Annotated in this window: 51 protein-coding genes and 1 riboswitch; of the genes, 27 read left to right on the forward strand and 24 right to left on the reverse strand. The window is 67.8% G+C overall.

The features are described 5' to 3' along the window. From FJX73_10355 to FJX73_10370, 4 genes are all read right to left on the reverse strand, one after another. Window positions 1–780: capsule assembly Wzi family protein (locus FJX73_10355; GenBank protein ID MBM3471172.1), on the reverse strand; the 780-nt coding region annotated here is incomplete at its 3' end. Beyond that, window positions 777–1739, reverse strand: a complete 963-nt coding sequence (locus FJX73_10360; GenBank protein MBM3471173.1) for a hypothetical protein — start codon at window positions 1737–1739, stop codon at window positions 777–779. The genes FJX73_10360 and FJX73_10355, both read right to left, overlap by 4 nt. Window positions 1740–1888: 149 nt before the next feature. Then, window positions 1889–2473 (reverse strand): hypothetical protein, encoded by a 585-nt coding sequence (locus tag FJX73_10365; protein ID MBM3471174.1) that lies wholly within the window; start codon window positions 2471–2473, stop codon window positions 1889–1891. A 180-nt stretch (window positions 2474–2653) separates the two neighbouring features. Further along, complete coding sequence (locus tag FJX73_10370) at window positions 2654–3151, reverse strand: nucleotidyltransferase domain-containing protein (protein ID MBM3471175.1); 498 nt, start codon at window positions 3149–3151, stop codon at window positions 2654–2656. A 328-nt stretch (window positions 3152–3479) separates the two neighbouring features. Here FJX73_10370 and FJX73_10375 point away from each other — a divergent pair, with 328 nt between their 5' ends. Then, a complete protein-coding gene (locus FJX73_10375; GenBank protein MBM3471176.1) occupies window positions 3480–3800 on the forward strand; it encodes a type II toxin-antitoxin system VapC family toxin in 321 nt (106 codons plus the stop codon). Window positions 3801–3841: 41 nt separating this feature from the next. Here FJX73_10375 and mazG read toward each other — a convergent pair whose 3' ends face one another. The 8 genes from mazG to FJX73_10415 form a co-directional block, all read right to left on the reverse strand. After that, complete coding sequence (gene mazG / locus FJX73_10380; protein MBM3471177.1) at window positions 3842–4549, reverse strand: nucleoside triphosphate pyrophosphohydrolase; 708 nt, start codon at window positions 4547–4549, stop codon at window positions 3842–3844. Between the two features lie 9 nt (window positions 4550–4558). Beyond that, window positions 4559–5170 carry a DUF86 domain-containing protein gene (locus FJX73_10385; protein ID MBM3471178.1) on the reverse strand — a complete coding sequence of 204 codons (612 nt, stop codon included), beginning with the start codon at window positions 5168–5170 and terminating at the stop codon, window positions 4559–4561. Next, the gene (locus FJX73_10390; protein ID MBM3471179.1) at window positions 4977–5360 is read right to left on the reverse strand and encodes a nucleotidyltransferase domain-containing protein; all 384 of its coding nucleotides are present in this window, start codon (window positions 5358–5360) and stop codon (window positions 4977–4979) included. Before FJX73_10390 ends, FJX73_10385 begins: the two co-directional genes overlap by 194 nt. Before the next feature lie 18 nt (window positions 5361–5378). Continuing rightward, complete coding sequence (locus FJX73_10395; protein MBM3471180.1) at window positions 5379–6359, reverse strand: hypothetical protein; 981 nt, start codon at window positions 6357–6359, stop codon at window positions 5379–5381. Next, window positions 6356–9676: a transcription-repair coupling factor gene (gene mfd / locus FJX73_10400; GenBank protein MBM3471181.1), complete on the reverse strand. Its 3321-nt coding sequence runs from the start codon at window positions 9674–9676 to the stop codon at window positions 6356–6358. The genes FJX73_10395 and mfd overlap by 4 nt, the downstream gene beginning before the upstream one ends. A gap of 65 nt (window positions 9677–9741) precedes the next feature. After that, window positions 9742–11001 (reverse strand): aspartate kinase, encoded by a 1260-nt coding sequence (locus FJX73_10405; protein MBM3471182.1) that lies wholly within the window; start codon window positions 10999–11001, stop codon window positions 9742–9744. A gap of 957 nt (window positions 11002–11958) precedes the next feature. Next, on the reverse strand, window positions 11959–12687 hold the full coding sequence (gene nadE, locus FJX73_10410) for an NAD(+) synthase (protein MBM3471183.1): 729 nt from the start codon (window positions 12685–12687) through the stop codon (window positions 11959–11961). Beyond that, on the reverse strand, window positions 12688–13083 hold the full coding sequence (locus FJX73_10415; GenBank protein MBM3471184.1) for a hypothetical protein: 396 nt from the start codon (window positions 13081–13083) through the stop codon (window positions 12688–12690). Between the two features lie 97 nt (window positions 13084–13180). Next, a riboswitch (cyclic di-GMP riboswitch) is annotated at window positions 13181–13258 on the forward strand. A gap of 318 nt (window positions 13259–13576) precedes the next feature. On the opposite strand from FJX73_10415, the gene FJX73_10420 reads away from it, so the two are divergent. Genes FJX73_10420 through FJX73_10435 form a run of 4 tightly spaced genes read left to right on the forward strand, consistent with a single transcriptional unit; the run spans window position 13577 to window position 16584 of the window. Then, window positions 13577–13960, forward strand: a complete 384-nt coding sequence (locus FJX73_10420) for a transcriptional repressor (GenBank protein MBM3471185.1) — start codon at window positions 13577–13579, stop codon at window positions 13958–13960. 24 nt (window positions 13961–13984) lie between these two features. Further along, window positions 13985–14950 carry an ABC transporter substrate-binding protein gene (locus FJX73_10425; GenBank protein MBM3471186.1) on the forward strand — a complete coding sequence of 322 codons (966 nt, stop codon included), beginning with the start codon at window positions 13985–13987 and terminating at the stop codon, window positions 14948–14950. A gap of 35 nt (window positions 14951–14985) precedes the next feature. Next, entirely contained in the window at window positions 14986–15747 is a 762-nt protein-coding gene (locus tag FJX73_10430) for a metal ABC transporter ATP-binding protein (GenBank protein ID MBM3471187.1), read from the forward strand. A 36-nt stretch (window positions 15748–15783) separates the two neighbouring features. Then, window positions 15784–16584 (forward strand): metal ABC transporter permease, encoded by an 801-nt coding sequence (locus FJX73_10435; protein MBM3471188.1) that lies wholly within the window; start codon window positions 15784–15786, stop codon window positions 16582–16584. Here the strand turns inward: FJX73_10435 and FJX73_10440 are convergent. Continuing rightward, the gene (locus FJX73_10440; GenBank protein MBM3471189.1) at window positions 16567–17307 is read right to left on the reverse strand and encodes a DUF192 domain-containing protein; all 741 of its coding nucleotides are present in this window, start codon (window positions 17305–17307) and stop codon (window positions 16567–16569) included. The genes FJX73_10435 and FJX73_10440 overlap by 18 nt on opposite strands. Here FJX73_10440 and FJX73_10445 point away from each other — a divergent pair. The 6 genes from FJX73_10445 to holB are packed head-to-tail and all read left to right on the forward strand — an operon-like array spanning window position 17191 to window position 23422. After that, window positions 17191–18510 carry an NAD(P)/FAD-dependent oxidoreductase gene (locus FJX73_10445; GenBank protein MBM3471190.1) on the forward strand — a complete coding sequence of 440 codons (1320 nt, stop codon included), beginning with the start codon at window positions 17191–17193 and terminating at the stop codon, window positions 18508–18510. The genes FJX73_10440 and FJX73_10445 overlap by 117 nt on opposite strands. 6 nt (window positions 18511–18516) lie before the next feature. Further along, window positions 18517–19764 carry a DNA helicase UvrD gene (locus tag FJX73_10450; GenBank protein ID MBM3471191.1) on the forward strand — a complete coding sequence of 416 codons (1248 nt, stop codon included), beginning with the start codon at window positions 18517–18519 and terminating at the stop codon, window positions 19762–19764. Window positions 19765–19811: 47 nt separating this feature from the next. After that, the gene (locus FJX73_10455; GenBank protein ID MBM3471192.1) at window positions 19812–21335 is read left to right on the forward strand and encodes an AAA family ATPase; all 1524 of its coding nucleotides are present in this window, start codon (window positions 19812–19814) and stop codon (window positions 21333–21335) included. 11 nt (window positions 21336–21346) lie between these two features. Beyond that, entirely contained in the window at window positions 21347–22030 is a 684-nt protein-coding gene (locus FJX73_10460; protein MBM3471193.1) for a dTMP kinase, read from the forward strand. After that, on the forward strand, window positions 22027–22356 hold the full coding sequence (locus FJX73_10465; protein MBM3471194.1) for a hypothetical protein: 330 nt from the start codon (window positions 22027–22029) through the stop codon (window positions 22354–22356). The genes FJX73_10460 and FJX73_10465 overlap by 4 nt, the downstream gene beginning before the upstream one ends. 16 nt (window positions 22357–22372) lie before the next feature. Beyond that, the gene (gene holB, locus FJX73_10470; GenBank protein MBM3471195.1) at window positions 22373–23422 is read left to right on the forward strand and encodes a DNA polymerase III subunit delta'; all 1050 of its coding nucleotides are present in this window, start codon (window positions 22373–22375) and stop codon (window positions 23420–23422) included. On the opposite strand, the gene FJX73_10475 is transcribed toward holB, so the two are convergent. Beyond that, window positions 23419–24621, reverse strand: a complete 1203-nt coding sequence (locus FJX73_10475) for a class I SAM-dependent rRNA methyltransferase (protein ID MBM3471196.1) — start codon at window positions 24619–24621, stop codon at window positions 23419–23421. The two genes, holB and FJX73_10475, sit on opposite strands and share 4 nt — an antisense overlap. A 107-nt stretch (window positions 24622–24728) precedes the next feature. On the opposite strand from FJX73_10475, the gene FJX73_10480 reads away from it, so the two are divergent. The 8 genes from FJX73_10480 to FJX73_10515 are packed head-to-tail and all read left to right on the forward strand — an operon-like array spanning window position 24729 to window position 32997. Further along, window positions 24729–25541 carry an IclR family transcriptional regulator gene (locus FJX73_10480; GenBank protein ID MBM3471197.1) on the forward strand — a complete coding sequence of 271 codons (813 nt, stop codon included), beginning with the start codon at window positions 24729–24731 and terminating at the stop codon, window positions 25539–25541. A 55-nt stretch (window positions 25542–25596) separates the two neighbouring features. Further along, entirely contained in the window at window positions 25597–27210 is a 1614-nt protein-coding gene (locus FJX73_10485; GenBank protein ID MBM3471198.1) for an ABC transporter substrate-binding protein, read from the forward strand. A gap of 47 nt (window positions 27211–27257) precedes the next feature. Continuing rightward, the gene (locus FJX73_10490; protein MBM3471199.1) at window positions 27258–28268 is read left to right on the forward strand and encodes an ABC transporter permease; all 1011 of its coding nucleotides are present in this window, start codon (window positions 27258–27260) and stop codon (window positions 28266–28268) included. Continuing rightward, window positions 28265–29140, forward strand: a complete 876-nt coding sequence (locus FJX73_10495) for an ABC transporter permease (protein ID MBM3471200.1) — start codon at window positions 28265–28267, stop codon at window positions 29138–29140. Before FJX73_10490 ends, FJX73_10495 begins: the two co-directional genes overlap by 4 nt. Window positions 29141–29142: 2 nt before the next feature. Further along, on the forward strand, window positions 29143–30141 hold the full coding sequence (locus FJX73_10500; GenBank protein ID MBM3471201.1) for an ABC transporter ATP-binding protein: 999 nt from the start codon (window positions 29143–29145) through the stop codon (window positions 30139–30141). Beyond that, entirely contained in the window at window positions 30141–31187 is a 1047-nt protein-coding gene (locus tag FJX73_10505) for an ATP-binding cassette domain-containing protein (protein ID MBM3471202.1), read from the forward strand. The genes FJX73_10500 and FJX73_10505 overlap by 1 nt, the downstream gene beginning before the upstream one ends. 42 nt (window positions 31188–31229) lie before the next feature. Then, window positions 31230–32294: a hypothetical protein gene (locus tag FJX73_10510; GenBank protein MBM3471203.1), complete on the forward strand. Its 1065-nt coding sequence runs from the start codon at window positions 31230–31232 to the stop codon at window positions 32292–32294. A gap of 4 nt (window positions 32295–32298) precedes the next feature. Continuing rightward, window positions 32299–32997, forward strand: coding sequence for a hypothetical protein (locus FJX73_10515; GenBank protein MBM3471204.1), 699 nt, complete (start codon window positions 32299–32301; stop codon window positions 32995–32997). On the opposite strand, the gene FJX73_10520 is transcribed toward FJX73_10515, so the two are convergent. From FJX73_10520 to FJX73_10555, 8 genes are all read right to left on the reverse strand, one after another. Continuing rightward, window positions 32990–33841 carry an ABC transporter permease gene (locus FJX73_10520; GenBank protein ID MBM3471205.1) on the reverse strand — a complete coding sequence of 284 codons (852 nt, stop codon included), beginning with the start codon at window positions 33839–33841 and terminating at the stop codon, window positions 32990–32992. The two genes, FJX73_10515 and FJX73_10520, sit on opposite strands and share 8 nt — an antisense overlap. Further along, window positions 33838–34758 (reverse strand): ABC transporter permease, encoded by a 921-nt coding sequence (locus FJX73_10525; protein MBM3471206.1) that lies wholly within the window; start codon window positions 34756–34758, stop codon window positions 33838–33840. The genes FJX73_10520 and FJX73_10525 overlap by 4 nt, the downstream gene beginning before the upstream one ends. A 47-nt stretch (window positions 34759–34805) precedes the next feature. After that, the gene (locus FJX73_10530) at window positions 34806–36392 is read right to left on the reverse strand and encodes an ABC transporter substrate-binding protein (GenBank protein ID MBM3471207.1); all 1587 of its coding nucleotides are present in this window, start codon (window positions 36390–36392) and stop codon (window positions 34806–34808) included. A 40-nt stretch (window positions 36393–36432) separates the two neighbouring features. Next, window positions 36433–36852: a universal stress protein gene (locus FJX73_10535; protein MBM3471208.1), complete on the reverse strand. Its 420-nt coding sequence runs from the start codon at window positions 36850–36852 to the stop codon at window positions 36433–36435. A gap of 11 nt (window positions 36853–36863) precedes the next feature. Next, window positions 36864–37106, reverse strand: a complete 243-nt coding sequence (locus FJX73_10540) for a hypothetical protein (protein ID MBM3471209.1) — start codon at window positions 37104–37106, stop codon at window positions 36864–36866. Further along, window positions 37103–37936, reverse strand: coding sequence for an alpha/beta fold hydrolase (locus tag FJX73_10545; protein ID MBM3471210.1), 834 nt, complete (start codon window positions 37934–37936; stop codon window positions 37103–37105). Before FJX73_10545 ends, FJX73_10540 begins: the two co-directional genes overlap by 4 nt. Next, the gene (locus FJX73_10550; protein MBM3471211.1) at window positions 37909–38778 is read right to left on the reverse strand and encodes a deoxyribonuclease IV; all 870 of its coding nucleotides are present in this window, start codon (window positions 38776–38778) and stop codon (window positions 37909–37911) included. The genes FJX73_10545 and FJX73_10550 overlap by 28 nt, the downstream gene beginning before the upstream one ends. 64 nt (window positions 38779–38842) lie before the next feature. Then, a complete protein-coding gene (locus tag FJX73_10555) occupies window positions 38843–40642 on the reverse strand; it encodes an SLC13 family permease (protein MBM3471212.1) in 1800 nt (599 codons plus the stop codon). Window positions 40643–40890: 248 nt separating this feature from the next. Here FJX73_10555 and FJX73_10560 point away from each other — a divergent pair, with 248 nt between their 5' ends. From FJX73_10560 to FJX73_10575, 4 genes are read left to right on the forward strand one after another with little or no spacing between them, the layout of a single operon-like run. Then, entirely contained in the window at window positions 40891–41160 is a 270-nt protein-coding gene (locus FJX73_10560) for a type II toxin-antitoxin system HicB family antitoxin (GenBank protein MBM3471213.1), read from the forward strand. A gap of 3 nt (window positions 41161–41163) precedes the next feature. After that, window positions 41164–41412: a type II toxin-antitoxin system HicA family toxin gene (locus FJX73_10565; protein MBM3471214.1), complete on the forward strand. Its 249-nt coding sequence runs from the start codon at window positions 41164–41166 to the stop codon at window positions 41410–41412. A 25-nt stretch (window positions 41413–41437) separates the two neighbouring features. Next, window positions 41438–42355, forward strand: coding sequence for a DMT family transporter (locus FJX73_10570; protein ID MBM3471215.1), 918 nt, complete (start codon window positions 41438–41440; stop codon window positions 42353–42355). Continuing rightward, window positions 42352–43527, forward strand: coding sequence for an aminotransferase class I/II-fold pyridoxal phosphate-dependent enzyme (locus tag FJX73_10575; GenBank protein ID MBM3471216.1), 1176 nt, complete (start codon window positions 42352–42354; stop codon window positions 43525–43527). Before FJX73_10570 ends, FJX73_10575 begins: the two co-directional genes overlap by 4 nt. A gap of 18 nt (window positions 43528–43545) precedes the next feature. Here FJX73_10575 and FJX73_10580 read toward each other — a convergent pair whose 3' ends face one another. Together FJX73_10580 and ade are read right to left on the reverse strand one after the other, a co-directional pair. Continuing rightward, on the reverse strand, window positions 43546–44322 hold the full coding sequence (locus FJX73_10580; GenBank protein MBM3471217.1) for an HAD family hydrolase: 777 nt from the start codon (window positions 44320–44322) through the stop codon (window positions 43546–43548). Between the two features lie 27 nt (window positions 44323–44349). After that, on the reverse strand, window positions 44350–46071 hold the full coding sequence (gene ade, locus FJX73_10585; GenBank protein ID MBM3471218.1) for an adenine deaminase: 1722 nt from the start codon (window positions 46069–46071) through the stop codon (window positions 44350–44352). Window positions 46072–46212: 141 nt separating this feature from the next. Here ade and FJX73_10590 point away from each other — a divergent pair, with 141 nt between their 5' ends. The 4 genes from FJX73_10590 to FJX73_10605 all read left to right on the forward strand — a co-directional run. Next, window positions 46213–47121 (forward strand): xanthine dehydrogenase family protein subunit M, encoded by a 909-nt coding sequence (locus FJX73_10590; protein ID MBM3471219.1) that lies wholly within the window; start codon window positions 46213–46215, stop codon window positions 47119–47121. Continuing rightward, window positions 47115–47588, forward strand: coding sequence for a (2Fe-2S)-binding protein (locus FJX73_10595; protein MBM3471220.1), 474 nt, complete (start codon window positions 47115–47117; stop codon window positions 47586–47588). Before FJX73_10590 ends, FJX73_10595 begins: the two co-directional genes overlap by 7 nt. After that, window positions 47585–48979, forward strand: coding sequence for an 8-oxoguanine deaminase (locus tag FJX73_10600; GenBank protein ID MBM3471221.1), 1395 nt, complete (start codon window positions 47585–47587; stop codon window positions 48977–48979). Before FJX73_10595 ends, FJX73_10600 begins: the two co-directional genes overlap by 4 nt. After that, on the forward strand, window positions 48976–49727 hold a 752-nt coding region (locus tag FJX73_10605; protein MBM3471222.1), incomplete at its 3' end, for a xanthine dehydrogenase subunit D. The genes FJX73_10600 and FJX73_10605, both read left to right, overlap by 4 nt.

The following is a 49727-nucleotide window of genomic DNA, read 5'->3' on the forward strand; positions in this document are numbered from 1 at the left end:
AGAGGCGACGATCTTCGTGTATCTTAGCCTGTCCCATGTTATCGAGGCGCGGACGAAGTCGAGCGGGCCGGTGTTGTCTGAGAGCAGGAAGGCGCCACGCCAGCCCGGGCCCCACCATAGATAGTCCCTGCCGGCCTGGCCTAGAAGCCCCATCGACTCGGCGCTGAGATATGCGCGGCGCACACCGGCGGTGGGGTCGTCGCCCCATGTCAGGCCCTTGAGGATGTCGGCGCCGGCGGCAAGAGTGGGGCCGAAGCCGAGGGTGCCCTGCACCTGCAGGCGAAGGCTGCTCCCCTCGGCGCGCTCCATCCAGTGGGGCTCGCCCGACTCGATCCGGGCGACCGTGGCGCGGGCCAGGCGCACACCCCAACCGGTGAGCGCCTTCGCGGAGGGCGCCATTGGGGGATCGGTGATCCGGTAGCCGAGCAGCGCGAGCTCGTCGGCGAACTCGAGCACCAGTGCTTCGAGATCTTCCAGCACAAAGCGGGGGCGGGATGTTCTGGGCGCTGCCGCGCCCCGCTCCATGGCAAGGCGCTCCAGGCCCCAGGCCACCATCTTGGCCAGCTCCATTCGGGTCTGGGGGCGGGTTGAGGCCGCCCACAGCGGCGCCACGCCCCAGGAGGCCAGGCGGTAGAGGGTCTGGTAGGTCCAGTGCTGCGCGGGAACGATCTCCAGGGGGTGCGAGGCGGCCGGGTGTACCGGGAGCAGCGCTCCTAGGAGCGCTGCTGACATGCCGGCCGCGAGCACCGCGCGCCGCCGGTTGCGCGGCGCGACCATCACCGCAAGAGCGTCCGCAGATCGGCTAGGCCCCCAAGGATCGCGACTATGTTCTCGAAGGCCAGCGGGTTGTCGGGTACGTAGATCACATCGCCCCGCCGCAACGGCACGTCACGCGCCGCGTCGCCTTCGCGCAGGATCTTGTGCAGGTCCAGCGGGATCAGGCGCAGGGGCGGGCCCGCCTGCCTGGCCACGGTCACCGTGGCCAGCGGCAGCGGCTCACCGGCGGCCTCGCCGGTGCGGCGGATCACATGGGCCCTTCCGAGCATCGCCCGGCGCGTGGGACCGCCGGCAAGGCCGATGGCCTGCAGGGCGGTCATCGTCCCCCTCAGTGGGAAGACCCCGGGCCGCGCGACCTCGCCCAGGACGTAGACGCGGGAGGTCAGGTCCTCGGGGACAACCAGGGTGTCGCCTGTCTCGAGGCCGCGGTTGAGGTTGAGGTCGCCCTGGAGCAGGAGCCGCTCGAGATCTATCGTGATCTGGGGGGAGCCGCCGCGGATCAGGCGCACCTCGCCCAGGCCCGCGGTCTCGGCCAGGCCTCCGGAGGCGGCCAGGGCGTCCAGCACGGTCGAGCCCATGCGCAGCTCGTACACGCCGGGGCGCGTGACATGCCCCAGCACGGTGATGCGCACGCGGCGGAACTCGCGCACTATCACCGCGACCTGCGGGTTCTTGATGTAGCGCGCATAGATGGGGGCCAGCCGCTCACGGAGCTGGTCAGGGGTCAGCCCGGCGGCCCTGATCTCGCCCACCAGCGGGAGCGAGATCATCCCGTCCGGGCGGACCGTGACGACGCGTGACAGGTCGTCGTTGCCGTAGACGGAGACCTCTATCACGTCCTCGGGGCCGAGCACGTACGGCTGCTGCGCTCCGGCGCTCTGCGCAGGGAACGCGGCAGGGAGCATCGTCGCGGCGACGATGGCAAGCAGCGCAGCCGCGGCGCGGCGTTGTGCAGGGGTCATCTGATCACCGCCTTGGGATGGTGGCGCGGGTTCAGGCGTGCATGGCTCCGCCGCAAATGGGGCGTGATCCGCGCGCCCCACCGCCGGGGGATGGTCGAGTTGGGATGCCTCAATACTGCCTGTCAGCCTTCTGTCTTGCCTCTGCCTGTCTAGAGCGTCTCCAGATCCAGCTCGCCCACTTCCACGGGCGTGTCATGGCCCAGGATGTGCAGCAGTATCCTCACACGGCCTTCGCGCGAGGTGGGCCTCTCGAATATGCCTTCTAGATCGCTGAGCGGGCCGTACAGCACTCTCACGCGCTGTCCCGGCGTCCAGGTCGCGCCCACACGAACGAACCCCATCGGGTCGGCCCGCTCGTGGATCGCCTCGACAACCTGGTCGGGCACCGGGGTGGGCCGATCACCTTCCCCGAGGATGCGCCGCACTCCAGGGGTCCAGCGCACGGCATCCCAGAGCTGCGGAGTCAGGCTCATCCGCAGGAACATGTAGTTTGGGAACATGGGCTCGACCATCGCCAGGCGACGGCCCCAGCGGCGCCGCACGGTCTCGATGCGGGGGGAGTAGTGCTCGATCCCCTCGGCCCGCAGCCGGAGGTGGGAGAGCACGCGCGTCTCCTGACGCGGCTTCAGGTGTGCGACGTACCAGGCGGCGCCTTCGGTCCTGAGGAAACAAACCCCCTTGCCGCTGGGGGGTTGGATGACCCGGGTGTTGGGGCTGCCGGAGCCTGCGTCCAAGTCGCACCCTGTTTAGGAGAGGTGGTGATTAGTTCGTCGTGCGGTTACGAAATCCTTCGTCGGCCACGCGTGCTGACAATCGTATGCGATCGTGCAATCGGGGCAAAGGAGACGAGGCGTATCCAGTATACCTCGTCCCAGTCGACATCCCGCAGGTAGGAGTCCCGCAGGAACTCGTCTTTAGCCTTTCCCCGAAGAGGCTCGAGCTTCTGCAAGCACGTCAACAGCCGCTCCAAGCGCCGCTCGATACCGCTGAATTCCGGTTTCATAATCGCCCTCTTCAAGGAGTTCTCTTCGCTGGCGGCGCAACACGGGCAGGAAGTCGCCGTAGAGACCCAGCGTCCGGGCCTCGAACTCCACGCGGCTTGCGCGATCGGTTTCGTAGACAAGCCTGCCCGTGGCTATCACGTTGTACTGGAGCTCGACCGGCGCCCTGTTCAGCACGACGAGATCCACGCGGCCGGCTCCCAGGAGCCCGCCGAGCCGGTGCTCGAGGGCGTATCTACCGCTGGCAGGGGGTTCTTTCAAGAACAGGATGGCAACGTCGCAGTCGCTCTGCGGGCCTGCCGCTCCTTGTGCCCGCGAGCCAAAGAGATAGACCAGCGTGATACCCAGGTCCTCGGCCTCCTGGGCGAAGAACCGCTTCAGTTCTCCAGCGAGCTCAGTCTCTCGGCCCATGCACATCTCATCCTTCGGGACCTATCATCCATCCTGCCCACGCGGCTGTCCAGTCCGCATACTCCTGTCGTGGGGCCGAGGTCCTGGGACAGCGGCCCATGATGCGCCGCAGAAGAGCATCATGATTGCAGCTTGCCATCGATTCGAATACGATTCGTCGCAAGAACGAGACTAGGTGCCGCCGTGGGTCCATCACGCAGGAAGCCGTGGCTCAAGCCCAAGGTCCTCAGGAGTTCTGGCGTCACGCCCGCCGAGTACGGGAGGCTGTCCAGGCCAGGTACGGAGCGTTTCCTGACAGCGCCGCGTTCATCCGAGAGGATCGCCGGCGGTGACCGCTGTACCCGCGGTGGTAGTGGACACAAGCGTCGCGGTCAAATGGTCTTTCGATGAGCCGTACTCTCGCGAGGCCCTGCACCTGCTCGAGGCGTTCGAGCAGGGTCGGCTTAGACCCCTGGCCCCGGACCTGATCTATGCCGAGTTCGCGAATACGGTATGGAAGCGGGTCTCCGCGGCCCATGTGAGGGCTGAAGATGGGGAGGCTTTGATCGCGGCCTTCCTCGATCTCCCGCTGGAGGTGACGCCCAGCCCCATCGTGCTCCCACCGAGAGAGCACGAGCGCCGGCTTCCCTCAGGTCAGGTGGGTAGGTGACGGCGTCCGAGGAGGTCCTTGACGGCGACCGGTCCCTGCTGCTAGGGCCGCTCTCCTCGGAACTCGTTCTTCTCCAAGAACCGGTCGCACGCCGCGCGCAGGGTCGTTTCGGCGTCTACCCCTGCGGCTTGGGCCAAGGCAACGACCGAGAGGAGCAGTTCCTCGACCAGCTCGCTCGGCACCTGCTCGGCCGACGTCGCATCGGCCGGTGCCGCACCGACCGTCGTCGCATCGAGGGCCTGCCGGACTCCCTCCAGCGCCAACCTGAAATCCGGCTCCGCATTCTCCTCTCCCTGCCGCGCAGCCCGCTCGACAATCTTCTGCGCGCGGGCCAGCGCCGGTAGCGACGCCGGGATTCCGTCGAAGACCCCCCGCTGTGGGGCCTCGCGCCGTTTGATCTCGTGCCACTGGGCCAGGACCTCGCCGGGAGTTCCAAGAGCCGTCCCCCCGAAGACGTGCGGGTGGCGGGAGATCAGCTTGCGCACCAGGCCGTCCACGATGTCACCCGCATCGAAGGCGCCGGTTTCCTTCGCCATCTGGCCGTGGAAGACAACTTGAAGCAGCAGGTCGCCCAACTCGTCGCACAGCGCGGCGGAATCACCGCGCGAGATCGCCTCGAGGGTCTCGTGGGCCTCTTCCAGCAGGTACGGCGCCAGCGAGGCGTGCGTCTGCTCGCGGTCCCACGGGCAGCCGTCAGGCCCGCGCAGGCGGGCCATCACCGCGACCAGGTCCTCGAAGGTGTGGCGCATGCGTGTAGGTTAGCTGCCCGGCGCGTCCTGCCTGAGCGTGCGCAGGACCTCTTGCCTGAACTCCTCGAAGTCCCCCGGGCCTGTCTGCAAGACTTCAAATACCCTACGGTCGTCCACGCGCGCATACTCGTGTACAAGGATGTTGCGGAAGGCCTTCATGCGGCGCAGCCGCTCCTTGAGTCCTGCCGGCAGTACCCCGGTCGCGTGGAGCTTCTCGAAGAGGTCGTCCTCCTCGCTTGGCAGCCCAAGCCGGAGGCCGGCCACCAGCATAGCGCAAACATCCACGACTGCTTCGACGGCGATCTGAAGGAGGCGCTCACAGGCCCGGCGCGTCGCCACATGCCGGTACTCCTCGACGCTATCCGGCGCGACCTGCCGGAGCTCGCGCAGATACTGTTCCAGGTCGTCCAGGCGCCCGAGGATGCGCTCACGATCCAGCATGGAGCACCGCGTCCAGGTACATCTTGTGGATGTGACGGAAGTCCTCGAAGGCCGCGATGGTACGCCGGGCGAGCGCGTAGAGCGCGTCCTCGTCCCGCACAAAGAGCACCCTGCCCTCCTTGAGGATTCGCGAGCGCATCGCCAACGGGAGAGATTGGAACACCTGGATGTCCGCATCATGCCGGCTCAGGTAGTGCAGGCGGCGCTCCAGTGAATCGGCACCGCGGGCGGGGTCGAGGACCAGGCACACATCTAGATCCGATCCCACTTCTGCCTGACCGCGCGCAGCGCTTCCGAACAGCACGACGGCCAGCACCGAGGGGTCTGCCCTGGCCTCCAGGACGATCCTGTCAACTGCTCCGTCCGTCATCCCGCTTCCGCCGGCGCGCTACTTGCGCTCGAACCGCTCGACCTTGGCCACCTTTCGCTGCTCCGTGAGCCAGGCGTCGAACGCCTTCTCGCGCTTGGAGCCGAGCAGTTGCGCGCGGATCTCTTCCTTGACCTTCTCGAACGAGCCCTTCTCGGCGATCTTCGTTTCGTGGACCCGGATGATGTGCAGACCGTACTGCGTCCGCACCGGGCCGCTGGTCTGCCCGGGCTTGAGCGCCCACGCGACGGTCTCGAACTCCTTCACGAGCGTGCCCTTTGTCACGAACCCCAGGTCGCCGCCGCGCTCGGCGCTGCCCGGGTCCTCTGAGTACTGCTTGGCCAGGTCCTCGAACTTCGCGCCGTCGGCCAGCTTGGCCTGAATGATCTTGACCTTGGCCGCCGCCACCGACTCGGCGCCCTTCTCGGCAATGCGCAGCAGGATGTGGCTGGTCTTGATCTGGGCGGGCTTGTCGTAGAGCGCAGGGTTGGTGTCATACTGCTTGCGCACCTCGTCGTCCGACACGCCTGCCACCGCCACGGCCTCCGCCACCTTCCGCTGGGTGAGGTTGATGCCGATCATCTCGCGCAGGCCCGCGAGCGTCAGGCCGTTCCGGGCCAGGGCGCTGGTGAACTCGGCTTCGCCGGGGAACCGCTGCTTGATCGAGGCAAGCTGCTCCTCGATCTCCTTGTCGCCGGCTGCGATGTTGCGCTTGCGCCCTTCCTGAACCACCAGGCGCTGCGCGACGAGCTGGTCTATCACTGCCTTTGAGATCTCGTTCCGCTGCTTTGCGAACTCCTCGCCGGCCGGATCCAGGCCGAACTGCGCCGCGGCCCTGGCTACCTCGGCGTCCACCTGTGACCAGTAGATCGCGTCGCCGTTCACCCGGGCGGCCACGGCCGAGCCCTTCTGAGCGCCCTTCGTCAGGAACCATGCCCCGACGCCGGCGGCTGCCACGACGACCACCACGGCGACCGCGATAATGACATTGCGTAGCTTCATCTAGGAACTCCCTCCTCTGTGCGAACGGAACCAGCATACCGCAGCGCGCCGCGTGCCGCCAGCCTTCCAAGCAGATCCAGTGTCTCGATCAGCGGTCCGACCTGCTCGGCGAAGGTCCGGCCCGAGGCGCGCACCGTAAGGCCGGCCGCCGTGACCTGGGCCCGACTGCCCAGCGCCAGACGCAGCCGATCCTGGACGGCCGCGTCGAGGTGACTGCTCTCGTTCAGGCGCACGGCGAATCGGCCGTCCTGGCGCGCAATCGAGGTGACGCCGGCGCCGCGTGCCGCGATCCGCAGGCGCACCACTTCGAGCAGCGCACGCGCAGCAGGCGGAGGTGGACCGTAGCGTTCCTCCATCTCGGCGGCGACGGTTTCTGTCTCCTCGGTGGTCCGCGCCGCTGCCAGGCGCCGGTAGCAGGCCATGCGCTCGTTCTCGTCGGGCAGGTACGCCACGGGCAGGTGCGCGTCCACGCCGAGCTCGAGCGCCGGATCGCGCACGTCCTCGATGATCTCACCGCGCGCCTCGCGGATCGCCTCGTCGAGCAGCCGGCAGTACAGGTCGAAGCCCACAGCCGCCACGTGGCCGTGCTGCTCAGGGCCCAGGATGTTGCCGGCCCCCCTGATTTCGAGGTCCCGCATCGCCAGGCCCATTCCCGAGCCCAACTCGACGAACTCGGCCATGGCCCGCAGCCGCTGCTCGGCCTCGGCCGTCAGCGGTGTCCTGGGCGGGTAGAGCAGGTAGCAATACGCCTGCCGGTCGGCGCGGCCCACGCGGCCGCGCAACTGGTAGAGCTGCGCCAGGCCCATCAGCTGCGCGTCCTCGATCAGGATCGTGTTGACCTGCTGGATGTCCAGGCCGATCTCCACGATGGTTGTGCAGACGAGCACGTCGAGACGCCCGCCCAGGAAGTCGAGCATTGTGGTCTCCAGCCGCTCCTCGCTCATCCGTCCGTGTCCGATCCCGACGCGCGCCTCGGGCACCAGGTGGCGGATGCGCCGAGCGGCGCGCCCGATTGTCTCGACCCGGTTGTGCACCACGTACACCTGCCCGCCGCGCGCGATCTCGCGCCGGATCACGTCGCGCACCAGATCGTCGTCCTGGGGCCGGATCTCCGTGTGGATGGGCAGCCGGGCCTCCGGCGGCGTTTCCATGACCGTGAGGTCACGCAGGCCTGCCAGCGACATGTGCAGCGTGCGCGGGATGGGCGTGGCGGTGAGGGTGAGCACGTCCACGCTCCGCCGCAGCGTCTTGAGGTGCTCTTTGTGCCCGACGCCGAAGCGCTGCTCCTCGTCCACGATCACCAGCCCCAGGTTGGCAAACCGCACGTCTTTGCCCAGAAGCCGGTGGGTGCCGATTACCACATCCACGGTGCCGGCCGCAAGGCCGGCCAGCACCGTCTTCTGCTCGCCGGGCGAGCGGAAGCGGCTGAGCAACTCCACGGTCACGGGGTAGGGCGCGAACCGCTCGCAGAACACGTTGAAGTGCTGCTGCGCCAGAACAGTGGTCGGGACCACCACTGCCACCTGCCTGCCGTCCATCACCGCCTTGAACGCCGCGCGCAGCGCCACCTCGGTCTTTCCGTAGCCGACGTCGCCTGCCACCAGCCGGTCCATGGGCCGCGGCGCCTCCATGTCGCGCTTGACCGCTTCAATGGCCACGCGCTGGTGCGGGGTTTCCTCGTAGGGAAACGCGGCCTCCATCTCGTGCTGCCAGGGAGTGTCGGGACCGAAGGCGTGCCCGGCCGCCGTGGCCCTCGCCGCGTAGAGCGTCAGCAGCGAGGCCGCCATCTCGCGCGTGGCTTCCTTTACCTGGCGCTTCTCGCGCTCCCACTCCGCGCCACTCAGGCGGTGGATCCTGACCTGTGCGCCCTCGGCGCCGATGTAGCGCTGGACCAGTCCGATCTGGTCGGTGGGCACGTAGAGACGGTCTTCCGCCGCGTACTCGATCATCAGGTACTCTCGTTCCGCGCCGCCGTGTTGCAGCCGGACCAGGCCCTTGTAGCGACCGATGCCGTGGTGCAGGTGCACGACCAGATCACCTGGGGATAGGTCAACCCACGACGCCAATCGCTCGCCCTCACGCAGGAACCGCATCCGGGGCCGGCGCCGTCTCCACCCGACGATCTCGGCGTCGGTTGCCACCGCTAGGCCTGCCGAGTCGAGGCGGAATCCCCGCGCAAGGGGAACGGGGACGGCCACGATGCGGCCGCGGGGGGGCATCGCGTCGAGGCGGTCGGCCAGCGACACCTCGATGCCGGAGTCTGCCAGGATGTGCGCGAGGCGATCGGCCTGTGCAGAGGCGATCACGACGCTCAGCCCTTCATCTGCCATGCCTGTCAGCATCCTGGCGAACAGGTGCGTCTGACCGCCGTGGGCTTCAAGACCACCGGTGTCCAAACGGACCTCGTGCCAGCGTCCCTCGGGCGGTCGCGCGGCGGATATCGCCAGACGCCGGCGTCCGGGGGCCGGGCCAGCGATCCGCGCCATGGTCTCGGCCGGCTCCACGAACACCAGCAGCCCGCCGGAGGGAAGGTGCGCCGCGAGTGAGGCGGCAGCGTCACCTTCCGCGCGCAGCCATGCCGGCCGCACCGTGACCTCGGGCAGCGCTTTCAGGCCGCGCTGAGAGAGCGGATCGAACGCGCGCAGTGAGTCCACCTCGTCCCCCCAGAGGTCGAGGCGGACAGGCGCGTCCGCGTCCGGAGGAAACAGGTCCACGACGCCGCCGCGCACCGCGAACTCGCCCGGATTCGCCACCAACCCGACGCGCTGGTAGCCGCCGGACTCCAGGCCGGCCACGAGGCGATCGCGCGGCAGCGTCTGTTCGGGGCGCAGGTGGAGCGTCGCGGCGGCCAGGGCTTCGGGGGAAGGGAGCGGCTCGGCGCACGCGGCCGCGGACGCGACAACGACCACCTGCGATTCGGTGGTGGGGCCGGCGGCGGGACCGCCCGCGGCACCCCTCCCGGCGGTGAGCGCGTCCAACACCCCCAGGCGATCGCGCACCGCGGTTGGGTCGTCCGGGAAGAGAACGACCTGGATCTCCGCGCCAGAGAGCGCCGCCCGCAGGTCGTCTGTCAAGCGCTCTGCGGCCTCGCGGTTCGGGGTGATGACCAGGGTGGCCGCTGGGGCGCCCGTCCCATCGGGGGTCGTGCCGGCTATCTTGGGGTCGGCGACGATCGCCGCCAGCAGGCACGCCGCCGCGCTGCCGCCCGGCCCGAGGACGGACGGCTGCACAGCGCCCTCGATCAGGGCATGGCGGATCTCTTTGTAGGCAGGCGCACCGCGGAGAAGCGCCACGAGGCCCTGCAGCAGCATGGCCATATCGAGAAACCGTAACCTCTATTGTATCGAAACGGGAAGCAGGGGGGAATCAGCCTTCGGTAACGTCAGCCTGACAGGTTGAAGCGGCGATGGAGGGCCCCTACCGCGTCCTCGGCCCTGTCCCTGGCGATGACGCAGGAGATGCGCAGGGGGGACGTGCTGATCATGTCAATGTTGATCCCTTCCTCTGCCAGGGCCTCGAACATGGAGGCGGCGACCCCGGCATCCTGCGAGATGCCGGCGCCGACCACGGACACCTTGGCGATCCCCGCGTCCTCGCCCACACGGCGGGCGCCCAACTCAACCGCCAGCTCCTGGCAGACGCGGCGCGCGTCATCCAGGTTCTCCCTGACCACGGTGAAGGCGATGTCGTTCCGTCCTTCGTGGTGCATGCCCTGCAGGATCATGTCCACCTTTACCCCGGCGTCTGCCAGGGCCCGGAACACCCGGGCCGCTACCCCCGGTACGTCGGGCACGGCCTCCAACACCAGCTTGATCTCGTCGCAGCTGTGGGTGACCGCCCTGATGATGACTTCCTCCATATCGTCTCCTCCTCCCACCTGCGTGCCCGGATCGTGGCTGAAACTGGATCGAACCACCAGCGTGACCCCGAACCGCTTTGCGACCTCCACTGCGCGCGGCTGGAGGACCCGGGTTCCCAGGTCCGCCATCTCCAGCATCTCGTCGTAGGGGATCCGCCGAATGAGCCTGGCCTCGGGGATCACCCGCGGGTCGGCCGTGAACACGCCTTCGACATGGGTGTAGACCTCGCAACGGTCGGCCCGCAGCGCGGCGGCCACGGCGACGGCGGTGGTATCCGCTCCACCCGGGCCCAGCGTGGTTAGGTCTCCACCGGACTCCCGGCCCTGGAAGCCGGCCACCACCACGACCCGACCGGCCCTGAGGTGGCTCATGATCTTCTCCCGGTCAATCCGGCGAATGCGGGCCCGGCGGTGGGCACGGTCGGTGATGATCCCAACCTGAGATCCGGTCAGGGAGACGGCTTCCACCCCCTGACGGCCAAGCGCCATAGACAGCAGGGCGATGGATGTCTGCTCGCCGGTGGAGAGGAGCATGTCCATCTCCCGCGGCGGCGGCGCGGGGTTGATGGAGTTGGCCAGGGCAATCAACTCGTCGGTGGTATTCCCCATGGCGGAGACCACCACCACAACGTCGTCGCCGGTCCTGCGGGTTTGTGCCACGCGGTCGGCCGCCTTCCTGATGCGATCCGCATCGGCCACCGTGCTGCCCCCGTACTTCTGGATCACCAGGGAGCGCACAGGACGGTCGGTCGTGGAGGCCTCGGCGCCGAACAGATCGGCCATGACCGCGTGTACTTCAGTCGTTACGCCGGCGCGGGAGAAGGCGGCCTGCATGGCATCGGCCACTGCCGTTTCCACACGCTCGGGGACGAAGGCCAGCAGGGAGGGTCCGGAGCCGCTCAGGGCCACGCCTGCCGCGCCGGCTGCACGGGCCGCGGCAATGGCTTCCGCCATCCCGGGAACGAGTTCTGCCCGGTAGTTCTGGTGCAGCCGGTCGTCCATTGCAGTTGCCAGGTGAGCGTGCTCGCCACTGGAGATCCCGGCCAGGAACAGCGCCACGCGGCCGATATTGAAGACCGCGTCGTCCAGGGGCACCACGGAAGGAAGGACCTTGCGCGCAAAGGCCGTGGGAACCTGGAAGTCCGGCACGACGACCAGGATGTTCAGTCCGAAGGACGGGTTGATGCGGACGTGCTCCACACGCCCGGCGTGGGGCACCGAGACCACCAGCCCGCCCAGGAAGGCAGGGACCACGTTGTCCGGGTGGCCTTCTCGCTCCACGGCCATCACCATCAGTTGCTCGCGGTCGAGCGGCTCGCCGATGAGGTAGTTGGCAGCCAGCAGCCCGCCGACGATGGCAGCGGCGCTTGATCCCAGACCCCGTCCGAGGGGGATGCGGTTCTGGCAATGGACGCGCAGTCCGGGTGGGTGTACTCCGGCGCGGTCGAACACCATGTTCATGGCCTGGACCACCAGGTTGGAGCCGTCACGGGGCAGGGCATCGGCGCCTTCGCCCTCCACCGTAACCACCAGGCCCTCGGGGATGACCTCGGCCGCGATCTCGTTGTAGAGTTCCAGGGCTAATCCCAAGACGTCGAAACCCGACCCCAGGTTGGCGCTGGTTGCCGGCACGGTGACGCTGACGCGCATTGCCTTCATCCTCCAACGCTCACACAGCGTTCGGCTGCGGGTTTGCGCAGGACTCTATCACCTTGCGCGGGGGGCGGTCAAATGCCGGAGTCAGGGGATCGGTGGCGGGCGCCGCTTGTGCTCGCTCGCGGCGTGCATGCGCTCGATGCGCGTCCGTATCGCAGGCGGTGCCGTCCCGGTGAGGAGGTACGCGTCGAGGGCTGCGTAGGTAAGCCCCATCTCGCCTTCGTCGGTCTGGCCGGGCCACAGGCCGGCGCTCGGCGTGCGGTCCACGATCGCCTGCGGAACCCCCAGGTAGGCGGCCAGCTCGCGCACCTCGGACTTCACAAGCCCACCGATGGGCTGCACGTCCACGCCGCCGTCACCGTACTTGGTGAAGTAGCCGACGTAGGCCTCGCTGCGGTTGCCGGTGCCGACCACCAGCCGGTTGAGACGATTGGCGAAGTAGTAGAGCGCGCTCATCCGCAGCCGGGGTCGCAGGTTGGCCAGCGCCATGCGGTGGTCCGCGGGCTGCCCCGCATCCCGCAGCGCCGCGGTCAGCGCATCAAAGGCCGCATCGAGTACGACCGTGGTGTGCGGCAGGCCCAGCGCCGCGCAGACCCCTTCGGCATCTTCTATGTCGCGCGGGTCGCTGTGGCAGGGGATTATGACGCCCAGCGTTGTTTCCGGGAACGCGCGCAGGCAGAGCGCGGCAACGACCGCGGAGTCTACGCCTCCTGAGATGCCTACCACCGCGCCCAGCGTTCCGGCCTCGCCCGCCCGCTCGCGCAGCCAGGCGATCAGGCGCTCTGAAACCTCTCGTGGAGACCTCTGCGGCATCTACGGTGATGACACGCGGTGGGTATAGGTGACCAGGCCGAACTCTCGCGTGGTGGAGGACCGGTGCACCGGCTTGCCGGCAACCGTTACCTGGATGCCGAGTTCGCCGGTGTCCGTGCGCTTCTGCAGCGTGACCGAGAACCCCTCCACCGTCTGGAACGCAATGCTGGCCGGTACGGCGCCGCCCGCGCGCTTCGACTCGCCGAGTTCTCCATAGGAACCCTCGAACCGCAACCCTGACGTGCCGAAGACCTCGACCACCACCGGGATCGCCGGCCGCGGGCTCGGCTGCGGTATGAGGGGCTCGATGCCGCCCCCCCTCTGGCCGGGCGCCCGGCAGGACGCGGCGACGGCGGAGATGCCCACCAGCAACACGAGCAGGGAGATGCGTTTCATGGTTAGGCCGTTTCGCAGCGGCCGGGCAAACCTCCTTCCGGGGCTTGTCAACAGAGGGCGGACGCGGTATCCTCAAGTCAACCGAATACGGGTCAGACCTCCGAACGGGCAAACCCGGAGCAATCCGGGGACGCAAAGCCACAGGGCCACGGCGGTGGCCGGCTGGGTTGCCGAAGAGGAAGCACCGGCGAGGCGAGTGCTTCCATTCGCGCTCGCGTTTTCTTTTTCGGGATTGCCCGTCGGACGGCGCGCCGCATCAACCCAGACCTCACCGTGGCGCGGCCGGGATACCGGGGGGAGCACGCCGGTCGCCGAATCCGGCACGGCGATCCGGCGCCACTTCGCGCGCAACGCTTTCTCACCGCAGCTCTCCCCGTCCCGGCCGTCGCCATTCGTTCTTTCCCGTCCACCTCCGTTGACGACCAGGCCCCCAGGCCGTACAATCGTTGCGCGAAATGAGAAAGATTCTCACTTCTGTACGCGGCGGCAGGCGATGGCAGACCCAAAGCGGACGCGCAATACCCATAAGCGACAGCGCATCCTGCGGGCGATCCAGGCCGCGGGATGCCACCTGACCGCGGGAGAGATCCGCCGGCGCGTCGGCCGAGACGGACTGGCGATCGGGCTCGCCACGGTTTATCGGGCGCTCGCAGCATTCGCGCGCGCGGGCCTGGTGGAGTCCGTGTCCCTCGGCGGCAGAGCGACCCGCTACGGCCTGGCGGCCGAGCACCACGACCACGTGGTCTGCCTTGAGTGCGGGCGGTGGCAGCCGCTGAGGCGCTGCCCGGCCCCGCGCGCACCCAGGGACGCTGCTCCTGGATTTCGGGTAACCGGGCATCGGCTGGAGTTCTTCGGCTACTGCGGGGAGTGCAGATGAGGCGCGTACGATGAGGCGCCTACGATGAACCGGCGCATCGCCTTCGTGCTCCTCCTCGTCGCCATCCCGCTGCTGGGCCTTGTGGCCGCCCGATCCCGCGGCGTCCGGGTGTCCCCGGCGCGGCCGGTGGTCCTTGCCACGATCTACCCGCTGGCGGAGTTCGCGAGCAGGATCGGCGGCGATCGCGTCGAGGTGCGGACGCTCGTGCCCGCGGGTACGGAGGCCCACGACTTCGAGCCCGGCCCGCAGGACGTGGCCGCGATTAGCCGGGCGCGGTTGCTCATCTACAACGGCGCGGGATTCGAGCCGTGGGTCGAGCGGTTGCTGCCGACTCTCCCAACCACGGTGGGCGTGGTTCGAGCCACCGCCGGCCTGCCTCTGATCAGGACGTCGCAGGGTACGAGCGCCTCCGGCAAGCCCGCGACCGCCGGTGTTCCCGGCAAGCCCGCGACCGCCGGTGTTCCCGATCCCCACGCATGGCTGGATCCCCTGCTGGCGGCGCAGATGCTGGAAACGATTCTGATCGCATTTGCGGCCACCGATCCGGCGGGCGAGGAGGCGTACCGGCAGGCCGCCACCGTTGCCCGCGGAGAGCTCGCCGGACTGCACGCCCGCTTCAGCCAGGGCCTGGCGCGTTGCGAGCAACGGCTGGTGGTGAGCACGCACACCGCGTTTGCATACCTGGCCCGGCGCTACGGTCTCGAGCACATCGGGCTGGCCGGGCTGGCGCCCGAGGCCGATCCGACGCCTGCCGCGCTCGCCCGCCTGGCAAGAACGCTGCGCGCGAGAGGAGTGCGCGTGGTGTTCGTCGAGCGTCCGGCGTCGCCGCGTGCCGCGGAGACCCTCGCCCGCGAGATCGGGGCGCGCACCATGATGCTGCACCCGGTCGAGGGGCTGACGCCCGAGGAGATCGCCGCCGGTGCCAACTACGTCACGATCATGGACGAGAACCTGCGCGTCCTGCGCGAAGGGCTCGGGTGCCGCCAGTGAGGTCCGCCGGTGGGGCGCGCGATGAGGGGTCGCTGATGGACCGCGGGGCGCGTACACCGGTCGTCGAGGTTCGCGGCGTCTGCTACGCGTACGCCCACGAGCGCGTGATCGAGGACATTTCTCTGACCGTCCACGCAGGGGACTTCCTCGGCATAATAGGCCCCAACGGTTCTGGGAAGACCACGCTGCTGAAGATCCTCGTCGGGCTGCTGCGTCCCTCGTGCGGCGAGGTGCTCCTGTTTGGCACCGAGCTGAAGCGATTCACCGAGTGGCGGCGCATCGGCTACGTGCCCCAGCGCGTTACCGCGTTCGATCCCCGGTTTCCTGCCATGGTCAGGGAAGTCGTGGCCAGCGGTCGCGCCGGGCGGACCGGTCTGCTGCGGGCCCCGGGCAAGGAGGACCGGCGCGCGGTCGAGCGCGCGCTGGAGGTGACCGGCGTCGCGGATCTGAGCGGACGGATGATAGGCCACCTCTCCAGCGGCCAGCAGCAGCGCGCCTTCATCGCGCGAGCGCTGGTCAGCGAGCCCGAGTTGCTTGTGCTTGATGAGCCCCTCGTCGGCGTGGACACCGGGGCGCAGGAAAGGTTCTACGACCTGCTCCGCCACCTGCACCGCGACCTCAACGTCACGCTGGTCATGATCTCCCACGATGTCGGCGTGATCGCCTCGGAGGTCACTACGCTGGCCTGCATGAACCGCACGCTCGTCTACCACGGCGAGCCGCACGCGTTCCTGGAGAGCGATGCGCTGCGCGCGGTCTACCACACCGGCGTGCGCGTAGTGTCGCACGTGCACTAGACAGGAGGAGGACCGGACCCGGTCGCGCTTCGCCAGATGCCGGAGATCCTGCAGCACTCGTTCATGCAGCGCGCCCTGCTCGCCGGGGTGATAGTGGGTGTTGTCTGTCCCCTGATAGGGGTCTTCCTTGTGTTGCGCCGCCTATCGCTGATCGCCGATACGCTCGCGCACGTGTCGCTGGCCGGAATAGCGGTCGGGTTGTTCGCCGGTGTGCCCCCGATCCTGTCGGCGCTCGTGGTTGCCATCGCCGGCGGGGTGGGGATCGAGGCACTGCGCGCGCGCGGCCGTATGTTCGGGGAAGCCGCGCTCGCGGTGTTTCTCTACGGAGGGCTCGCGGTGGCGATCGTGCTGATCGGGCTGGCGCGCGGTTTCACGGTGGACCTCTTTGGCTATCTGTTCGGCAGCATCACCACGGTGACGCCTCTGGACGTGTGGGTGATAGCCGCGCTCGGCGGGCTGACCGCCGCAACCGTGCTAGGGCTCTACAAAGAGCTGTTTGCCATCACCTTTGACGAGGAGACGGCGCGCACGAGCGGGCTGCCGGTCCCTGCGCTTAACCTCCTGTTCACGGTGCTCACGGCGCTGGTGGTAGTTTTGGCGATGCGAATCGTGGGCATACTGCTGGTGGGCGCGCTGCTGGTGCTGCCGACGCTCGCGGCGATGCAGGTAGCGTCGTCGTTCCGGGGGACGCTGGCCGCGGCGATCACCTTCGCGGTTGCCGCGGTTGTGCTGGGGCTGGTGGCGGCGTTCTACCTGGATGTGGCCGCGGGCGGGGCGATCGTGCTGGTGGCGCTGGCGCTGCTGGGGGCGGCGGCCGTTCTACCTCGCGGGGACTAACTCCGTGCGCGCTCCAGGCGCGATGCCCTTGCGCTTGAAGTAGCCCTGGTTCACCTCCAGCGCGTAGCGGTAGGGCGAGCTCGGCTCGTAGATCGTGAAGGGTCCGTTGGAGGGGTCGGGCGCTACCTGCATGTCCATGACCTCCAGCAGGCGCCACCTGCTGTCAATGAACCCGATGGACAGCGGGATCAGGGTGTTCTTCATCCAGAAGCCCCAGCGCCCGTCCACCTCGAAGACGAACAGCATGCCGGCATCCTCGGGCAGCGACTTCCTGAACATCAGGCCCCTGGACCGGGTCTCGATGCTGGCGACGATCTCCACCTGCAGCGTCGCCCGGAGGCCGTTCTGGTAGACGCGGAGCGTACCGCGGCCGTCGCCTGGGGCCGCGCCCGGAGGAGCCGGCGTGGCCGGCGCGCTGCTTACGCGCAACGGTAGGGCGGCGGCGACAACGATGAGGACCAACAGCCACAGGACGCGTCTCATCTCGTGGTGAACCTCCGTAGGGATGCAGGTTCGGCGCGGCGCGGCGCGGCCCTGCCGGCAGGAGAGCCCAAACGGCGACTCGAACCCGCCGGAGAGGCCGATGAAGACTGAAGGTGGCGCGGCATGATCTGTGACGTTCTTGTCGTCGGGGCCGGACCCGCGGGCTCGACCGCGGCACGGACCTGCGCCGCGCTCGGCCTGCGCACGGTCATGCTGGAAGAGCACGCGGAGGTCGGGCATCCGGTCCACTGCACCGGCAAGCTGTCGGTGCACGCCTTCGAGCGGTTCGGTCTGCCTTCGTCCATGGCTCAAAACGCGCTGCGCGGCGCAGCGCTCCATGCTCCTGACGGCTGGGTGGCCAGGGTGCGCCGGGCCTCGGTGGACTCCTATCTGGTGGACCGCGCCGCGCTCGACCGGTACCTGGCAGAGCAGGTATTGTCGTCGGGGGCAGAGGTGCTCGTGGGGGCGCGTGCCCGCACCGTGGTGCGCAACCAGGGCCATGGGCCCGCTGCCGGTGGCGCCACACCTGGTGCGGCCGCCGGTGGACTGAGGGTCGAGGTGGATCGCGGCAGAGCGCGGCTCGCCATCACAACGCCACTTGTCATTGACGCCGAGGGTGCCGTGCCGATCCTGCCGCCGCAGCTCGGGCTCACGCCCCGACGGGCTCTCGTCCACGGCCTCCAGTACGATGTCGAGGGCGCCGCGATCGAGCAGGAGGACGCGCCAGATCTGTACTTCGGCTGGAACGTCGCCCCGGGCTTCTTTGGCTGGTTCATGCCTACAGGCGGCGGAAGGGGCCGCCTCGGCGTGGCAGTGGACCCGCGTTGGGCAGCCAGGCCTCCGGCTCACTACCTCGAAGGTTTGAGAACGATGCATCCTTCTGCCTCACCGCGTTTGCGGAACGCCAGGATCGTGCGCAGGATCGCCGGTCGGATACCCATCCTGGGCCAGCGCCGCCCGACCTTCACCGACGGGATGCTCGTGATAGGCGACGCTGCGGGGCAGGTCAAATCCACCAGCGGCGGAGGAATCTACTTCGCGATGCAGGCAGGAGAGATCGCCGGCCGGGCCGCGGCCCGCTACCTGGGCGGAGCCCGGCGGGCGCTGGCGGGATACGAACGCGAGTGGCGCGCCGCGTTCGGCCGCGAGGCGGCGTTCACAACCATTGCCAGGGGGGCGCTCAACCGCCTTTCTGACCGACACATCAGCACGATCATCCGCGCGCTGGCCGGGGACGGTGGACTGCGCCGCGCCGTGGAGGAGCACGGCGACACGCAGCACCAGTCGCGCCTGTTGCGGCCCGTGCTCGTTTCGGCCGTCCGCGCGTGCCTGCGCGACCTAGGATTAGCGCCCACGGTCCTGGCGGCGATTGGCGCGGCAATGCTTTCGGTGTGGTCCGACGGCGGCGCGCCGTCGCCCGCCCAGACCTGGAGCGCTTCCTAGCCGCCGATGCGCCTGATTGCCGACCTTCACCTGCACTCCCACTACAGCCGGGCCACCAGCCGTGACATGGACGTGGAGAACATGTCGCGCTGGGCCAAGCTCAAGGGCATAGCCGTGCTGGGTACCGGTGACTTCACCCATCCTGTCTGGTTGCGCGAGCTGCGCGACAAGCTCGAGCCCAACGCTCGCGGGCTGTACGTTCACGACGGCGTGCACTTCATGCTGACCGCTGAGGTGTCGAGCATCTACTCCGCCGGGGGCCGTCTGCGCAAGATCCACAATATCCTCTTCGCGCCGTCCTTCGACGTGGTGGAACGGATCAACGCGGTGCTGGGCCGCTTCGGCAACCTGATGGCCGACGGCAGGCCGACGCTCACGCTGCCGTCCGACCGCATGGTGGAGTACCTGATGGAGATCTCACCCGACTGCATGGTCTCCCCCGCCCATGCGTGGACGCCCTGGTTCTCGCTGTACGGCAGCATGTCCGGGTTCGATTCGATGGCCGAGTGCTTCGGTGACCAGCTCAAGCACATCGCCGCAGTGGAGACCGGGCTATCCAGCGACCCGGCTATGAACTGGCGCCTGTCCGAGCTGGACCGCGTTGTTCTTCTGAGCAACTCCGACGCGCACTCCCCGGCCAAACTGGGGCGCGAGGCCAACGTCTTCGCCTGCGACCCCGACTACTTCGAGATCATGCGCGTCCTCCGCGAGAAGGACCTCTCGCGCCTGCTGTACACCATTGAGTTCTTCCCGGAAGAGGGCAAGTACCACTACGACGGCCACCGGCTGTGCAACCACCGCATGGCGCCCAAGGAGACCATCGCCGCCGGCGGCAAGTGTCCGGTGTGCGGGAAGCCGCCGACCGTCGGGGTGCTGCACCGCGTGGAGCGCCTGGCCGATCGCGAGGAGGGCTTCGTGCCCGAAGGCGCGGTGCCGTACCGCAACCTGGTCCCGCTGGAGGAGATCATCGCCGAGGCCGTCGGCGCCAGGCCCGGGACCGTTGGGGTGCGGGAGGAGTACTACAAGCTCTGCAGCGCCTTCGGGAGCGAGTTCAACGTCCTGCTGGACGCGCCGGTCGAGGAGGTGCGCAGGCACACCACGCTGCGCGTCGCAGAGGGTCTCCGGCGGGTGCGTGAGGGCCGGGTGCGCATCGCGCCGGGCTACGACGGCGTCTTCGGTGAGATAGGCATCTTCGATGACGGCGAGGAGGTCCAGGAGGTGATCGAACCGCCATCGCAGACGACCTTGTTCTAGCGTGCCCTGCGCTCCTATAATGAGAATCGATCAATGATGGAGCCTCCGTGACCGGCCGCCAGACCCGCATCACCGACAACCTCGACTTGCTCCTTCAAGTCCTCACGCCCCAGTTGCGGGCCGCGCTGGAGCAGCGTCCTGACCTCGACCAGCTCCTGGAGGTAGTGCTGGACCTGGGGCGGCGGCCCGAGGCCCGCTTTCCCAACGAGGTCCTGGCGCTGGACGAGGCATTCGTCGAGCGCGAGACGCTCCGATACGTCACCGAGCGCGTAGGATCTTTCGGCAAGGACAACCGCGCCGGCATCGAGCGGACCCTGCACCGGATCAGCGCCATCCGCAACCGCCAGGGCGAGATCATCGGCCTGACCTGCAGGGTGGGCCGGGCTGTGATCGGCACGGTGGACATCGTCCGCGACGTGATCGAGTCCGGGCACTCGATCCTGCTCCTGGGCCGGCCGGGCGTGGGCAAGACCACGCTGCTGCGCGAGGCCGCCCGGGTGCTGGCGGACGAACTGCGCAAGCGCGTGGTCGTGGTGGACACCTCCAATGAGATCGCCGGCGACGGCGACATCCCTCATCCGGGCATCGGCGCCGCCCGCCGGATGCAGGTCCCGGTACCGGCGCTTCAGCATGCCGTGATGATAGAGGCGGTCGAGAATCACATGCCCGAGGTGGTGGTCATTGACGAGATCGGTACCGAGGCCGAGGCGCTGGCGGCCCGGACGATCGCCGAGAGAGGCGTCCAGTTGATCGCCACCGCGCACGGCAACACCCTGGACAACCTGCTGCAGAACCCGACCCTCTGCGACCTTGTGGGCGGCATCCAGGCGGTGACCCTTTCGGACGAGGAAGCCCGCCGGCGCGGCACCCAGAAGACGGTGCTCGAGCGCAAGGCCCCGCCGACCTTCGACGTGCTGATCGAGATCCAGGACAAAGACCGCCTGGCCGTGCACCGCGACGTCGCGATGGTTGTAGACAGGTACCTGCGGGGCGCGGTGCCCCATCCGGAGCTGCGAGCGCGGACCGCCGGCGGCGAGGTGGAGATATCCCCACCCACTTCGGCCCCTGCCCCATCCTGGACGCCAGAGGGCCCGTTCGCGGCGCGGTCCGGGCGTCAGATTGTGCGCATCTTTCCGTACGCGGTCAGCCAGAACCGGCTGGAACGCGCGATCCGGGAGCTTCATGTCCCGGCGTACATCGTAGGGTCGCTTGGAGAGGCGGACATGGTGCTGACGCTGAAGTCACAGGAGAAGCGGCAGCCCAAACGGCTGAGGGACGCGGCGGTGCGGGGGATGCCGGTGCACGTCCTGCGCAGCAACACCGTCACGCAGATCCAACAGTTCCTCCGAGGGGTCTTCGGCGTGCCGGAGGAGCAGGCCGAGCACGAGGCGGCGCTGACCGAGGTCGAGGAGGCAATCGCCCAGGTGTTCGAGTCCACCCGTTCCGTGGAGCTGTCTCCGCAAAACTCGTACATCCGGCGGCTACAGCACCAGCTCGTCCAGCGTTACGGCCTTCCATCGGAGAGCCAGGGGGAAGAGCCGCACCGGCGCGTGGTCATCTATCCCAAGTAGGCGGAGCCACCGTGACGAATCCGACCAACCCCACTCGCGAACGCGGCCTCTTCATCACGATCGAGGGCCCGGAAGGCGCGGGCAAGAGCACCCATGCCCACCGGCTGTACGAGCGGTTCCGAGGGGTCATCCCCCTCGTGCTGGCACGAGAGCCCGGCGGGACCGCGATCGGCGAGGCCATCCGCGCGGTTCTCCTCGACGAGCGCCGCAGAGAGATGTCCGCCGAGACCGAGATGCTGCTGTTTGCCGCGAGCCGGGCGCAGCACGTCGGCGAGGTGGTGCTGCCGGCGCTGGAAGCGGGCACCTGCGTCCTTTCCGAGAGGTTCGTGGACGCGTCCATCGCGTACCAGGCCTACGGCAGGGGCCTTCCCGCAGAGGTAGTGCGCCGGGTGAACGAGGTCGCGACGCGGGGCTTGGTCCCCGACCTCACCCTGCTTCTGGACGTGGATCCATCGGTCGGCCTGCCCCGCGCCCGGGGCGCCGATGGCAAGGAAGGCCCACGCGGCCGCGGCGACCGCCTCGAGCAGGAGACGCTGGAGTTCCACCGGCGGGTGCGCGCAGGATTCCTTCAACTGGCGCGCGAAGAGCCATCGAGATTCGTGGTCGTGGACGGTACACTGCCCGCCGAGGAAGTTCACGCCGCGTTGGTGGACGCGGTCCGGCGGCTGCTGGACCGCCGGGGGTGGTGTGCATGAAGCTGGTGCTCGTGATCGCCCAGGAGCAGGACGCCGGCCGGCTCATTGATGCGCTCACCGAGGTGGAGGTGCAGGCAACGATGCTGGCCAGCACCGGTGGGTTTCTCCGCGCGGGGAACGCCACGATCCTCACGGGCGTAGACGACGGCCAGGTTGAGGCCGTGCTGGAGGTGGTCCGGCGCGTCTGTCAGCGGCGCGAGCAGTTGATGACGCCCATTCCACCGGTCGTGGAACCGGTGGACTCGTACGTTACGTATCCAGTGAAGGTGGAGGTCGGAGGCGCGATCGTCTTCGTGTTGAACGTCGAGCGCATGGAACGCGTCTAAGAACCGGGGGAGCCGCGTGGCATTTCGCGACGTCGTCAACCAGGATCACGCCATCCTCTTGTTCCGGTCCGCGGTCCGCGCCGGAAAAGTTGGGCATGCCTACCTTCTGGTAGGTCCCAAGGGCGTGGGGCGGAGGACGCTGGCGCTGGCGTTCGCGCAGTTCCTCAACTGCGATCGGCCGGACGGCGACGCGTGCGGCGAGTGCGATCCGTGCCGGCGAATCGTCTCGGGCAACCACCCCGACGTGCGGATCCTCGACGTGGCGCACGACAAGTTCTTCGAGGCGCCAGAGAAGGACTACCGGGGCAAGGAGATCCCGATCGATCAGATCCGCGCCCTACGGCAGGATGCCGCGTACGCGCCCTACCAGGGCCGGCGCAAGGTCTACATCATCGCCGACGCCGAGCGGCTGAACCCGAACTCGTCCAACAGCCTGCTCAAGATCCTGGAGGAGCCGCCGGAGCGGATCACCTTCATCCTGATCGCCGAGTCGGCCGTGGCCCTGCTGCCTACGATCGTGTCCCGCTGCCAGCTCGTGCGGTGTACCTACCTGAGGGCCGACCAGATCGAGCGGGCGCTGGTCGAGCGGTGGAAGGTTGACGAGGGACGGGCCGGCGTGATCTCCGCGCTGGCCGACGGCCGGCTGGGCCGCGCGCGGGAATGGGTGGATTCCGAGGAACGGCTGGCAGCGAGGGACCGGCTGCTGGATCTGCTGCCCGCGCTGGAGGAGGGCGACCTGCTTGTCCGGCTCGACGCGGCCGAGGCGCTGGTGAAGGAGACGCAGGGCAAGGAAGGCGACCTGCTGCCCCAGTTACTAGACCTGGCCGTGCTGTGGTACCGGGACCTGCTGGTCTGGAAGCAGCTCCAGGAGCCCGCGCTGCTTGTCAACCGCGACCGGCAGTCCCAAATCGCGAGATTGGCCGTGGAGTACGGCGAGGCGATGCTGGGCGCGCGCATCGAAGCGGTCGAGGCGGCGAAGGAGTCGCTGCGGCGGAACGTGAACGCGCGGCTTGCGCTGGAGAAGCTGTTCCTTTCGTTCGGGCCGGCCCCGGTGGCGGCGCCCTAGAACACCTGCAGCAGGAAGCACTTGAGGTAGCGGGTCTCGGGCATCGTGGCCAGCATGGGATGATCCCGCGCCTGGGATCTGAACTCCACCAGGCGCATCTCCCGCCCCGCGTCCCGTGCGGCCTCCAGCAGCGTCAACCACATCGTCTGCTCGTCCACGTGCCACGAGCACGAGCAGCTCACCAGAAACCCCTCGGGTCGAAGCAGGCGGAGACCGCTGAGGTTGATCTCCTTGTATCCGGCGAGCGCCTTGGGCACGGCGTGCCTGCTGCGGGCGAACGCCGGGGGATCGAGGATGACCAGGTCGTAGCGCTCCCCTGACTGCGCCAGGTCCCGCATCGCGTCGAAGGCATCGGCCTCCCTATAGAGACAGCGCCCGCCCACACCGTTCATCTCGGCGTGGGCACTGGCCGCGGCAACGGCCTCGGCGCTGGCATCCAGACCGAGCACGGAACCGGCGCCTCCCAGGGCGGAGTGGATCCCGAAGGCGCCGGCGTAGCAGAACGCGTCCAGGACCCGTGCGCCGTGCGCAAAGGGACCGATGGCAAGCCGGTTCTCCCGCTGATCGCAGAACCATCCGGTCTTCTGGCCCGTCGCAATATCCACCAGGAATCGGGCCGGGCCTTCCTGGATCTCGATCTGCGTCGCGGACTCACCACGGGCGAACTGCCGGTAGAGAGGGAGTCCTTCCAGGGTGCGGCTTCGGGCGTCGTTGCGGAGGTAGACCGTCCCGGCGCCGGTCCGATCTTCCATCAGCGCCACCAGCAGGTCTGCCAGTACCTCCCGGCGGCGCTCCATCCCCGCAGTGAGCGTCTGCATCACCAGCACATCGCCGTAGCGGTCCACGATCAACCCGGGTAGCAGGTCTCCCTCTCCGAAGACCAGCCGGTAGGCGCTGGTCCCGGAGACGACCCTCCCCCGGAGGGCGATCGCGGCTTCCAGACGGCGCCCCAGGAACCTGTCGTCTATGGGCTCCTCCTGGTGGGTCAAGATCCGGACCCGGATCTTGGACTGCGGGTTGAAGTAGCCGCGGCCGAGGAACCACCCGCGCGGCGTGCAGACGTCCACGATGTCACCGGCCTCCGGCCGGCCTTCGACCAGGCCGATCTCTCCCCCATAGACCCAGAGGTGGCCGGTTTCGATCCGCTCCTCGCGGCCGCCGCGCAGCAGCACCCGTCCGGTTACGCGCTCCCCCGTCACACTGCCTCCTGCGTCCGGTGGCGCACCATGGCTGGTGGAGTTCCATGGTGGGAGGGTTTACCCTTCCGGCGCCGAAGGGTCTGCTGGAATAGAAACGAGGTTTCACAATGCGAAACACGGGCCGGGCCCGGGAGAAGCGCCCCAACGCGTGGCACCTGGTTCAATCGGTAGACCGGGCGCTTTCGCTGCTGGATCTTCTCGGAAACGGGAACGCCAGTTTGGGCATCAGCGAGTTCTCGAGGGCAACGGGCCTGAGCAAGGCCGTCGTGTTCCGTCTCGTGCGGACGCTGGAACGGCACGGCTACGTGACGCAGTCCGAAGACCGCCGGTACGCGCTCGGGACCAAGCCGCTCGAGCTTGCAAGCGTCGTGCTCCACCGTTTTGACGTCCGCCAGGTCGCACGCTCAACGATGCTGGATCTTGCCGAGCGCACCGGCGAGTCGGTGGTGCTGACGGCTCCCAGCCGGGACGGGGTGATCTGCCTCGACACGGTAGACGGCCCGCAGCAGATCAGGGTGAGCTTTCGGCTGGGAAGGATCACTCCCTGGCACGCGGGCGCCGCCGGAAAGATCCACCTGGCGCATCAACCCGACATCGCGATCCGGCAGGTGATCGCCAGAGGACTCCCACGGCACACCGCGCGTACGGTTACGAACAAGAGCAGGTTGCTCCGAGACCTCGCACGGATTCGCCACGACGGATACGCGTTCACGGTGGGGGAGTTCGACGACGGGGTTGCCGCAATCAGCGCTCCCATCGTGGACTCACGGAGGGAGGTCGTCGCCGCCCTAAGCATCGGCGGCCCGGCCTTCAGGTTCGGTGACGACCGTGTGCCCTACCTGATCGGGGAAGTGCGGCGGGCCGCCGACGAGGTCTCGAAGCGGATGCTTGGTAGTCCCGTCGTCCCGCAGGGCCGTTGAAACGATAGGCCGTCCGGACTGCAGTGAAATCGCAGGGAAGCGAGGTGAGGACGAGGTGGTCAGCGAGGTAGCAAGGCAGAGAGTGCCAGGCACGGTCGTGGCGGCGTGGGTGATACTGGCTCTGTGCGCCGTCCCCGTCTCGGTGTCCTCCCAGGTTCGGGAGGTTCCGTTCACTCACATCGAGCAGCAGATCGTCACGGCTATCGACCCGCAGGCAGCTGTGGATGAGAGCAGCCTTCACTCGGCGATCAACCTGTATGATCCTCTTCTCTATCCAGACGTGGAGAAGGGTTCGATGGAGCCGCGGGCGCACTTGGCGGAGTCATGGACCATCTCGCCCGACGGGAAGACATACACCTTCAAGCTCCGCCGTGGCGTGAAGTTCCACAGCGGCCGCGAGATGAGCGCCGAGGACGTGGTCTTCTCGATGGACCGCGCGCTTCGGCTGAAGCGCGGCTTCTCCTGGACCTGGACACCCGTGCTCGATGTTGGGCGGACCAAGGCGGTTGACAGGCACACCGTGCGGTTCGAGCTCAAAGATGCCTACGCGCCCTTCCTCGGAACGCTACTCGTCTTCTTCGTCATGGACAAGGACCTGATCATGGCGAACCTCCGTCCCGGTCCTCACGGCGAGTTCGGGGACTACGGCGCGGCCATGCTGGAGCGAACGGACGCCGGCTCCGGTCCCTACCGCATGGAGCGATGGGAGCGCGCCACAGAGATGGTCATGGCACGCTTCGACGACTACTGGCGCGGCTGGAAGCCCGGCCAGATAACGAAGGTTTTCTACAAGACGGTCATGGAGGAAGCCACGGTCAAGACCCTGATCATGGCGGGGCAGGCCGACATGGTAAACCAGTGGCTCTCCCCCATCAGCTTCCAGGAGCTCAAAGTGCCCGGGATCGTCGTCAAGGAGGATCCCAGCGTACAGCTGTTCCACCTGCCGATGAACACGAAGAAGGCGCCGCTGGACAACGTCAAGGTTCGCCAGGCGATCTCGCACGTCTTCAACTACGACATCGCCATCCAGCAGATCTTCATCGGGGCCACGAAGGCAAAGGGGCCGGTGCCGGTTCGGGTACCGGGCTGGAACCCGCAGGTGCCCACATACGGTCGAAATGTAGCCAGGGCAAAGCAGCTGATGGCCGAGTCCGGTATCAGGCCGGGTGACATCACGCTGGAGTACCTGTGGCTGCCCGCGATCCCGATGCAGCGGCTCATCGGGCTGCTGCTCAAGAGCAACCTCGAGGAGATCGGGATCAAGCTGGACATGATCTCAGAGCCATGGGCCAGGGTTGTGGAGCGCGCCGTTAAGGTCGAGACCACCCCGCACCTCACGGCGATCTTCGACACGCTGAAGTACCCGCACGTGGACAGCCACACATACGGCATGTACCACCCGAGCTGCTGGGGTACGTTCAGGTGCATGAGCTTCTACGAGAACCCAACGGCGACGAGGCTGCTTGAGCAGGCCCGGCGGTCGGTGGACACCAAGGAGCAGATGCGGCTCTACATGGAGGCGCAGGTCGTGATAGGAAGGGACGCGCCGAGCCTCTACATCGCGAACCCGCTGCACAGGATCGCCTTCCGGGACTACGTCAAGGGATACCGCTACGTGGGGCTGCTGGGATTCGACACCGCTTTCTATGACTTCACCATAGCCCGATAGGTAACCGGGGGGTGGCCGCCGGCCACCCCCCATCAGAGTGCGCGAGGATGAGCTTTCGCACGTACCTTCTGCGGCGCATACTCCACATCATCCCGGTGATGGTGGGGCTCTCGATCCTCATCTTCACCATCTCCCGCGTCATCCCGGGCGACCCCGTGCGCCTGGCCCTGGGACCCGAGGCGACGGTCGAGCAGGTGGAGCAGCTCCGCCACCAGATGGGGCTGGACCGGCCGCTGCACGTGCAGTATCTCAACTATGTCGGAGGGCTCCTGCGCGGGGATTTCGGCTACTCACTGCGCACCCACCGGAACGTGACGAAGGACCTCATCGACTTCTTCCCGGCAACCCTGGAGCTGACGACGGTCGCGATGGCGATATCGATCGCGGTCGGCGTGCCCCTGGGGATCATCTCCGCCGTGCGGAAGGACTCGATGGGAGACCACGCCAGCAGGCTCGTCGCCCTGGCGGGGGTTGCGCTGCCGCGGTTCTGGCTGGCGATCCTCCTCCAGATCGTGTTTGCCTACAAGTTGGGGCTCCTGCCGACGATAGGGCGAGGACCCGCGCCGCCCGTGGCGATCACCGGGTTCTACCTGGTGGACAGCCTGCTTGTGCTCGATATCCGATCCTTTCTGGTCTCCGCGAAGCACATCGCGATGCCGGCCTTCGCGCTGTCGGTGGGCACGCTGGCGCAGATCATGCGCCTGATCCGAGCCAGCATGATAGACGAGACGCGAAGAGACTATGCGCTCGCCGCCCGATCCTACGGCCTGCCGGCCAACCTGATAGTCTACAAGTATATGTTGAAGAACGCCTTCACGGCGACGCTTACCATCATCGGCCTGAGCTATGGTTTCCTGCTGGGCAACGCATTTCTCGTCGAATACGTCTTCGCTTGGCCGGGCCTGGCTTTCTACGGGGTGGATGCGCTGCTCTTCAAGGACTTCAACGGTGTCATCGCGGTGACACTGGTCATAGGCATGGCGTTCGCGCTTGTCAACCTGCTGGTTGACATCCTCTACGGGTATATCGACCCGAGGGTACGGTACGGGGAGAGATGATGGTGCGGGCAGACGAGTGGCGGAAGATGTGGTTCCGCTTCCGCCAATCAACCCTGTCGGTCATCGGGCTGGCGATAGTGGTCCTTATAGTCGGTGCGGCGATTCTCGCCCCCTACATCGCCCCCCACCCAAGACACGCCGGATCGTTCGTGAACTTCGAGGCCAGTCTCAAGCCGCCGTCGCGGACCCACATCATGGGAACCGATGACGCGGGGCGTGACATCCTATCCAGGGTCTTCTTCGGGGCCCGGATCTCGATGACGCTCGGGGTGGCCGTCCTGCTCCTGTCGGTGTTGATCGGGGTGCCGCTGGGGCTTGTGGCCGGCTATTGGGGGGGCCGATTGGGCGGCGTGATCATGCGGATCACCGACGTCTTTTTGGCCGTGCCGCCGATAGCGCTGGCGCTGGCCGTGACCGTGGCCCTCCGCCCCAACCTGACGAACGCGATGCTTGCCATCTCCTTTGCCTGGTGGCCCTGGTACACTCGGCTCGTCTACGGGCAGGTGCTCTCACTCCGCGAAGAGCAGTTCGTGGAGGCGAGCCGCGGGTTGGGCGCGGGGCCGATGCGGACTGCCTTTCATGAGATACTCCCCAACGTCTGGTCGCCAATACTGATAAAGGCCACCCTCGACATGGGGTTCGTCATCCTGACCGCCTCTGGGTTGAGCTTCCTGGGACTGGGCGCCCAGCCTCCGACGCCCGAATGGGGCACGATGATCGCCGAGGGGCGTAGCTACCTTCCCGGCCACTGGTGGACCGCGACATTTCCGGGTCTTGCGATCTTCGCAGCAGTGTTGGGCTTCAACCTGCTCGGTGACGGGCTGCGCGACGTATTCGACGTCCACATAGAGCAGTGGCGGGCGGGGTCGTAGCGATGGACCGCGCGCTGCTGGACGTTCGCGGTCTACGGATCCACCTCCTCACCTACGAGGGGCGCGCCCGCACCATCAACGGCGTTGACCTTGCCGTGGCCAGGGGCGAGAGCGTGGCTCTGGTGGGAGAGACCGGCTGCGGCAAGTCGGTGACGGCCAAGGCGATAATGGGCCTGCTGCCGCCCAACGCCGAGGTCGTCTCAGGGACCGTGAAGTTCAAGGGCCGGGACCTGCTGCGCCTGCCTGAGTCGGAGAGCCGCACGATACGCGGTCGCCAGATCGCCATGGTGTTCCAGGATCCCTCCACGGCCCTGAACCCCGTGTTCACGGTGGGCGAGCAACTCAGCGACGTGCTCGTCTGGCAGGGCGCGAGCCGCGCTGTTCCTGGCCGCCGGAGGGACGGCGGGGTCCGCGCGCGGTGCGTTGAGCTGCTCCGGCTCGTGCGGATCCCGGATCCCGAAGGGATGCTCAGCCGGTTTCCGGTGGAGCTATCCGGCGGTATGCGCCAGCGCGTGCTCATCGCGCTGGCCCTGGCCGGTCGGCCGGAGCTGCTGATCGCCGATGAGCTGGGAACCGCGCTCGACGTGTCGGTCCAGGATCAGATCCTCGGTGAGCTGACCGAGCTCGTGCGCGGCCAGGACCTCTCGGTCCTCTACATAACCCACAACCTGGGCGTCGCCCGTATGGTATCAGACCGGATCTACGTGATGTACGGGGGAGAGATAGCCGAGGTGGCTCCCACAGGGGAGATGTTCAGCCGGCAGTACCACCCGTACTCACAGGGCCTGCTCGCGGCGGTGCCCCGTCTGACCGGTACCATAGGCAGCGGCATAGAGGGTCGCATTCCCGACTACATCGCGCCGCCTCCGGGCTGCCGCTTCTCACCACGCTGTTCTGCCCGCATGGAGGTGTGTGACGGGCAGGTTCCGCCGGCGGTGGACATCGGGCCGGGCCGGCGGGTGGCGTGCCACCTCTACGGCCAGCACGCAGGAGGCGGGTAGTGGCCCTCGTCGAGGCCAGGGACATCGTCAAGCACTTCCCGATCACCGCGGGACTCCTGCACCGCAAGGTGGGTGACGTGAAGGCGGTTGACGGCGTCAGCATTTCCGTGGAGGCAGGCACAACGCTGGCCCTGGTAGGCGAGACCGGATCGGGGAAGACGACACTGGCCAGGATAGTGGTTCGGCTGCTGCCGCCGACCGCGGGCCGGATCTTCTTCGATGGCAGTGAGATCACAGGGCTCAACGATGAGGCGCTGCGACCCTTCAGGAGGCAGGCGCAGATCGTCTTCCAGAACCCCGCTTCCTCGCTTAACCCTCGCCACCGCGTGAAGGAGATCCTTGAGGAGCCCCTGCTGATCCACCGCATCGGCACTCCCCCGAAGCGCTGGCGCAGGGTGGAGGAGCTGCTCGAAACCGTGGAGCTGCCGCCCAGGGACTTCGTGCTCCGCTATTCCCACTCACTGAGCGGCGGGCAGCGCCAGCGCGTGGCCGTAGCCCGCGCGCTCGCGCTGGAGCCCCGGTTCATCGTCCTGGACGAGCCCACGGCCGCGCTCGATGTGTCCGTCCAGGCCAAGATCATAGGGCTGCTGCGACGGCTGCAGTGTGAGATGCGCCTGGCCTACCTGGTCATCTCTCACGATCTCAGCCTGATGCGGAACTTTGCCGATGTGATTGCGGTCATGTACCTGGGCAGGGTTGTGGAGGCGGCTCCGATGGCCGACCTGTTCCACCATTCAGCCCACCCCTACACGCGGGCCCTGCTCTCCGCCATTCCCACGGTCTCCGACGAGGAGAGCGCGCTGATTCCTGAGAAGATCGTGCTGACCGGGGAGGTTCCGAGTCCCGCACGCGTGCCGTCGGGATGTCCGTTTCATCCGCGGTGCTACGCGCGCATCGAGCCGTGCGATCGGGTCGTTCCCGACGCGATCTCCATCGCACAGGGCCACAGCGTCAGGTGCATCCTCTATGATCCCGCTTACGGCAGAGGCGGACTGCGCGGTATCCCCAGGGCAGGTCCAACAGAAGGGGCAGATGGAGTGGATTGATAGCGGGGCGATTGCTCCAAGCTTGGAGAGGAGGGTTCAGAGATGGAGTTCGCGCTGGGAACCGAGGGGCTGAGGGAGTACCTATCGTTCGAGGTTGCGGGAGCGGCCCGCAAGCTGGTGGAGCAGGTCGCGCTGGCCAAGCCGGGCGAGACCGTGGCCGTCACCGCCGACACGAGCAGCGATCCCCGCGTGGTGGAGGCCACGGCGGCCGCGGCGCACGCGGCGGGAGCCGTGCCGGTGATCGTGTGGTATCCAACCCGGCTGGGCGGCGGCCATGAGCCGCCGCGGCCTGTCGCCGCCGCGATAGCCTCAGCCGACGTGTGGATCGAGTACGCGGTAGGCTACCTGCTCTACTCGAACGCGTATCACACCGCCATGCAGCAGGGGGCGCGCTATATCTGCCTCTCGGGCGTGGACGCGGACCTGCTGGTGAGGTCGGTCGGGCAGGTTGACTACCCCGGCGTGATCGCGCTGGGAGAGACGCTGCTCGCCCTGATGGGCAAAGCCAGGATCGTCCGGCTGACCAACTCGGCCGGGACGGACCTGTCCGCGGACAACGGCGGCCGCTTCATCCGGCACTCCGGCAAGCTGGCCGATACGCCGGGCGAGCCGATCATGCTGGGAGGCCAGATATCCTGGTGCCCGCTGGAGGGCACGATCAACGGGCACGTGGTGGTTGACGGCACCATATGGCCGCCCGCGGATGTGGGGCTGGTGCGCTCCCCGGTTACCCTGACCATCGAGTCGGGGATCGTGCGTGGCGTAGACGGCGGGAGTGAGGCGCGCACATACGAGCGGTGGCTGGCCGCCTTCGGCGACCCCAACATGTACCGCGTGGCGCACTACTCGCTGGGCTTCAACCCGGGCGTGAGGAGGCCCACCGGGCGCATCGTAGAGGACGAGCGCATGTTCGGCTGCTTCACCATGGGGATCGGGACGCAGGGCGCACAGATGAAGGCGACCGTGTGGAAGGCGGCCGCGCACACCGACTGCGTGCTGCCCGCGCCCACCATCCACCTGGATGGAGAGCCGCTTCAGGTGGACGGCAGGTACGTGCATCCTGACGTCGCATCCGCCTGCCGGGCGCTGCGGGTGTCGGGGTACTAGAGCGATGCCCGCTGTCCTGCATGTGGTGCCGGTATGCGCCCGCCCGGGACGGGTCGAGCAGGTGAGGGCATACCTGGCGGACCTTGTCCCGGGGATGCGCGCGCACGTGATTGACCTTCCACGCGGGCCGGCGGATCTCGAGCACTTCACCGATGAGCACGCCGCCATAGGGGAGATGCTCGAGGTCCTGCCCGGCTACGTGCGCGCCCACTCAATAGATGCGGTCAGCATCGGCTGCTTCTACGATCCCGGCATGTGGGCGCTGCGCGAGGCGCTGGAGGTGCCGGTCGTCGGGATCGCAGAGGCGAGCCTGGTGCTGGGCGGCTTCCTCTCCCCGCGCCTGGCGGTCCTGATAGGCGACTGGAAGTGGCTGCCGAAGATGGAGCAGAACGCCCGCAAGACCGGGATGTTGCAACGCGTCTGCGCCTGGAGATCCATCGAGCGATCTGTGCAGGCGATACAGGACGACCCGGAGGGCTGCTACCGGGCGATCCACAGTGAGGCGCTCCTGGCCAGGGATGAGGACCGCGCTGGGGCAGTCATACTCGGTTGTGCGGCGCTTGCGGGGACCGCCTCCAGGCTCCAGGACGCGCTCGGCCTGCCGGTTGTGGATCCTGTCGTGGCCGGCTACCTGGTGGCGTGCGCGCTGGCATCAGCCGGGCTGCACACAGGCAAGACGCTGGGGTACCGCCGGCCTACCTAAGCCGTGGGTCGAAGGCGTCGCGCAGGCCGTCGCCGAGCAGGTTGAACCCCATTACCGTCATGAAGATCGCCACGCCGGGCAGCGTGGAGACCCACCAAGCCTCCCGCAGGTAGGCCCTGCCCTCGGCCACGATGGCGCCCCACTCAGGGGACGGCGGCTGCGCGCCCAGGCCCAGGAAGCTGAGCCCCACGCCCGAGAGGATCGCGCCGGCCAGGCGCAGCGTGGTCAGCACGACGATAGGGGCGAGCACGTTTGGGAAGATGTGCACGCGCACGATGTGCGCGTCGCCGCCGCCGGTCGCGCGCGCCGCGTCCACGAACTCCTGCTCCCTCACCGACAGAACGTTTCCACGCACCAGCCGCACCAGCCCCGGGATGCCGCCGATCCCGATGGCTATCATGACGTTCTGCAGGCCCGGGCCGAGGACGGCCACGATCGCGATCGCAACCAGCAGGCCGGGAAACGCCAGCCATAGGTCCACGATCCGCATCACCACGTCGTCGAACCGCCCCCCGCGATACCCGGTGATGAGCCCGAGCGGGATGCCGATCACGTCCGAGATGGCGATGGCGATCAGTCCCACCGAGAGCGAGAGCCGTCCGCCGTATAGCACCCGGCTCAGCAGGTCCCGGCCGAAGGAGTCGGTTCCCAGGGGGTGCCGCACCGACGGCGGCGCGAAGCGCTGGTCGAATTGCACTTGGATGGGGTCGTCGTCGGTCAGCCACGGCGCCAGCGCAGAAGCGGCGATGAAGAGCAGCACGATTATCGCGCCGGCAGCGGCGCCGCGGTTGCGGCGCATCCGGCTGAACCCGATTGCCCAGTGCGACCGCCCGGCGTCCATCATCCGTACCGGATGCGGGGATCCAACAGGCCGTAGAGCAGGTCCACCAGCAGGTTCATGAAGACGAAGATCACCGCCGCTACCAGCACCACCGCCTGAATCACGGGGATGTCGCGGGTGAAGATTGCGTCCACCGCCAGCCGGCCAATCCCCGGCCACCCGAACACCGTCTCTACGATCACGGCGCCGCCCAACAGGCTGGCGAACTGCATCCCAACGATCGAGACCACCGGTATCATGGCGTTCTTGAGCGCGTGCCGGTACACGAGCCGTCGGGGGCCCACGCCCTTGGCGCGCGCTGTACGGATGTAGTCCTGGCGCAGCACCTCCAGCATGGACGAGCGCGTCAGGCGGGCGATGATGGCGGAGGAGCTTGTGCCCAGCGTGATCGCCGGAAGGATCAGGTGCGCCAGACTGTCCGCGCCGGCCGGCGGCAGCCAACGGAGGTGGAGGGAGAACACGAGGATGAGCACCAGTCCGAGCCAGAAGTTCGGAAGCGAGACTCCTGCCAGCGCGACCACCATGGTGCCGTAGTCGAGCGCCGATTGGTGGTGCATCGCCGCGATCGCGCCCAACACGACGCCCATCGCAACCGCGACGAGCGTGGCCGCTACCGCCATGTGCACCGTGTATGGAATCCGGAACGCTATCTCCTGCGCCACCGGCCGGCGCGTGTGGATGGACCGTCCGAAATCCCCCTGCGCGGCGCGCACCACGAACGAGGCGTACTGAACGTAGATCGGCCGGTCCAGGCCGAGCTGCCTGCGCATCCTCTCCACCTGCTCCGGGGATCCGGCGTCCGCCAGCATGACGCGGACCGGATCCCCGGGCACCAGGTGGACGAGCAAGAACACCAGGAACGAGATTCCCAGCAGGACCGGGATCAAATGCAGCAGCCGCCGGGCAACGTAGCGAAACACGGCTCAATTCACGCGGTCCCGCCGCGGACTGCCTGCCACCCGATCACCTAGCGCGTCCTGTAGGCGTCCAGCAACAACAGGTTCCCGAACTTGTCGTAGTAGATGTCCTGCACGTACGGCTGATTGAAGTTGACCGAGAGTTCCGAAGCCAGCGGAACCCAGGGCACTTCCGCCAGCAGAATCCGCTGGAGCTGCTTGTAGACTTCCAGCCGCTTGGCCGTGTCCACGGTCGTCTGCCCGTCTTCGAGCAGCTTGTCCACCTGAGTGTTGACGTAGTGCACGCGGTTGGTCGTCGCCAGCCGGCTGCTGTGGAAGAAATAGTAAAGGATGTCGGCGTCCGGCCACCCGTACGAGATCAGAATCGCGTCGTGCTCCCCTCGCTGGGTTGAGGCCAGGAGCGTGGCGGGCTCCATCTGCTCGATGTTCAGCTTGATGCCGGCCGTCCGCAGTTGCGACTGCAGGACAACGGCCACACGCACGTTGGTCATGCGGGCGTAGGTCCAGACCGTGAACTCAAGCGGCCTGCCGTCCTTCATCATCGCCCCGCCCGGCCCCGGCCGGTAGCCGGCCTCCGCCAGGAGCGCCCTGGCTCGATCGGGGTCGTGGTTGAGCGCGAACTGCTTCACCCCATCCCAGTAACCCCAGATCGTCGGCGCGATCGGACTGAGCATCGGTACCGCCAGGCCCTCCAGCGCGATGCGCGCCACCTCGTCTGTATTGGTCGCGTGCCCGATGGCCCGACGCACGCGCACGTCGTTGATGGGCGGCTTCTTGACGTTGAGCCCGAGGTAAGTCCCGCTGGTGGTCGGGATCTGGATGAACGGGAACTTGCCATCGCGCATCATGCGCCTGGCGTCTCGAGCAGGAGCACCCGGCAGGATGTCAATGTCGCCCCTCTCGAACGCGATCACCCTCGTGGACTCGTCCGGCACAATCCGGATGATGAGCTGGTCAAAGTTGGGCGCGCCGCGGTTCTTGTAGTGCGCGGGTCCCCAGGCGTAGTCGGGATTTCGCTCGTAGACGATCCGGTCGTTCGGGATCCACTGCTTGAAACGGAACGGTCCGGTTCCAACCGGGTTCTGCCCGTAGTCGGCGCCCATCTTCGCGATGGCCGTCGGGGAGAGGATCGCCAGGAACGATATGCGCAGCGACGAGAAGATCGGCGCGTACGGCTTGGAGAAGACCAGGCGCACGGTGAGGTCGTCCACCACGTCGGTGCGCGTCAGCGTGCCGACCCACGATGCCCCGGGCGCATTCGTCTCCTTGCTCACCAGGCGGTCGAACGTGGTCTTGACCGCGGCCGCGTTGAACGGGGTGCCGTCGTGGAACTTCACTCCCCGCTTGAGCTTGAAGGTGATTGCCGTGCCGTCCTGGGAGATCTCCCAGGACTCGGCCAGCCCAGGGATGAACTCGCCGGTGCGCCGGTCCACGGTCACCAGGGTTTCGTACATCACCGCGTGCGCGATGTTGACCGACGGCGTGCGGTGCGGGTCTAGCGAGGGAGGATCCGAGCCGATCACCATCGTCAGCGTACCACCTCGCGCCGGGGCCGGGGCCGCGCCGCCGCTGCCGGCGGTTATGGCCAACAGCACCACCACTACCAGAAGAACCGGAAGGGCGTTCCACCGCGTCATATGCCTGCCTCCTCCTCGTATGCGATTACCTGGCGTGCGACTACCGGACAACCAGTACAGGACAGTGGGCCTCGTGGATCACACGCGTGCTGACCGACCCCAGCAGCGCAACACCCACCCTGCCGAGCCCGCGCGAGCCCATCACGATCAGGTCGCACCCGCGGGCGCGCGCCACGTCCAGGATGGCGTGAGCGGCAGGGCCTTCCAGCACCGACTCCTCGTATGCCACGCCCTCTTCCTCCAGGACCTTCGCCGCCCCTCGAACAAGCGCTTCGCTTGCAGCCAGCCGTTTGGCCATGAGCTCTTCGAGGTACGGCGACCCCAGATCCCTGGGCAGGGGCTCAAAGGCCGTCAGCACGACCACGGTCGCGCCGTAGCGCCGGGCGATGCCTGCGACGATGGTCAGCGCCTTGCGCGCGTGCTCGGATCCGTCCGTAGGGTAGAGAATTGTCGTGAACACGGCTTTCTCCTTTAGAAGAGTCTAGAGACCACGTAGGCAACTAGGACCAGCACCGCGATCCCTGCCCAGAGCCATGTTCGGCCGCTCCGGCCGCGGGCCTTACGCGGCCGGAGGTCGGGCGTCTCGGCGCAAGCCGCGCAGTAGTTTCCAGCCCCGAGCCGGACCACGCAGCTTCCGCACAACGCCCTGCCGCAGCCCGAGCAGTAGGCCAGCGCCAGCCGGTCGGCGTGATTGGAGCAGGGGATGCCGCTCACGCGCCCCCTCCCAAGAAGGCGGACAGCGCCGCGTTGAAGGCGCCGGCGTCCTCGATGAACGGGACGTGTCCCATCCCGTGCATGATGTGCACCTGCGCGCCCGGGATCGTCCGGCCCGCGACGTCGGCCTGATCCGGAGGGATGACATGGTCGCGGGTACCCCAGACGACCAGCGTGGGCGCCGTGATGCGCGCCGCCACGGCCCTGGCCTGCTCCACGATCTCAGGGCGTACGCCCCGCAGGGTCACCGAGGCCCGCAGCGTCTTCATGAAGGTCTCTCCGGTTACGGGTCGCGCTGCGTTGCGCCGGGTGATCTCGACCAGCGCATCAGGGATGCGGCGCTGGTCGGCAAACGCCTCCCGGAGTCCCAGCCGGGGGAAGCGGCGGGTGAGCGCCAGGAATCCCTCTCCCATCCAGCGGATCGTCATCAGCCGCAGCGTAGTGCTCAGCCCGGTGCCGAAGCCGGCGGGCGCGGCCAGCACCAGTGCCGCGCAGCGCTCGGGCGCGGTTCCGGCTGCCAGCGCGGCAATCGCGCCGCCGAGCGACGAGCCGATGATCGCCGCCCTGGGTACCCCCACGGCGTCCATGAATGCCAGGGTGGCCACAGCCGCGCCCTCGGGTGTGGACGCGGCGGCGATCGGGTCTGACAGCCCAAACCCAGGGAAGTCGAGCGCAATCGTGGTGTATCGCTCGCGCAGCGCCGGAACCGTCCACTGCCAGAACTCTAGCGATGCCCCGATGCCGTGGATAAGGACCGCGGGCGGACCGCTGCCCTCGACGCGGTAACGGATGCGTGCCCCCATCACCTCAACGAACCGGTCGGTTTCCATCGCTGACCTCCTAAGCGTCTGAGGCGCGCTAGGTTCTTGGCGTCCGGGCCCGCATGGTTGAACCCAGGCGTCTCAATGATACCCGGCAGGGCCCGGAGGCGCGGGTGCGCGAGGAGCGCACGAAACCCTCCCGACCCAATCAGGCCTTCGCCGATGTTGGCGTGGCGATCGCGACGCGACCCCAAGGCGCCCTGCGAGTCGTTCAGGTGGAGCACGCGCACCCGATCCCATCCCACCGCCCGGTCCGCCGCGGCGATCATCTCCTCGATCCCCGCCGGCGTCCGCAGGTCCCAGCCCGAGGCGAACAGGTGCGCGGTGTCCAGGCACACGCCGACCCTGGCGTCTCCGTGCACTCCGTCCAGCACCGCGGCCAGATCGTCAAACGTGGCGCCCAGCGTGCCGCCGGAACCCGCGCTGTTCTCGATCAGCACCACCGCGCGCTCGGTGGCGCCGAGGATCTGCCGCACTGCGGTGGCTATCCGGCGCAGCGCCGCGCCCTTTGGAGAGGACAGGCGGCTGCCCAGGTGCGTGATCACGCCCAGGCCCCCGAGCCGCTCGACACCGCGCAGCGTGGCCAGCAGCGATGCGACGGACCGGCGCCGGAGATCGCGGTCCGGCGTACCCGGATTCACCAGGTAGGCGGCGTGCGCGACCAGCGGATCGAGGCCTGCGGCGCGCCGCTTCTGGATGAACCGCTCGATCACGTCATCGGGATAGACGCTCTTCCGCCACTGCCGCGGCGATCCGTAGAAGATCTGCAGGCAGTCGCAGCCCATTGCCACCGCGCGGTCAATGGCCAGATCCAGAGATCCGCTGATGGAGACGTGGGCTCCCAGACGCATGGCCGCTTCGTTCTTCTCTGGAGGAGAGGCGGAGCCCTGCGGATGGTAGGGGCACCTCCCGGCTCTAGAACTGCCAAACCGCCACAACCACCGCCAGCAGCGTCACTCCCAGCAGCAACGCCAGCGGCGCGCCGACCCGCGCGTAGTCGCCGAACCGGTACCCGCCAGGAACCATGACCATCATGCTGACCGGATGACTGATTGGCGTAAGCAGGGTGACCGACGTCGCCGCCGCGACCGTGATCATGAAGGGTGCCGGGTTGACGCCCATCTCAGTGGCGGCGCCCAGCGCAATCGGCGCCATCAGGATTGTCGTGGGGATGGCGGGCACGAACTGCCCGACCACGAAAGTGGCCAGGCAGGTCGCCGCAAGAACCGTGAATGGCGCGTCTCCGGCCAGTGGCAGCACCGCGCCTGCGACCGCCGCCGCAGCCCCAGTTGTGTGCAGCGCGGCTCCCAGCGGCAGCAGGCTCCCAACGACGATGATCGTGGGCCAGTCTACCACCTGGGGCGCTTCGGTCACGCTCACGCAGCCGCCGATAATCACGATGCCTGCCGCCAGTACCGCTGCCAGGCTCACCGGCACGACGCCAGTGGCCCCGGAGAGAATCACCGCTCCCAGCGCGAGCAGAGCGTACGGGACCTGCGCGGTGCGGAGCGGTGGTGACTCGTCGAGCGAGGCGAAATCCGGATCATGCTCGATGGACCGGATGCGTTCGTGCGGTCCCTGGAGCAGCAGGGCGTCGCCGTGCTGGAGGGGCAGGTCTGCCAGCCAGGCCCGGCGCGGCTGTCCCGCGCGCCACACCGCCACCACGTTGACGCCGTACCTCTGCCGGAACTCCAGCTCCTTGAGACTCTTCCCGGCCAGATCGGAGCGAGGGGCTACGACTACCTCGGCAAGGCCTACGGTGTCGGTCTCCAACGCGCCGCGGTCGCGGGCCCATTCGGGCTCAACCGCTATAGGCCCGAGACTCCGAAGCCGTTCGATTTCCTCGGGTCGCGCCTCCACCACCAGCATGTCCCCCGGCTGCAGCAGTTCCCCTGGCGGTGGCGATGGGGTGTGTTTCCTATCCCGTTCGACCGCCAGCACGGTCATTCCAAATGACTCGCCCAACGAGGCCTGCGCGATCGTCTTTCCATCAAGAGCATCTCCGCGCTCGACCCGGATCCGGAACAGGCGCTCGGGGAGTCTGTAGGTCTCCAGCAGATCCCGGCGGGGACCCGCCGGCGGCATCGCCCCCACGGGCATCCGCGCCGGAAGGAGGCGGCGTCCCAGTGTGGCCATGAAGATGATGGAGGCCGCCAGCATCGCGATGCCGACAGGAAAGAACGAGAAGAACGAGAGCGGCGCGTGTCCCGCCTGAACGAGGAGCCCGCTGACGATGAGGTTCGAGGCCTTGCCTATGAGCGTGAGGGAACCTCCCTGACGGGCGGCAATCGCCAGGGGCATCAGCAGCCGGGACGGGCTGATCCCTGTCTGATGGCAGACGGCGAGCGCTACAGGCAGGAGTATGGCCGTGGCGCCGACGAGGTTCATGAACCCCGACAGCCCGCCGGCCACCGCCATCAAGGCAACGATGAGCGCCACCTCGCGCGAGCCCACGGCGCGGAGGAGCAGGCGTGCTGAGAGCGCCGCCACCCCGGTGCGCTCCAGGGCCGCGCTGACGATGAGGAGGCAGGCGATGGTGACCACCACCGGATCGCCGAACCCGGCGAACGCTGCGGCAGGAGAGACGACCCCGGATATGCCCAGGGCCAGGACGACCGACATGGACACGATCTCGGGCCGTGGGCGCCCCCAGGCAAAGGCCGCCAGGGCTCCGGCGAGGATGAAGAGCACGGTCCAGCCGTCGGGAGTCAGCATCGCTGCTGACTGTTTCCGTTCGGGGCGGTGCGATGCCTGCCGTCATTCGCGCAATTCCGACCCAGACCTGTTAGAAACGCCCATAGGTGGCGATGGTAGTAGTAGCAACAGTAGCAGGAGGAGGAGAGGGGTATGTCGTACCGGTCGGGATACAGGTAAGTCATCCTGAACCGCACGGCCGGACCCGTGCTGTGTAGGGAACAGAGGCGACAGACAGGGCGTTAGTATTCTCGGAGGGCAGACACATCATGGCGAAGCGAAGAAAGGAACTCAAGCTGACCGTGATCGTGGCAGAGTCTGCAGACGGCGGCTACGTAGGGTATGTGGAGGAATTACCGGGGTGCGCCACTCAAGGCGAGACCATGGAGGAACTCCAAGAGAACATGCGGGACCTGATTCCATCCTTCATCGAAGCACTCGTTATGGAATCCCGCGAGAAGCAGACCTGTCAGACCATTGGCAAAGTGGTCCAGCGGAAGACCTACCGTGTCCGCCCCGTGGAGCTTGTTCACGCCTAGAACATGGGTGCCAGCGATCTCCCCGAAGCTTCTGGCCGGGAGATCGTCCGGTGCCTCTGCGAGCGTTTCGGGTTCACATACAGTAGGCGAGGCGGTCGGAACCACTTCATTCTCAGGCGGGAGGGCAGAAACCCTCCCGTTCTCGTTGTGATTCCCGACCACCGAAAGGTGAAGCGCGAGCTTCTGGCTGCAGAGCTGACACACGCTGGAATCGAGCACAAGGCGTTCGCGAAGGCGTTTCGAGGCAAGTAACCCCCCTTCCTATGATGCTAAGATCATGAGCGTCACATCCGCCGGTGGACCGTCAACCCTGCGCCGACTTTCCGCCGATCTTTCCCTGCTGGCCATCGCCGCGCTCTGGGGCCTGACCTTCCCGCTGGGCAAGATAGTTCTGGAGACCCTGACGCCGTTTGCATACATGGCGGTCAGGTTCAGCTTCTCGGCGCTGGTGCTCCTCCCCTTGATGTTACGCTGCACTACGCCGTTGGCCAGGCGCGACTTGACGGCGGCGGCCCTCCTGGGCGTAGTGCTGTTCCTCGGGTTTGCCCTCCAGAAGATAGGGCTGAGAATAACCACCGCGTCGAAGGCCGGGTTCATCACCGGGCTGTCCGTGGTCATGGTGCCTGTAATCTGGGCGGTATGGATGCGGCGGGTGCCGCACCAGCGCGTGATGCTGGGCATCGCCGCGGCCACGACGGGGCTTGCACTGCTGACCCTGAACGGAACGCTCGCGGTCAACGTTGGCGACCTGTTTGTGCTCGCGTGCGCGGTGTGCTTTGCGATGCACATCGCCATCATGGGGAGGCTGGCGCCCCGCCTGGACGCGATCACCCTAACCACGGTGCAGGTTGTGGTGGCCGCCGTCCTGAGCGTGCTGACCGCGCTGATGGAGGGATCTCTCCCCGGGGTGGCTACCGCGAGCGCCCTTATCTGGGGCATGATCCTGTTCATGGCTTCCACCGGCACGCTGGCGGCGCTGCTGGTGCAGGCGTGGGCCCAGCGGTTCACGACCCCTGCCCATACTGGGCTGATGTTCGCCTTCGAGCCGGTTGCCGCGGCGATCGCCGCGTTCCTCATCCTGGGCGAGGTCCTGGTGGGCCGCCAGGCGTGGGGCGCCGCGCTGATCTTCATCGGGATCGTGATCGCCGAACTCAATACGGGCCGGGCGGAGATCCCGGTGGAGGCCAGACGATGAGCAAGTTCCCGGGTTTTCAGACGCGCGCGATTCACGGCGGTACGGTTCGCGATCCACTCAAGTCGGTGAGCCCGCCCATCTACCAGACCTCCACCTTCCAGTTCGACTCGATGGCCGAGGGCGCCCGGCTGGGGGCAGATGCGGGCAGCGGCTGGTACTACACGCGCTGGGGCAATCCAACTACGCGGCTCTTCGAAGAGCTGATGGCCGAACTCGAAGGCGGCGAGGACGCGCTTGCCACGGCGTCGGGCATGGGCGCTATTTCCACGGCGGTGCTGGCGGTGCTCCATCCCGGCGCGCACGTCGTCTCCCCGCGCGCGGTGTACCAGGCCACGTTCACGCTGTTCCGCGAGTTGGCGCCGGAGCGCGGCGTCGAGGTGACGTTCATTGACGCGGTTGATCCCGCGGAATACGAGCGGGCGATGCGACCCAATACGAAGCTGCTGTATATCGAGACGCCCAACAATCCCTTGATGCAGGTGACCGACATCGCGGCCATCACTGACCTGGCTCGGAAGGTCGGCGCCGCCACGATTGCCGACAACACCTTCGCGTCACCGTTCAATCAGACGCCGCTAGCGATGGGCGCGGACATGGTCGTGCACAGCGCGACGAAGTACCTGGGCGGTCACCATGACCTCACCGCCGGGGTGATTGTGGGAAGGCGCGAACTGATCAAGCGGGCCACGCGCCTGCTCCGGGTTCTCGGCCCGGTGCTTGATCCGTTCGCGGCGTGGCTGCTGGTGCGCGGGCTGCGGACGCTGGGTCTGCGGGTGGAACGACACAATCACAACGCGGCGCGGTTGGCCGAGTTCCTGGCAGGCCACCCGCGGGTGGAACGGGTCCACTACCCGGGGCTGCCGTCACATCCCGATTACGCCGTGGCAGTGCGGCAGATGCGCGGATTTGGCGGGATGCTCTCGTTCGAAGCACGCGGGGGGTTCGAGGCCGGCGTGCGAACGGTTGAGAATCTGCGGATCGCCAGTTTGGCGGTCAGTTTGGGCGGCCACGAGACACTGGTGACGCATCCGGCCTCCACGAGCAGCGTGGGGATTCCCCGGGAAGACCGCGAGCGGTCTGGGATAACCGACGGGCTGATCCGCGTCTCGGTCGGGCTGGAAGACGTCGAGGACCTGATCGCGGACTTCGATCAGGCCCTGCGCTCCGTCTAGGCCGCGGCTCCTGCTCCCTCAGGCGCTCCGGGCAGGGCAAGCCGCGGCTCCGCCTCCCTGCCAGGCCAGCAGGATCTTTGTCGCCTCTTCCAGCGACGCCGCTTCCGCATCGGGCCTTATGTGGCGATGGTTGACGTTGTCCGGGTTGGGCGTCATCGTGACGTAGAGCGTACGCATCCCGACCCCTTGCCCGCCGCCCATGTCGGCCTCCAGCGTGTCGCCCACCATCGCGGCGCGCGCCGGCTCGACCCCCCACCGCTCGAGCACCGAGCGGAAGATCGTAGGGTCGGGTTTGGTCCTTCCGAATCCCGCAGATGACACCACGGGATCCAGGTACGGACCGAAGCCCATCCGCTCGACGATCTGCTCGATCAGCCAGTGAGAGGAGGCGTTCGAGATGCACCCCAGCCGGAGGCCGGCTCTGCTCAATCGCTCCAGCATCCCCACCGCGCCAGGGAAGGCACGGTATCCATCCATTTCGGGCGCGAAGAACACGCGCTCGGCGGCCTCGACGAACTCGCCGTCGGTTGTCCCCAGGTTCAGTTGTGCGGCCGCCCGGTGGATCGCCTCCTGCATGGTGTGCTGGCGGCCGGTGATCGAGGTCATCTCCCACATCCAGCGGCGGGCTTCACGGATCGCGGCACCCAGCTCCGCCGGAATGCCCGACGACCGCAGCCACGCCGTCAGGTGCGCGGAGTTGTCCGCCTCGGTCGTAGAAGGGTAGATGAGCGTACCGCCGAGGTCGAAGATCACCGCGGCCAGCGAGGGATATGTCGTGTGAGTTGAGCCGGTCATGCCGGGATCATACTACGCGCGCGGATGTCAGTCGAGAAAAAGCGGAACCAGCTCGAACCTCTTTACGTCCACCAGTCCGCGGTCGGTGAGCTTCAGGTCCGGGATCACCGAAAGCGACATGAACGACAGCGTCATGAAAGGATCCGCCAGGGGCACCCCGAGGCGTTGGGCCGCCGCCAACACCGCCCTCTGCCCTCTGGCGACGCCGGCGAGCGGTTGGTCCGACATGAGGCCTGCTATGGGTAGGGGCAGTGATGTGGTCTCGCCACCGTCAACGACCACCAGCCCGCCCTGCATCTCGAGTACGCGTTCCACCGCCGCGCGCATGGCTTCGTCGGACGCGCCCAGGACGATCAGGTTGTGCGCGTCGTGGGCGATCGTCGAGGCCAGCGCGCCGCGCTTCAACCCGAAGCCACGCACGAATCCCATGCCGACCCGGCCGCTTCCGGTGTGCCGCTCGATCACCGCCATCTTGATCAGGTCCCTGTCGGGATCGGCGACCGCCTCGCCGTTGACTATGGTGATCTCTGCCTCACCGGCTCCGGTTATCAGCTGATTCGGGACGACCTCGATCACCCGCGCGCGGCGGCTGCGCGCTGGTATGCCGAACCGGAGGCTGCTGCGCAGCACGTTGACCGAGCCGCGGAGCATCGGCAGCTTCTCAGGCCGCTGGTAGGGCAGAAGCTCGTCGTCGCGCGCCACAAGGCGGCCGTGACGGAAGACCAACCGGGGGCGCGGCGACCGGAGGTCGTCGAAGACGATCAGGTCGGCGAGCCGTCCCGGCGCAACGGCTCCGCGGTCGCGCAGCCCGAAGTGCTCGGCGGTGTTCATGCTGGCGAGCTGGAGGGCCAGGAAGGGATCGAGCCCAAGCCCGATCGCCTGCCGGACCATCGAGTCAATGTGCCCCTCCTCCAGCAGGTGCTTCGGGTTGCGATCGTCGGTCACGAAGGCGCAGCGCCAGGCGTTCCCGGGCGTAACCAGCGGCAGCAGATCCTGGAGGTTGCGCGCGCCGGTGGCCTCGCGCAGCATGATGACCATTCCCCGCTGCATCTTCTCCCGGGCTTCGTCCACGGTCGTGCACTCGTGGTCCGAGCCGATCCCGGCCGCCGTGAGGGCGTTCAGGTCCATGCCCCTGATCCCGGGCGCGTGGCCGTCAATCGGGCGGCCGGCGGCCGAGCGGATCTTGGCCACCACTTCCTCGTTTGAGTCCAGCAGGCCCGGGGAGTTCATCATCTCCGCCAGGCCCAGCACCCACTTGTCCTGCATCAAGACCTCGAGGTCATAGGCAGAGACCTCCGCGCCCGCGCTCTCCAAGGAGCTGGCAGGCACGCAGGACGAGGCCATCAGGAACACGCTGAGCGGGTTGTACTTGGCCGCCTGCAGCATGTAACGTATGCCACTCATGCCCAGCACGTTGGCGATCTCGTGCGGATCGGCGATCACCGTGGTGGTGCCTCTCGGCACGACCGCGCGCGCGAACTCCGGGACGCTCACCAGCGCGCTCTCGATGTGCACGTGTCCGTCAATGAACCCGGGAGCCAGGAACGATCCCCCCAGGTCGCAGACCTCGCGGGCTTGATACGCGCCGCGGTCCGGACCAGCGGCGATCCCGGCTATCCGCTCGCCGAGTATGGCGACGTCGGACCCCACAACGGCCTGGTCGTACAGGTCTATGACGCGTGCGTTGGTCAGCAGAAGGTCGGCGGGCTCCCTGCCCCTGGCGACCTGGATGAGCCGTGCGAGGTCCATTGTAGCGGGGTTCACCGGGTCGGTTCAGGGTTCCTGCGCAGCGGGCGGGTCGCCGCCTGCAGGCAGGAAAGGCCGGCAGGGAAGGCCGACGGGGAGGGCAGGCAGGAAAGCGGTCCGATGCTCGTTGAACCGTGAAAGCAGATGGACATTCTGCTCCCACGCACGCTCGACGAGGCCCTCGGCTTGAAGTCGAAGCATCCCGAGGCCATTGCCTTTGCCGGCGGGACCGACCTGATGGTCGAGCTGAACCTCGGCCGCCGCCTGCCCCGGATGGCTTTGGACATCTACCGGCTTCCCGAACTGCGGCAATGGTATATCCAGGACGGTACGCTCTTCCTCGGCGCAGGGATGACATACAGCCGGATCATCCGGGAACTGCCCGAATTCACCGCGCTGGCTCAGGCGTCGCGTTCGGTGGGTTCGCCGCAGATCCGCAACCGGGGCACCATCGGCGGCAATCTGGGCACCGCATCTCCGGCAGGAGACGCGCTGCCCGTGCTGGCCGCCTGCGACGCCGAGGTCGTGCTCGCCAGGGACGGCGACCGCACCAGGACGCTCCCTTGGCACCGGTTCCTGGTCGGTCCCAAGAAGACCGCGATCGAGCCCGACGAGTTGATCCTCGGCGCGCGCTGGCATGTCACGCGCGGCCCCGGCTCGTTCTCCAAGGTCGGCAGGCGCAACGCGATGGTGATCGCGATTGCTAGTCTCTGCCTGGTGCTGGACGAGGACCGGCACGCAGTGCGGGTCGCGCTTGGGTCGGTGGGCCCCACGGTCCTCCGGGCGCCCGAGGCCGAGGCCTTCGCGGCGGACGCGCTGGCCGGGGCAGGCGCCTGGGGCGATCCGGCTGCGCACGTGCCGCCCCAGGTGCTCGAGGCCTTCGGCGAGCGCGTGGCCGCCGCGGCCAGGCCCATTGACGACATCCGTGGCACCGCGGCCTACAGACGCCACGCCTGCGCCGTGCTCGCGCGTCGGGCACTGCGCTGGGCGCTCGAGGATCGGCTGCCAGGCCCGGGAGGCGGAGGCCCGGCAAGCAGAGGAGCGCGATGCTGATCCGCTTGAAGGTCAACGACGAGTGGCGAACAGCCGATGCTGGGCCTGGTGCCAGTCTGCTCCATGTGCTGCGCGAGCAACTGGGCCTGCTCGGAACGAAGAACGGGTGCGAGCAGGGCGAGTGTGGCTCGTGCTCGGTGTGGCTGGACGGCGAACTGGTGTGCTCCTGTCTCGTGCTGGCGGCGCAGGCGCACGAGCGCGAGGTGCGCACCGTCGAGGCGCTTGCCGGTCCTGATGGTCTCCATCCGGTGCAGGAGGCGTATCTCGAAGCAGGGGCCGTGCAGTGCGGTTATTGCACGCCTGGGCTCGTCGTCGCCACAGCCGACCTGCTGGCGCGCAACCCCTCGCCCAGCGAGGCAGAGGTGCGTGAGGCGCTCTCCGGCAACCTGTGCCGGTGCACCGGCTACGTGAAGATCCTCGGCGCGGTGCATCTGGCGGCCCAGCGCCTGCGCGGGCGAACCGCATGAGCAGGGTTCTGATCGAATCGTGCGACGTCGTCGCCACGATGGACGACGCCGGCACCGAGATCCCCGGCGGGTCGCTCCTGCTCGAAGACGGGAAGATTGCATGGGTTGGGCAAGGTTCCCCGCCGGGGCCGGCGCAGGGCGCCGCCCCCAGCCATCTCGAGCGCCTGGACGGCCGCGGCATGGTCGCGTTGCCAGGCCTGATCAACACGCACCACCACCTGTACCAGACGCTGACGCGCGTGCGAGCTCTCGACCAGGGCCTCTTCGGCTGGCTGCGCGCGTTGTATCCGACCTGGGCCGGCGTAGATCAGGAGTGGGTGTTCGCCGCTGCCCGCGTGGGCCTGGCCGAACTGGTGCTCTCGGGCTGCTCTGCGACAACGGACCACCATTATGTCTTTCCAAAGTCCAGCAACGGGCTGGACCTGCTGGAGGCGGAGATCTCCGCTGCACGCGAGATCGGCCTGCGGTTCCATCCCTGCCGCGGCTCGATGGATTTGGGCGAGTCCGATGGCGGCTTGCCGCCCGACTCGATAGTGCAGCAGACCGACACGATCCTGGCGCAGACCGAGGAGGCGGTTTCTCGATTCCACGACCCTGCGCCCGGGGCGATGCTGCGGATAGCGGTGGCGCCCTGCTCGCCGTTCTCCGTGACCGAGCGACTGATGCGGGAGTCCGCGGCGCTGGCCCGCCGCCTAGGAGTCCGCCTGCACACCCACATCGCCGAGACCCTAGACGAGGACGCCTACTGCAAAGCTACTTACGGAAGACGGCCTGTGGAGCTGCTCGACGACCTCGGGTGGTTGGGGGACGATGTATGGCTGGCGCATTGCGTGCATCTGTCAGAGAGCAACGTCCACCAGATCGCACACAGCGCGACCGGCGTGGCCTGGTGCCCGACCTCGAACCTCCGGCTGGGATCGGGCATCGCGCCGGTGCGCCTGCTCCTCGACGCCGGCGCGCGGGTAGGCTTGGGCGTGGACGGATCCGCCTCCAACGACGGCGGGCACCTGCTGGCCGAGGCGCGCACAGGGCTGCTGGCCGCGCGTTCCGGCGGCGCCGGTGCGATGAGCGCGCGAGAGGCGCTGCGCGTGGCCACGCGAGGTGGGGCGGCCTGCCTGGGCCGCGATGACATCGGCTCGCTGCAGGCCGGGAAGCGCGCGGACGTGGCGCTGTTCTCGGTCGGCGGGCTGGAGCACGCCGGCGCGGATGCAGATCCCGTTGCCGCGCTCGTGCACTGCAGCCCGCAGCGCGTGCGGCACCTGTTCGTGGAAGGCCGGGCCGTGGTCAGGGACGCGCGCCTGGTCGGCGCCGACGAGGTCGCGATCGCCTCGGATGGCCGCAGGGCCACGCTTCGGATCTCCGGCCGGCCCTGGGGGAGCGCTCAGGCATGAGCATCAGGACCCTGACAAGGACGCGGGGCGGAGTTGGCGAGAGCGTCCGCCGTGTGGACGGCGTCCCCAAGGTCAAGGGCGCGTTTCAGTTCGGGAGCGATCTCTGGGCCGAAGGGATGCTGTGGGGGCACACCCTGCGCAGCCCGCACCCGCACGCGTTGATCCGCTCGGTCAACATCGCCGGTGCCCTGGACCTACCCGGCGTACACGCCGTGCTCCTGGCTGCCGACGTGCCCGGTAAGAAGAACTTCGGACTGGAGTTCGCCGATCAGCCGGTGCTGGCAGGGGATCGCGTCAGGTACGTAGGCGAGCCGGTGGCTATCCTGGCCGCGGTGGATCAGGAGACGGCCCGGCGAGCAGCAGCGCAGATCGTGGTGGACTACGAGGTCCTGGCCGCGGTCACCGACATGGAGGAGGCCCTGCGGCCTGAGGCGCCCCGGCTGCACGAGTACGGCAACGTGCTCCGGCACATCCGCATCGTGCACGGCGATCCCGAGGCCGAGGCCGAGGTGTGGGTCGAAGGGTACTACGAGACCGCGATGCAGGACCAGGCGTTTCTGGGCCCGGAGTCCGGCATGGCGATACCCGACTCCGACGGTGGGGTAGATCTCTACGTCGCCACGCAGTGGCTACACGTGGACCGCGAACAGGTGGCGCCCTGCCTGAACCTGCCCTCAGAGAAGGTGCGGCTGCACCTGGCCGGCGTGGGCGGCGCGTTCGGCGCGAGAGAGGACGTCAGCATGCACAT

This window comes from Armatimonadota bacterium (assembly GCA_016869025.1).
Lineage (GTDB): Bacteria > Sysuimicrobiota > Sysuimicrobiia > Sysuimicrobiales > Humicultoraceae > VGFA01.

What these genes read in the sequence shown, in the direction of transcription:
- FJX73_10360 (MBM3471173.1), bottom strand. Translation starts at nt 1,739, where the DNA reads ATGACCCCTGCACAACGCCGCGCCGCGGCTGCGCTGCTTGCCATCGTC.
- FJX73_10370 (MBM3471175.1), bottom strand. Translation starts at nt 3,151, where the DNA reads ATGGGCCGAGAGACTGAGCTCGCTGGAGAACTGAAGCGGTTCTTCGCC.
- mazG (MBM3471177.1), bottom strand. Translation starts at nt 4,549, where the DNA reads ATGCGCCACACCTTCGAGGACCTGGTCGCGGTGATGGCCCGCCTGCGC.
- FJX73_10385 (MBM3471178.1), bottom strand. Translation starts at nt 5,170, where the DNA reads ATGATGCGGACATCCAGGTGTTCCAATCTCTCCCGTTGGCGATGCGCT.
- FJX73_10390 (MBM3471179.1), bottom strand. Translation starts at nt 5,360, where the DNA reads ATGACGGACGGAGCAGTTGACAGGATCGTCCTGGAGGCCAGGGCAGAC.
- FJX73_10395 (MBM3471180.1), bottom strand. Translation starts at nt 6,359, where the DNA reads ATGAAGCTACGCAATGTCATTATCGCGGTCGCCGTGGTGGTCGTCGTG.
- mfd (MBM3471181.1), bottom strand. Translation starts at nt 9,676, where the DNA reads ATGGCCATGCTGCTGCAGGGCCTCGTGGCGCTTCTCCGCGGTGCGCCT.
- FJX73_10405 (MBM3471182.1), bottom strand. Translation starts at nt 11,001, where the DNA reads ATGGCCGATCTGTTCGGCGCCGAGGCCTCCACGACCGACCGTCCTGTG.
- nadE (MBM3471183.1), bottom strand. Translation starts at nt 12,687, where the DNA reads ATGCCGCAGAGGTCTCCACGAGAGGTTTCAGAGCGCCTGATCGCCTGG.
- FJX73_10415 (MBM3471184.1), bottom strand. Translation starts at nt 13,083, where the DNA reads ATGAAACGCATCTCCCTGCTCGTGTTGCTGGTGGGCATCTCCGCCGTC.
- FJX73_10420 (MBM3471185.1), top strand. Translation starts at nt 13,577, where the DNA reads ATGGCAGACCCAAAGCGGACGCGCAATACCCATAAGCGACAGCGCATC.
- FJX73_10425 (MBM3471186.1), top strand. Translation starts at nt 13,985, where the DNA reads ATGAACCGGCGCATCGCCTTCGTGCTCCTCCTCGTCGCCATCCCGCTG.
- FJX73_10430 (MBM3471187.1), top strand. Translation starts at nt 14,986, where the DNA reads ATGGACCGCGGGGCGCGTACACCGGTCGTCGAGGTTCGCGGCGTCTGC.
- FJX73_10435 (MBM3471188.1), top strand. Translation starts at nt 15,784, where the DNA reads ATGCCGGAGATCCTGCAGCACTCGTTCATGCAGCGCGCCCTGCTCGCC.
- FJX73_10445 (MBM3471190.1), top strand. Translation starts at nt 17,191, where the DNA reads ATGATCTGTGACGTTCTTGTCGTCGGGGCCGGACCCGCGGGCTCGACC.
- FJX73_10440 (MBM3471189.1), bottom strand. Translation starts at nt 17,307, where the DNA reads ATGCCCGACCTCCGCGTGCTCTTCCAGCATGACCGTGCGCAGGCCGAG.
- FJX73_10450 (MBM3471191.1), top strand. Translation starts at nt 18,517, where the DNA reads ATGCGCCTGATTGCCGACCTTCACCTGCACTCCCACTACAGCCGGGCC.
- FJX73_10465 (MBM3471194.1), top strand. Translation starts at nt 22,027, where the DNA reads ATGAAGCTGGTGCTCGTGATCGCCCAGGAGCAGGACGCCGGCCGGCTC.
- FJX73_10480 (MBM3471197.1), top strand. Translation starts at nt 24,729, where the DNA reads ATGCGAAACACGGGCCGGGCCCGGGAGAAGCGCCCCAACGCGTGGCAC.
- FJX73_10490 (MBM3471199.1), top strand. Translation starts at nt 27,258, where the DNA reads ATGAGCTTTCGCACGTACCTTCTGCGGCGCATACTCCACATCATCCCG.
- FJX73_10495 (MBM3471200.1), top strand. Translation starts at nt 28,265, where the DNA reads ATGATGGTGCGGGCAGACGAGTGGCGGAAGATGTGGTTCCGCTTCCGC.
- FJX73_10500 (MBM3471201.1), top strand. Translation starts at nt 29,143, where the DNA reads ATGGACCGCGCGCTGCTGGACGTTCGCGGTCTACGGATCCACCTCCTC.
- FJX73_10510 (MBM3471203.1), top strand. Translation starts at nt 31,230, where the DNA reads ATGGAGTTCGCGCTGGGAACCGAGGGGCTGAGGGAGTACCTATCGTTC.
- FJX73_10515 (MBM3471204.1), top strand. Translation starts at nt 32,299, where the DNA reads ATGCCCGCTGTCCTGCATGTGGTGCCGGTATGCGCCCGCCCGGGACGG.
- FJX73_10520 (MBM3471205.1), bottom strand. Translation starts at nt 33,841, where the DNA reads ATGATGGACGCCGGGCGGTCGCACTGGGCAATCGGGTTCAGCCGGATG.
- FJX73_10530 (MBM3471207.1), bottom strand. Translation starts at nt 36,392, where the DNA reads ATGACGCGGTGGAACGCCCTTCCGGTTCTTCTGGTAGTGGTGGTGCTG.
- FJX73_10545 (MBM3471210.1), bottom strand. Translation starts at nt 37,936, where the DNA reads ATGGAAACCGACCGGTTCGTTGAGGTGATGGGGGCACGCATCCGTTAC.
- FJX73_10550 (MBM3471211.1), bottom strand. Translation starts at nt 38,778, where the DNA reads ATGCGTCTGGGAGCCCACGTCTCCATCAGCGGATCTCTGGATCTGGCC.
- FJX73_10555 (MBM3471212.1), bottom strand. Translation starts at nt 40,642, where the DNA reads ATGCTGACTCCCGACGGCTGGACCGTGCTCTTCATCCTCGCCGGAGCC.
- FJX73_10560 (MBM3471213.1), top strand. Translation starts at nt 40,891, where the DNA reads ATGGCGAAGCGAAGAAAGGAACTCAAGCTGACCGTGATCGTGGCAGAG.
- FJX73_10565 (MBM3471214.1), top strand. Translation starts at nt 41,164, where the DNA reads ATGGGTGCCAGCGATCTCCCCGAAGCTTCTGGCCGGGAGATCGTCCGG.
- FJX73_10570 (MBM3471215.1), top strand. Translation starts at nt 41,438, where the DNA reads ATGAGCGTCACATCCGCCGGTGGACCGTCAACCCTGCGCCGACTTTCC.
- FJX73_10575 (MBM3471216.1), top strand. Translation starts at nt 42,352, where the DNA reads ATGAGCAAGTTCCCGGGTTTTCAGACGCGCGCGATTCACGGCGGTACG.
- FJX73_10580 (MBM3471217.1), bottom strand. Translation starts at nt 44,322, where the DNA reads ATGACCGGCTCAACTCACACGACATATCCCTCGCTGGCCGCGGTGATC.
- ade (MBM3471218.1), bottom strand. Translation starts at nt 46,071, where the DNA reads ATGGACCTCGCACGGCTCATCCAGGTCGCCAGGGGCAGGGAGCCCGCC.
- FJX73_10590 (MBM3471219.1), top strand. Translation starts at nt 46,213, where the DNA reads ATGGACATTCTGCTCCCACGCACGCTCGACGAGGCCCTCGGCTTGAAG.
- FJX73_10595 (MBM3471220.1), top strand. Translation starts at nt 47,115, where the DNA reads ATGCTGATCCGCTTGAAGGTCAACGACGAGTGGCGAACAGCCGATGCT.
- FJX73_10600 (MBM3471221.1), top strand. Translation starts at nt 47,585, where the DNA reads ATGAGCAGGGTTCTGATCGAATCGTGCGACGTCGTCGCCACGATGGAC.